Below are 57,671 nucleotides of genomic sequence, written 5' to 3' on the forward strand. Positions count from 1 at the left end.
CGGCGCACCAGTGCGCTGGTAAATCAGCACCGGTTCATCGCCCGCCTGATCGGTTGCAGTGTCTGACGTTAACAGCAACGGGTAACGTTTTGCTTTGCCACCATAACCACGGGACACCACACCAACACGAATGCCGCGCTGCTGTAACTGCTCGACAAGCCAGATAACTACCGGCGTTTTGCCATTACCACCTGCCGTCAGGTTACCGACCACTACCACTGGAACGGGAGCACGCCAGGCTTTTTTTAGACCAATACGGTAAGCGAAACGAATCGCGCCGCTCACCAGGCCATAGAGCCAGGAAAGCGGCAGTAGCAGCAGCCACAGCGGAGATTCACCGGACCAGATGCGTGCGATCATTCGCCAAACTGCATCTTATGAAGTTGCGCATAGGCGCCACGCTGAGCAAGAAGATCGGCATGGCTGCCGCGCTCAACGATGCGGCCATCTTCCACCACCACAATTTCATCGGCCTGTTCGATGGTCGACAAACGGTGGGCGATGACCATTGACGTGCGGTTCTTCTGCAACTCGTTCAGCGCCGCCTGAATGGCGCGTTCTGATTCGGTATCCAGCGCCGAGGTGGCTTCATCGAGGATCAGGATCGGGCTATCGCGCAACAGTGCACGGGCAATTGCGATACGCTGGCGTTGCCCACCGGAAAGCAGCACGCCGTTTTCGCCAATCATCGTATCCAGCCCGTTATCCATCTTATTGATAAAGTCGAGGGCATAAGCCATCTTCGCGGCTTGCTCGACCTCCTCGCGGCTGTACTTTTCAGTACGCGCGTAGGCAATGTTGTTGGCGACAGTATCGTTAAACAGATGCACGTTTTGCGAGACCAGCGCGACCTGATCGCGCAGGGACGTGAGTTTGTATTCACGCAAATCGCGGCCATCCAACAGGATTTCTCCTTCATCAATATCGTAAAAACGCGTAATCAGGCTGGCCATGGTTGTCTTGCCAGAACCCGAACGCCCGACCAGCGCAACGGTTTTACCCGCGGGGATCGTCAGATTGATATTGCGCAGCGCTGGCGTTTCACGCCCAGGATAAGTGAACGTGACATTGCGAAATTCGATATCGCCACGGGCGCGTTCAACAACGTAGGTGCCTTCGTCTTTTTCCTGCTCACTATCCAGAATGGCAAACAACGTCTGGCACGCCGCCATCCCGCGCTGAAACTGCGCATTGACGTTGGTCAGGGATTTTAACGGACGCATTAGGGCGATCATTGAGGAGAACACAACGGTGATGGTACCGGCCGTTAGCGTTTCCATCACGCTTGGAAAGCTGGCGGCATACAACACGAATGCCAGCGCCAACGAAGCGATAAGTTGAATAATCGGATCAGAGATAGACGATGCAGAAACCATCTTCATTCCCTGCAAACGCATTCTGTTGCTCACCTTGTCAAAACGGCTGGCTTCCACGTTCTGACCGCCAAACATCAGCACTTCTTTATGCCCTTTCAGCATCTGCTCCGCACTGGTGGTCACCTGCCCCATGGTGTTTTGCATGTTTTTGCTGATACTGCGGAAACGTTTGGATACCACACGAATGGCGATCGACACGATAGGTGCCAGCACAATTAAGATCACTGAGAGCTGCCAGCTATACCAGAACATCATGATGAACAGGCCAATGATCGATGCGCTTTCACGCACCACGGTAATCAACGCGCTGGAGGAAGAAGACGCCACCTGCTCAGAATCGTAGGTGATACGCGATAGCAGTGTGCCGGTGGACTGTTTGTCGAAGAACATGACCGGCATGCCCATCATGTGGCTGAACAGGCGGCGACGCATGGTCATCACCACTTTCCCGGAGACCCAGGAGATGCAGTAACTGGAGATATAACTGGTGATTCCGCGCAGGATCATCAGACCAATCACCACCAGCGGCATCCACAGCAGCACTGAGCGATCCGTTTTACCAAAACCATCGTCCAGTAACGGTTTGAGCAGCGACAACATGAAGGTATCGCTGGCTGCGTTGAGGATTAACGCTATCGCCGAGACAATCAGACCCGCTTTAAAAGGCGCGATAGTTGGCCATAGTCGGCGGAATGTCTGCCACGTGGAGAGATCTTTATCGTTATGCATTCAAAAAACCAGCACTTGTTGAAATAGCCGCATATTCTACCCGTTATCGCTGGGGACGCCAAACCACTGATGATACCAACGCGGTAAAAGTTGATCTCGTAAGCTATGGATTTCCCAGCCCCGGGACGTAAAAGAAACCGTTATTTGCCCTTGATGAGGGGTGTCAAACCATTGGTAACCCTGCTCGCTATAGCGCTTTATCACCTTCGAAGAGGGCAAACGCCAGGCATTGTACCGAGAAGCAGAGGCCAACGCCGCCTGCCCGCCAACCCGTTGCACAAAGGGTAATGACGACGATGTATTGCTGCCGTGGTGAGGCACCTGCACAAGTGTAGACTGCAGATGTGTCCAGTATCGGCTGAGCAGCGCCATTTCGCCTTGCGCCTCAACGTCGCCGGTTAGCAGCATGCTGTAGCGGCCGTCATCGACCTTCACCACGCACGAGCGATTGTTACCCTGCGTCTGCGTCCCACGGAGTGGCCAATGTGCAGTGAAGGTTAATCCTTGCCACTGCCACTTTTCGCCACGAAAACAGGGAGCGTGCCCCGCCCAGCCAAGTGGACTGCGCACCCATAACCTCGGCCATACTTTCATCAATGAATCCAGGCCACCGCGATGATCCAGATGTTCATGGCTGAGGATGATTCCTTCCGGTTGCAATGCATGCCAACGCAGCCAGGGCGCAATCAATTGCTGCCCACTGTCCCCGCCGGGCCAGCCAATACCGGTATCGTACAAAATTGCTTTGCCATTGCGCTCGACCACCATCGCCAGCCCTTGCCCCACATCCAGCATATGCACGGACCATCCGCCAGCGCGTTCTGTATGCCAAAGCGGAAAAGCCAAAGCCGTCAAGCAAGCTAAACATACGGCGGGTACCGAGCGCCATAAACGAAAACGCGCCGCAATCAGTAACAGCCAAGGCAGCCAGGCCACCCCTTGCCATCGCGTATCTACGTTAAGCCATCCCGGCGGTAACCAACTCAAGAACGCGAATAACCCCGCCAGGCTTTGGTCAGCCAGATACCAGCAGGCTTCCTGCATAAATGCCGGCCCGGTTAGGTGAAGCACCATTCCCAGCAAGATTATCGGCACGGTAACAAAGGTCACCAGCGGAATAGCAACGATATTCGCCACCAGTGAGCTCAGACTGATGCCATGAAAAATCGACAGTTGTATTGGCAGTAAGAGGAGCATCATTCCGGCTTGCAAATGAAGCAGGTTTACCGCGGCCTGCCCCAGCCATGAGCGCGGTTTTATTGGTACAGGTAGCCATTGATACCAAAATAGCAGTGCGGCAACGGCAAACGCCGATAACCAAAGACTATAAGACAGCGCGGCGAGCGGATCGGTAAACAGGATCATCCCAACGCAACAAATCCACACTTGCCAGGGTGACCACAACCGCCCGGAAAGCCGCAGCAACGCCCATACAGAAAGCGAGATAGCGGTGCGAAATGCTGGAGGTTGTAGCCCAGTCAGCCACGCATAACAAACCGCAAATGCCAGCCCTGTCAGTAAGGGTAAGCGCCAGTTAATCCCGTAACCTGAAAAGAAAAACTGCACACCCCGGACGATAAACCAGCCCAGCATCGCCGACAACGCAATATGCAGCCCGGATATAGCCATCAAATGGGCAGTACCTGTCTGGCGCAAAATGTCTTTTACGTTGCTTGCAAGCGTTGAGCGTTCACCCATTCCCAGTGCCAGTATGACGTGCTGCCATTGCCGGGAATCCAGCGTACGGGTGAGTGACTGCAAGTACTCAGCACGCCAACTACAGCGATTGTCTTGCAGTTGAGCGTCGATGATTCGCCCATTAAGCGGCTGATGGGAAGCAAATGCGTAACGCTGCGAGTCAAAGCCGCCTTCATTCAGTTGCCCATGCACCGCCCGCACACGAACCGTCATTGCCCAGCGCTGTCCCGTGCATACCGACTCTGGCAAATATTGCCCATAAAGGGTAATACCCGTCGATGGAAACAGCCGCTCGCCATTCAGACGGACAATTTGTCCCTGATGCCGGGTCATGTTGTCGGTCTCGGTAATAACAATTTCAACCTGACGATGAGCGCCCGGCAGATGCTGCGCCGGCCAAATCGCCTGCATCGCCGCCAGTATTCCCCACGCAAAAGCCAGCAGTGTGAAACCGATGTAGCGCGGCATCTGCCAGCGCAAACACGCAAGCAAACATCCGAGAATTATGATGCCCCAAATGCTCCACAAGTTCGGTAATGCAGGGAGCCATACGAGCGGCAGAATACCGAGCGTAATACAGGCTGCCAGCGCAGGTAATGTCATGCTCACCTCCATGTTACGCAGGCAGTATGAAGCGCAGAGGCAGTGATGTCCGGCGGCGTTTTTTCTTTTGCGGCGCAGGCTGGTCACATTTTGTTTTTTTGCACAGCAGAAACAAATTTGTGCGAGGCGGGTTCAGAAACAGAAGATATGCAAAAACGAAAAAAGCACCAAATGGGTGCTTTTTCGACGATTAAACGTTAGCGGTTCGCTAAGATTTACTCATAAATATTGGCGCGGTCACGTAATTCTTTGCCCGGCTTAAAGTGCGGAACATATTTTCCTTCCAGATCCACTTTATCGCCTGTTTTCGGGTTACGCCCGGTGCGAGGTGCACGATAGTGCAGGGAAAAACTGCCGAAACCGCGGATCTCAATGCGCTCGCCTTGGGCAAGAGTAGAGGCCATATGCTCCAGCATCTCTTTAACGGCATCTTCCACAGCCTTAGCCGGAATGTGCGATTGCTGGCTTGCAAGTCTTTCGATCAATTCTGACTTGGTCATGATTCCTCCGGTTTCCTTCATTAGCTTAATAGCTTTAACAAGGGCGGCCGTAGCCGCCCTTTGTCATTGATTACAGGACGAATCCTGTAATCTGTCAAGTTACTCATCGTCTATCACGTTGTAACTATGTGACTTTCGTCCTGTTACAACGTAAATAATTCAGAGTGCTTGATATTACTCGCCTTTAGCTGCTTTGAAAGCTTCAGCCATAGCGTTAGAGAAGTTGCCTTCTTCCTGTTTATTGTTAACAGAAGCGATTGCATCTTTCTCGTCAGCTTCGTCTTTCGCACGAACAGACAGGCTAACTACGCGATTTTTACGGTCAACACCGGTGAACTTAGCTTCAACATCGTCGCCAACATTCAGAACCAGAGTTGCGTCTTCAACGCGGTCACGGGAAGCTTCAGAAGCGCGCAGATAACCTTCAACGCCGTCAGCCAGTTCTACGGTTGCGCCTTTAGCATCAACTGCAGTGACTTTACCGTTTACGATTGCGCCTTTCTTGTTCAGTGCAACGTAGTTGTTGAACGGATCTTCTGCGAGCTGTTTAACGCCCAGAGAGATACGCTCACGCTCTGCGTCAACCTGCAGAACAACGGCTGCGATTTCGTCGCCTTTTTTGTATTCACGAACTGCTTCTTCGCCTGCAACGTTCCAGGAGATGTCAGACAGGTGAACCAGGCCGTCGATACCGCCGTCCAGGCCGATGAAGATACCGAAGTCAGTGATAGACTTGATTTTACCTTCAACGCGGTCGCCCTTGTTGTGGGTTTCAGCGAACTGCTGCCACGGGTTGGATTTGCACTGTTTCAGGCCCAGGGAAATACGACGACGTTCTTCGTCGATATCCAGAACCATAACTTCCACTACATCGCCAACGTTAACAACTTTGGACGGGTGGATGTTTTTGTTGGTCCAATCCATTTCGGAAACGTGAACCAGACCTTCAACGCCTTCTTCAATTTCAACGAAGCAGCCGTAGTCGGTCAGATTGGTAACGCGGCCAGTCAGCTTGGTGCCTTCCGGGTAACGTTTAGCGATAGCAACCCACGGATCTTCGCCCAGCTGTTTCAGGCCCAGAGATACACGGGTACGTTCGCGGTCGAATTTCAGCACTTTAACAGTGATTTCGTCGCCAACGTTTACGATTTCGCTCGGATGTTTAACGCGTTTCCATGCCATATCAGTGATATGCAGCAGGCCGTCAACGCCACCCAGATCAACGAATGCACCGTAGTCAGTGAGGTTCTTAACGATACCTTTAACTTCCATGCCTTCCTGCAGGTTTTCCAGCAGCTGATCGCGCTCTGCGCTGTTTTCGGATTCGATAACCGCACGACGGGAAACAACAACGTTGTTACGCTTCTGGTCAAGCTTGATTACTTTGAATTCAAGCTCTTTGCCTTCCAGGTGCAGAGTGTCACGGACCGGACGAACGTCTACCAGGGAACCCGGCAGGAACGCACGAATACCGTTCAGCTCAACAGTGAAGCCGCCCTTGACTTTGCCGTTGATAACACCGGTAACAGTTTCAGCGTCTTCGTAAGCTTTTTCCAGCGTGATCCAAGCTTCGTGACGTTTAGCTTTTTCACGGGACAGCAGGGTTTCACCGAAGCCGTCTTCTACTGCATCCAGAGCAACGTCGACTTCGTCACCAACCTGGATTTCCAGCTCGCCCTGGGCGTTTTTGAACTGCTCTGCCGGAATGGCGGACTCAGATTTCAGACCGGCGTCAACCAGTACTACATCTTTGTCAATAGCAACAACAACACCACGAACGATAGAACCCGGGCGGGTTTCGATTTCTTTCAGGGACTCTTCAAAGAGTTGAGCAAAAGATTCAGTCATATTGATAATCTTCAGGATTCTTCAATTTAACGTCCACCTGGCTTCATGCCGGATGGGGTTGTTTCACATGCCTACTCACACTCCATTGCAGCAGGTACTACGAATTTGGTCGCTTACGCGAGAGCCAATTTTTGGCGAGCATATTGTAGCGCTTTCTCAATCACTTGCTCAATACTTAAACTGGTTGAATCCAGAACTAAAGCATCGGCAGCGGGAACCAGCGGTGCAACAGGACGATTCCGATCGCGATCGTCACGTTCTTTGATCTCGGCCAAAAGGCGTTCAAAGTTAACACTAAAGCCCTTCTCCTGCAACTGTAGCATGCGTCGGTGCGCACGCTCTTCAGAAGAGGCGTCAAGGAAAATTTTTACTGGAGCATCAGGAAAAACCACCGTTCCCATATCGCGGCCATCAGCAATAAGGCCAGGCGCTTCGCGAAATGCGCGTTGACGGCGTAACAACGCTTCACGCACGCGTGGAAATGCCGCAATTTGCGAGGCTGCATTCGCGACATCCTGCGTGCGGATTTCACCGCTAACGTCTTCGCCTTCCAGAATCACTTCCAGGTTGCCGTCGATCGAGACAAACCGCACATCCAGGTGCGCAGCCAGCGGAACCAACACCTCTTCAGAGGAGACATCGACATGGTGATGCAGCGCAGCGAGCGCCAACACACGATAAATTGCGCCTGAGTCCAACAGATGCCATTGCAATGCTTCGGCCATCGCCTTACAAAGCGTGCCTTTACCCGCACCGCTTGGCCCATCAATGGTGATTACCGGGGCAATTGCCGTCATCTTTTTCTCCTTTTCGAGGCATATCGTTATATAAACGCCGCGCATTATACGCGCCAAAGCTCGCGAAAGTTACTGTTGCGTGCGAATTACAGAAGAGTATGAGGCTGAGTGTAGAATAATTGCGCGGGAGACGGGCTGATTTACACCAGCCCGGAAAGTGTAAAGTTACGCTAGCGTGCTGATGCGGGCTAATTGTTCGAAATAATCCGGGAAGGTTTTCGCCGTACATTTCGGATCGAGAATGGTGACCGGCGTGTCGGACAACGCCACCAGCGAGAAGCACATGGCCATACGGTGGTCGTTATAGGTGCCAATTTCTGCAAATTGCAATTTTGCTGGCGGCGTCACGCAAATAAAGTCTTCGCCCTCTTCCACCGTCGCGCCCACTTTGCGCAACTCCGTAGCCATCGCGAACAGTCGGTCGGTCTCTTTTACACGCCAGTTATAAATGTTACGCAATGTGGTCGTGCCTTTAGCAAACAGCGCTGCAGTCGCAATGGTCATTGCCGCGTCAGGAATATGGTTCATGTCCATATCAATTGCGTTCAGCTCACCGCGCGTGCAGGCAATATAGTCATCACCCCAGACGACGATCGCGCCCATTTTTTCCAATACATCAGCAAAACGGATATCGCCCTGCACACTGTTGCGCCCGATACCGGTCACTTTAACCGTGCCACCTTTAATTGCCGCAGCGGCGAGGAAATACGAGGCTGAAGAAGCATCGCCTTCCACCAGGTATTGTCCCGGCGACTGGTATTGTTGGCCGCCACGCACGACAAAGCGCTGGTATTGCTGGTTTTCAACGTCAACACCGAAGGTCTTCATTAGATGCAGGGTGATGTCGATATAAGGTTTAGAGACCAGATCGCCTTTGATGGTGATCACGGTATCCTGCGGCGCGAGCGGCGCGGTCATCAGCAATGCCGTTAAAAACTGGCTGGAAACACTGCCGTCTACGCTCACGTCACCACCGGTAAAACCGCCGCGCAAACGCAGAGGTGGATAATTTTCCTGCTCGAGATAATCGATTTGCGCTCCGCCCTGACGCAGCGCGTCGACCAGATGCCCGATTGGCCGCTCTTTCATACGCGGTTCGCCGGTCAACACCAAATCATTCGTGCCCAGACAAAGTGCCGCCGCCAGCGGGCGCATCGCCGTTCCGGCGTTACCAAGAAACAGTTCAAGTTTTTCCGCTGATTGCAGCGGGCCGCCAACACCGGTCACTTCGCAACGAGTGCGATCGGCGGATAAGGTGTAATGAACTCCCAGCGCAGTAAGCGCATTGAGCATGTGGCGCACATCGTCGCTGTCCAACAAATTGGTCAGTACAGTGGTGCCACGGGCAAATGCAGCAAGCAGCAAGGCGCGGTTTGAGACACTTTTCGAACCAGGCAGATTGATGGTGCCATCTACTCGCGCAATGGGTTGTAACGTCAGGGATTCCATGCAACTTCACTCTCAACAAACAAAATAAAACCCCGCAGTTCAGCTGCGGGGAGTATCGATCAGGCTATTAACCGTGGCGGCGCTCGAAGTCCACCATAAAGTCGGTCAGAGCCTGCACGCCAGCCAGCGGCATCGCATTATAAATAGAAGCGCGCATACCACCCACTACACGGTGGCCCTTAAGGGCGTGAAGCCCGGCGGCGAAGGACTTTTCAAGGAAGACTTTATCCAGCGCGCTGTCTGCCAGTTGGAAAGGGATGTTCATGCGGGAACGGTTCGCCTTCGCCACATCATTGCGATAAAAATCGCTACCGTCGATAACGCCATACAGCAGATCGGCTTTCTGCTGGTTGATTGCATCCATTGCGGCCACACCGCCCCGGTTTTTCAACCACTTGAACACTAAACCAGAAAGATACCAGGCAAAGGTCGGCGGCGTGTTGAACATTGAATCATTTTCGTTGAGTACACCGTAATCAAGAATTGACGGGCAAGCCTGATGCGCCTTGCCAAGCAGATCTTCACGTACCACCACCAGTGTCAAACCTGCCGGGCCAATGTTTTTCTGCGCACCGGCGTAAATGACGCCATAACGGCTTACATCAAGGGGACGAGACAGAATAGTAGAGGAGAAATCCGCCGCGACGACAACATCGCCAAAATCGGGGGTTTCATCAATAGCGATGCCATCAATGGTTTCGTTCGGGCAGTAATGCAGATAAGCGGCGTTATCGCTCAGTTGCCAGTCGCGCATCGGTTTTACCGCGCGCAGGCCGTCAATTGTCGTTTTGGCATCAATGACATTCGGCGTGCAATATTTTTTCGCTTCTTTTACCGCACTCGCCGCCCAGTAGCCAGCATCAACATAATCCGCGCTGGTTTTATCACCCAGCAGGTTCAGCGGTACGCCTGCAAACTGGCCGCGACCACCGCCGTGACAGAACAGAACCTTATAGTTGGAGGGAACGTTCAGCAGTTCACGAAAATCCTTTTCTGCCTCTTCTGCCACCTGGATGAATTCTTTACTACGGTGGCTGATTTCCATCACCGACGTACCAAGACCGTGCCAGTCGCACAATTCCTGTTGCGCCTGTTTGAGCACATCCGCCGGTAATACTGCCGGGCCAGAACTAAAATTGAAGACCTGAGTCATTTCCCCTCACCACGCTATAAAGCAATAAGTTATTCCTGTGACATCGGTTTTATCATTCAGCGTCACGCGCCGCAACGGGTAATAGGAGCCAGCGGGAAGTTGTGCGCTGAATCACATAGCAGAAAGTTTTGTCCGGCGAAGCAAGGCCCGATAAAAACCCTGTTATGTGATACGAATTGCCGTGCTGGCCTTCGACCATTCCGGATTTGCACAGCGTGGACATAATTGATGTTCCCCCACCCGCATGGCGACAATTTTACTGCAACGCACGCAAACGTAGTCGCCGTCTTCAGGTATCCGGGTGAACCGTTCGCTACAGCCTTCAGGCAGAATACACAGGCCGGGTTTTACTTCTTCATCCTTGAAATAGTAAACGCTGAGTTGTCCGTTGGTTTCCATAATCGCCAGCCGAACTTGCCCTAACTGTTCGATTCCACTGGAGCGCAGCTCCATGAAAAACTCAAATTCAGTCAGATTCTCTTCATGTAATTTCTCCCACGCCAGCTCGCCATCTTTGATGATAACGACCGGTTTGCCTTCCAGCAGATCTTCGAGCTTTTCGCTGTGCGACATCAGCCACATCACCAAACGGTACAGCAGTGCCAAGGTAATAAAGACCACCAGCACCGGCAGCATCGGAACGTCATCGTAGAAGGCCACATCCCCTGCCGCAGAGCCCAGGGTCAAAATGATCAGCACTTCAAATAATGACATCTGGCGCACACCGCGCCGACCGGTGATTTTGAGGAAGAGAAAAACCAAAACGAAGGTATAGAGGCTACGCAGCGCGACTTCCCACAAAAAATCCAGGGGGACCTTGTCCAGCGCCATGCGATGCAGGTCAAACGCTTTCATTTTTTTATGCCTGAACAGTGAGTTACTTTCATTAAGCATAGCCAGAAGTTTTATTTTCGCCCCGCCAGCGCCGAAGATAGCGCCAGTCACCTAAAACCCGTATCATTGCGCGCTTTACGTACGAAAAAAGTGATCGCCATGACCCAAACATTTATTCCCGGCAAAGATGCCGCGCTGGAAGATTCCATCGCTCGCTTTCAGCAAAAGCTTACCGACCTCGGTTTCAATATCGAAGAAGCTTCCTGGCTGAACCCCGTCCCTAACGTCTGGTCTGTGCATATCCGCGATAAAGAGTGCGCGCTGTGCTTCACTAACGGTAAAGGCGCAACGAAAAAAGCCGCACTGGCCTCCGCGCTGGGCGAATACTTCGAGCGTCTTTCCACTAACTATTTCTTTGCTGATTTCTGGCTGGGCGACACCATCGCGCAGGGGCCGTTTGTTCACTATCCCAATGAGAAATGGTTCCCGCTGCCGGAAGACGATTCCCTGCCGGAAGGCATTCTCGATGCACGTCTGCGTGCGTTTTACGATCCGGAAAATGAACTGGCCGCAGGCATGCTGGTTGATTTGCAGTCCGGCAATGACGCGCGCGGCATTTGCGCGCTGCCGTTTACTCGTCAGTCTGATGAGCAGACGGTCTATATCCCGATGAACATCATTGGCAACCTGTACGTTTCCAACGGCATGTCCGCGGGCAACACACGTAATGAAGCCCGTGTTCAGGGGCTGTCTGAAGTCTTCGAACGTCATATCAAAAACCGTATTATCGCTGAAAGCATCAGCCTGCCCGAGATCCCACAAGAAGTGCTGGCGCGCTACCCTGGCGTGGTGGAAGCCATCGCTAAACTGGAAGCGGAAGGTTTCCCGATTTTCGCTTACGACGGCTCACTGGGCGGAAAATACCCGGTTATTTGCGTCGTGCTGTTCAACCCGGCCAATGGCACCTGCTTCGCCTCTTTCGGCGCGCATCCGGATTTCGGCGTTGCGCTGGAACGTACGGTGACAGAGCTGCTGCAAGGCCGTGGTCTGAAAGATCTCGACGTATTCACGCCGCCGACCTTTGATGACGAAGAAGTGGCTGAGCACGCAAACCTCGAAACCCACTTCATTGACTCCAGCGGTTTGATCTCCTGGGATATGTTCAAGCAGGACGCGGATTATCCTTTTGTTGACTGGAGCTTTGCTGGAACAACGGAAGAAGAGTTCGCCACGCTGATGAGCATCTTCAAAGCAGAAGATAAAGAAGTGTACATCGCGGATTATGAGCATCTGAGCGTCTATGCCTGCCGTATTCTGGTGCCGGGCATGTCGGATATCTATCCGGCTGAAGATCTATGGTTAGCGAATAACACCATGGGCAGCCATCTGCGCGAAACTATTCTTTCTCTACCAGGTAGCGAATGGGATAAAGAAGAGTATCTGAACCTTCTCGCGCAGTTAGATGATGAAGGTCACGATGACTTTACCCGTGTGCGTGAATTGCTGGGTCTGGCTACCGGCAGAGACAATGGCTGGTATACCCTGCGTATTGGCGAACTAAAAGCAATGCTGGCACTGGCCGGTGGCGATGTGGATCAGGCGCTGGCCTGGACAGAATGGACGATGGAATTTAACGCTTCTATCTTCAGTGCCGAACGCGCGAATTATTATCGTTGCCTGCAAACATTGTTATTGCTGTCTCAGGAAGAAGAGCGCGAACCGCTGCAATATCTGCACGCTTTTGTACGGATGTATGGCGCGCAGGCCGTTGAAGCAGCAAGTGCAGCATTAAGCGGCGAAGCGCCGTTCTACGATCTGCAACCTGCTGATGGTTCTTTGCAGGCGTTCCCGGCGCATCAGTCTTTGTTAGCCGCTTACGAAAAATTACAACGCGCTAAAGCTGCTTACTGGTCTAAGTAGCAATAAATACCACGACAATAAGTAGGCTTAATCACAGGTCTACGTTATATTACGGGGCAATTTCATTGCCCCTTTTTTATTATATTTTGGCGATGAATTCCATATGTAATAATTAAGTTAAATATGAGTGAATACTAACATCTACACATATCTAATATTGTTACTTCTTATGGTAATTACCCCATTTTAATTAACTGTTGTTTGGGAGGCCGTATAAAATTTTTCAACTCATTTTATAACTTTTAAAATTTATTTTTATTTTGATAATCAATAAGTTACTCCGTATTCGCTAAAAAACCATGCGCTTTGCGGTCCTATAAGCCAGGCGAGATATGATCCATATCAAATTCTCTTCTATAATGCTTTGTTAGTATCTCGTCGCCGACTTAATAAAGAGAGAGTTAGTGTGAAAGCTGACAACCCTTTTGATCTAATACTTCCAGCAGAGATGGCCAAAGTTGCCGAAGAAGCTGGTGTCTATAAAGCGACTAAACATCCGCTGAAGACTTTTTACCTGGCGATCACCGCCGGTGTGTTCATCTCCATTGCTTTCGTTTTCTATATTACCGCCACGACCGGTACTGCGACGATGCCGTACGGTATTGCTAAACTGATTGGTGGTATCTGTTTCTCACTCGGGTTAATTCTTTGCATCATTTGTGGTGCAGACCTCTTCACATCGACCGTACTGATTGTTGTGGCGAAAGCCAGCGGGCGGATCACTTGGGGGCAACTCGCTCGCAACTGGATCAACGTCTATGTCGGCAACCTGGTGGGCGCACTGCTCTTTGTCTTATTAATGTGGTTGTCCGGCGAGTATATGGTCGCCAACGGTGGCTGGGGCTTAAATGTTCTCCAGACCGCGGATCACAAGGTACATCATACGTTCATCGAAGCTGTTGCGCTGGGTATCCTGGCGAACCTGATGGTCTGTATGGCCGTATGGATGAGTTATTCCGGCCGCAGCTTGATGGACAAAGCGATGATCATGGTGCTACCGGTTGCGATGTTTGTCGCCAGCGGTTTTGAGCACAGCATTGCAAACATGTTTATGATCCCGATGGGAATCGTAATCCGCGATTTCGCGAGCCCGGAGTTCTGGACCGCAGTTGGTTCCAGCCCGGAAAGTTTTTCTCACCTGACTATTATGAACTTCATTACCGATAACCTGATTCCCGTAACAATCGGGAATATCATCGGTGGAGGCTTGTTAGTCGGGTTGACATACTGGGTCATTTATCTGCGTGGTAACGATCATCATTAATGGTTGTTTCAGGCAGTAAATAAAAAATCCACTTAAGAAGGTAGGTGTTACATGTCCGAGCTTAATGAAAAATTGGCCTCAGCCTGGGAAGGTTTTACCAAAGGCGAATGGCAAAACGCAGTAAACGTACGTGACTTTATCCAGAAAAACTACACCCCGTATGAAGGCGACGAGTCCTTCCTGGCTGGTGCTACTGAAGCGACCACCAAGCTGTGGGACAAAGTCATGGAAGGCGTTAAACTGGAAAACCGCACTCACGCGCCAGTTGATTTCGACACCTCCGTTGCCTCCACTATCACTTCTCATGACGCTGGCTACATCAACAAACAGCTTGAGAAAATCGTTGGTCTGCAAACCGAAGCTCCGCTGAAACGCGCTATTATCCCGTTCGGCGGTATCAAAATGGTTGAAGGTTCCTGCAAAGCGTACAACCGCGAGCTGGATCCTGCCCTGAAAAAAATCTTCACTGAATACCGTAAAACCCACAACCAAGGTGTATTCGATGTTTACACCAAAGACATTCTGAACTGCCGTAAATCCGGTGTTCTGACTGGTCTGCCGGATGCTTACGGCCGTGGTCGTATCATCGGTGACTACCGTCGCGTTGCGCTGTACGGTATCGACTACCTGATGAAAGACAAATACGCACAGTTCCTGTCTCTGCAGTCTGACATGGAAAATGGCGTAAACCTGGAAGCGACTATCCGTCTGCGTGAAGAAATCGCTGAACAGCATCGCGCTCTGGGTCAGATCAAAGAGATGGCAGCTAAATACGGCTGCGATATTTCTGGTCCGGCAACTAACGCGCAGGAAGCTATTCAGTGGACTTACTTCGGCTACCTGGCCGCTGTTAAGTCTCAGAACGGTGCTGCAATGTCCTTCGGTCGCGTATCCACCTTCCTGGACGTGTACATCGAACGTGACCTGAAAGCAGGCAAAATCACTGAACAAGACGCTCAGGAAATGATTGACCACCTGGTCATGAAACTGCGTATGGTCCGCTTCCTGCGTACCCCTGAGTATGATGAACTGTTCTCTGGCGACCCGATTTGGGCAACTGAATCTATCGGTGGTATGGGCGTTGACGGCCGTACTCTGGTTTCCAAAAACAGCTTCCGTTTCCTGAACACCCTGTACACCATGGGCCCGTCTCCGGAACCGAACATCACTATTCTGTGGTCTGAAAAACTGCCGCTGAACTTCAAAAAATTCGCTGCGAAAGTCTCCATCGACACCTCTTCTCTGCAATATGAGAACGACGACCTGATGCGTCCTGACTTCAACAACGACGACTACGCAATTGCTTGCTGCGTAAGCCCGATGGTTGTTGGTAAACAAATGCAGTTCTTCGGTGCTCGCGCTAACCTGGCGAAAACCATGCTGTACGCAATCAACGGCGGCGTTGATGAAAAACTGAAAATGCAGGTTGGTCCGAAATCCGAACCAATCAAAGGCGACGTGCTGAAGTTCGACGAAGTAATGGATCGTATGGATCACTTCATGGACTGGCTGGCTAAACAGTACGTCACCGCACTGAACGTGATTCACTACATGCACGACAAATACAGCTACGAAGCTTCACTGATGGCTCTGCACGATCGTGACGTTGTCCGCACCATGGCTTGCGGTATCGCCGGTCTGTCCGTTGCTGCTGACTCCCTGTCTGCTATCAAATACGCGAAAGTTAAACCGATTCGTGACGAAGACGGTCTGGCTATCGACTTCGAAATCGAAGGCGAATACCCGCAGTTTGGTAACAACGACGCTCGCGTTGATGACATGGCGGTTGACCTGGTAGAACGTTTCATGAAGAAAATTCAGAAACTGACGACTTACCGCAACGCTATCCCGACTCAGTCTGTTCTGACCATCACTTCTAACGTTGTGTACGGTAAGAAAACGGGTAACACCCCGGATGGCCGTCGCGCAGGTGCGCCGTTCGGACCGGGTGCGAACCCGATGCACGGCCGTGACCAGAAAGGTGCTGTTGCCTCTCTGACCTCCGTTGCTAAACTGCCGTTTGCTTACGCTAAAGATGGTATTTCTTACACCTTCTCTATCGTTCCGAACGCGCTGGGTAAAGACGACGAAGTGCGTAAAACCAACCTGGCAGGTCTGATGGATGGTTACTTCCACCATGAGACTTCCATCGAAGGTGGTCAGCACCTGAACGTGAACGTGATGAACCGCGAAATGCTGCTCGACGCGATGGAAAACCCGGAAAAATATCCGCAGCTGACCATCCGTGTTTCTGGTTACGCAGTACGCTTTAACTCCCTGACTAAAGAACAGCAGCAGGACGTTATTACCCGTACTTTCACTCAAACCATGTAATGGTATTGACTGAAATCGCGAACTAAAAAGCGTACACTTAAGGCTCCACGTCAGTGGGGCCTTTTTAACACCTGAAGCCTGCTTTGCCAGCCATTTACCCTTGCTGGATGCCTGCCAAAACAGACTGAGTGCAGAAGGAATGAAACTGCACAGACACAGGTCCTGGATGGGCCACTTCTGGAGAATACATCGCAATGTCAGTTATTGGTCGCATTCACTCCTTCGAATCCTGCGGCACGGTCGACGGCCCGGGCATCCGCTTTATTACCTTCTTCCAGGGCTGCCTGATGCGCTGCCTCTACTGTCATAACCGCGATACCTGGGACACGCACGGCGGCAAAGAAATTACCGTTAAAGAACTGATGCAGGATGTTGTCACCTATCGCCACTTTATGAATGCCTCCGGCGGCGGCGTTACCGCTTCCGGTGGCGAGGCGATTTTACAAGCTGAATTCGTCCGCGACTGGTTCCGCGCCTGTAAGAAAGAGGGCATTCATACCTGCCTTGATACCAATGGTTTTGTCCGCCGCTACGATCCGGTGATCGATGAATTGTTGGACGTCACCGATCTGGTGATGCTCGATCTCAAGCAGATGAATGATGAAATCCACCAGAATCTGGTCGGCGTTTCCAACCATCGCACACTGGAATTCGCGCAATACCTGTCGAAGAAAAATATTAACGTGTGGATCCGCTACGTCGTCGTACCCGGCTGGTCTGATGATGACGACTCCGCGCATCGCCTCGGTGAATTTACCCGTGACATGGGTAACGTTGAGAAAATCGAGCTGCTGCCATATCACGAGCTGGGTAAACATAAATGGGTGGCGATGGGTGAAGAGTACAAACTGGATGGTATTCACCCACCGAAGAAAGAGACGATGGAGCGCGTGAAAGGCATTCTGGAGCAGTACGGCCATAAAGTGATGTACTGACATTTCGCGTTACTGATTTCCTTCCCTAAACGTCATAAGCCGTTACGCAAGTAACGGCTTTATTAAAAGTATCATTCCGTTTGTTGCAAATGCTTTTCTGGCCCAGCGTGGTGTTCTTCACTAAGGCTGTTCAAATCCGCACCTGTTCTGTCCGGTAATGTCAGCGAGGCAATAAACGCAATGGCGTAAGAAGTGATAGCCAACGCGCCCATGGCAACCCCTAAAGGAATCCAACCCGAAAGAAACCCCACCGCCGCAGGCATTAGCGAACCAAAGCCACGACCAAAGCTTGCGCAGAAACCGGCTCCGCCGCCACGCATACTGGTTGGATAAAGCTCCGAAAATGCAGGCATCGTTGACGAAGCTAACCCTCCCTGCAACGCACCCAGGAAATAGCCAAGCACTAAGGTGATATCCAAATTCACCGCCATAAACATGTAGATGCTGACCACACAGGCTTGTAGAACCAGAAACAGCATGATTGTTTTCCAGCGCCCAAATTTGTCGCTGATATAACCACAGATGAACGGCCCCATCAGTGAGCCCAGAATATTGACGAGCAGGTAGCCGGACATTGAGGTGACGGGCAATCCAAGGCTCATGCGCAGATAAGTAGGAAGCCAGGTGATCATGATGTAAGCGCCGCCGAAAATACCGGTCGACAATATCGTGGCGGTAACGGTAATCCGGCGATAACTCTGACCGAAAATCACTTTCACGGTCGAGGTTTTCACTTTGCTTTCACCCTGCTTATTGGTGAGAAAAACGGCAGATTCTGGCGTGCGTTGCCGGATCCACCAGACAACGATTGCCGGGATCACGCCGATAGTGAACAGAATACGCCAGGCCGATTCCTGCGGATAAAACGCCAGGACAAGAGGCAAGACAGCGAGTGATAGTGCGTTTCCGACCGCGTAGCCGCTCTGTATGGTGGAAGCGACACGCCCGCGCAATGATGAGCGGATCACTTCGCTGATCAATACGCCGCTGACGATCATCTCACCGCCGTATCCCAACCCCTGAAAAAAGCGCAACGCGAAGAATTCCCAAAAGTTATCGCAGAAGGCGGTCAGCATGGTAAACACAGTCAGCCAGACAACGGTGAGTTTCATTATTTTGATACGTCCGAAGCGATCGGCCAGCAAGCCTGCGCTCCAGCCGCCGATGGCGCTACCAATCAGTGATACGGAACTTAATATTCCCGCTTCTGATTTCACCAAAAAGCCAATCGATAACAAGATTGGCATTGATAATGAAAAGATCGTGGAATCAAATGCATCCAATACATAGCCGCCAAGACTGGCCAGCCATGATCTTTTTTCAACTGGCGATAAATCTGAATACCATCCAATTTTCATGGGATACCTTATTTCATATATTTATAGGGTGCAGAGCATTCTAGTGATAAATAAACTCAGTATAGATCTCGTGGCAATTCTATAGTCAGGCGCTCACTCGATTACTTAATCGACCGACACGTTCTATTTCCACTTCGATAAGATCGCCGCTTTGTAAGAAAAGCTGTGGAATTCTTTTCATACCAACGCCGCCTGGCGATCCTGTAATAATGACATCTCCGGCTTTTAATCGGGTAAAGGTGCTGATATAGGAAATTAATTCCGGGATTTTATGTACCATATTCCGCGTATTATCATCCTGCACCACCAGGCCATTAAGAATGGTCTTTATCGCCAGATTTTGCGGATCCGGGATCTCCTCAGCCGTCACCAGAAAAGGCCCAAATGCGCCGGTTGCCGGCCAGTTTTTACCTGCGGTATACCAGCTATGTTGCCAGTCCCTGACAGAACCATCCATATAACAACTGTAGCCTGCGATATATTCCAGTGACGCTCTCTCGGAAACGTTAAAACACTCTTTACCGATAATGACCGCCAGTTCGCCTTCATAATCGAATTGAGAAGAGACTACTGGTTTTTGAATAAAATTATTATGTCCGGTTTGTGAATCATTAAAACGAACGAAGATGGTGGGTGCTTTATTTTTTTCATTAAACTCGATGCGTTTATCTTGGTAATTCATTCCAACACATAAGATCTTACCCGGCATATCTATTACAGGAAGAAACTGAACATCGTCAAAACCAATTGTCGCATCGCAATATTGAAAGTGCGCTATTTCATTCAACGCATTTTTATCCAGCAAGTCCTGCAAGGATGAATATTTTTCTCCCATTACTGGAAACAGGTCAACAATATGGTTGTTGCGAACAATCCCATAATGTTTTTTGCCCTGATAAATAAAATTCGCCAGTTTCATTGACATCTCCAACGCTTTTGTAATACCAGCGGATGCTAGCATGTGCACGCTGTAACCGGGCATCAATTAAACATCGAGAGCGATGAGTTTTTTTTATATCCATTCATTCTGCTTAATGTAAAGCGCGCCCAGTGAAAGGCGAATGCCAATGCATTGTGGTAGAAAAAATCGGCCGAACGAATGACTTTTATTTATTGATCCTAAAATTAATAAAAAAAACGTGATGCAAATTACATTATTCGTTTTTTGTTGCTGGATGAGTATCCAGTCGAATTGTGTGAAGTAATGCTTCGGCGGCTGGTGTTAATAGCCCGGAAGCCCGCAACGTTATACCGATATCGCGTCGGGTATTTGGAAGCGCCACCGGGATAACGGCCAAAATATTGTTTTCCAGCTCATAGGCCATTTGTGTGGAAGAAACCACCGCCAACATATCAGAGTGAAGCAACAACCCGCGTACCATTGCAGCATCGCCAGTCTCCACCTGTGGTACCGGCGCTGGGATGCCGATCGCGGCGAAGGTTTTTTCCAACGCATGCCGGGCTGGCGTCTGCGAACGCGGCAACACCCATTTCGCCTGCAGTAAATCTTCCGGCTGTCGGTAGGCGGCGACCAGTGGATGGTCCGCCCGGGCAGTGATAATAATCTCTTCTTTGAACAGCACTTCACTCTTGATGTCGGAGCGAGGCTCATGGTGGCGAAGTGCGCCAATAATGAAATCGATATCACCTGCACGAAGCTCAGCGAGCAGCGCATCATACGGGCTTTCATTGGTGGCAATCGTAATGGCCGGGTGTTGCGCCTGAAATGTGGCGATCGCCTGAGGCAGGATTTGCGAGCGGCTTAGCGGCAAAGCACCAATGCGCACTCGCCCGGTCAACAGACCGTTACAGGCGGCAATATCATCTCGAATATGCGCCAGTTCATTGCAGGCCCGGCTAATGTTGGGATAAATAATATCCGCCGCAATGGTCGGTTTAATTCCGCCGGGTGTGCGGCGAAACAGCGCTATCCCTGCCCCATTCTCCAGCACTTTGAGTGCCGCGCTTACCGCAGGTTGCGTAATACCTAACTTCTCAGCCACCGTGCGGGTGTGATTCATCTTGTAGAGATGGAGGAAAATCTCCAGCCGCCGGGTATTAAATAGCCAAACGGGTTCGGTTTGCTCACGGTTCGCGGTGCGATCAGTCAATTTCGCCAGTAAGGCGGGAATCAAATGCAAATCGTCCATTGCCGTTTGCGCTCTGGGTAATAAACGCTTGCCGTAATCCGTCAATACCATGCCGTTGTAATGACGTTCATACAAAGTGACTTCCAGCTCGGCTTCCAAATCGTGCATCGCGCGGGTGACCGCAGACTGGGTTCTGAACAGTTCATCAGCAGCGCGCGAAATGCTGCCACGGCGGGCAATTTGGCAAAAAAACTTTATCTGCATGATATTGAGCGTTTTTTCTTTATTTTGGGGTTGCATTTTTTCAGACCGAAAAAGATTCAATTGCCACGAACATAAATAGAAATCATAGCCATGACAAGTTTTGGCATGACTGAACGCGTGTTTCTCTATGCCATTCTGCATGAATGATAAAGAGAGGAAATAAATGATGTCAGAGAAGAGAGATACCCAAAGCGGGCTGGTGGTCAGCGCCCATAGCGCGGATTTTGTGTGGCGCGCGGGCGGCGCAATCGCGCTACATGTACAACAAGGTTACCAAATGCATATCGTTTGTCTCTCCTACGGCGAACGTGGCGAATCGGCAAAATTATGGCGCAAAGGCAATGTGACCGAAGCAGCCGTTAAAGAAACACGGCAACAAGAGGCGCAACACGCCGCAGAGCTGCTCGGCGCAACGATCGAATTCTTCGATTTGGGTGATTATCCCTTACGCGCTGATGAAAAAATCTTGCTGCGCCTTGCAGATGTTTATCGCCGTGTACAGCCCCATTTTGTTCTGACCCACCCGATGCAGGATCCCTATAACTACGATCATCCTTTGGCGTTTAATTTGGCGATGGAAGCACGCATCATTGCCCAGGCGGAAGGCTATCGGCCGGGTGAAAAAGTGCTGGAAGCACCGCCGGTTTACTGTTTTGAGCCGCATCAGCCTGAACAATGCAACTGGAAACCCGATGTATTGCTCAATATCAGCGAAGTCTGGGAAAGAAAATATGCCGCCATTCAATGTATGCGCGGGCAAGAGCATCTGTGGGAATACTACACGCGAGTCGCGTTGCAGCGTGGCGTCCAGGCAAAACGCAATATCGGTATCACCAGTCACAAAGCGATAAGCCACGCAGAAGGTTTCCAGAGCATTTATCCCCGAGTGACGGAGAAACTGGCATGAGTCTGGTGAATAAAAAAGGCGTGGTGATCCGTAATATCCCGCGTAGTACAACGGATGTGATTAAAAGCTTTGCGCGTGCAGGGGTGGCGACTACCCACGAAGCTTTCCACCGACAGGGATTACTGGATGCGCGAATTCGCCCAATACAGAAATCGGTTAGCATCGCGGGAAATGCAGTGACGGTTCTGGTCACTCCCGGAGATAACTGGATGTTCCATGTGGCAGTTGAACAATGTCAGCCGGGCGATGTTCTGGTTGTGGCCGCAACATCTCCCTGTACAGATGGTTTTTTCGGCGATCTTCTGGCGACATCGTTGTTGGCGCATGGCGTGCGCGCCCTGATTGCCGATGTTGGCGTACGTGACACCCAGACACTGCGCGATATGGGATTTTCCGTTTGGTCACGTGCCGTGTGCGCGCAAGGGACGGTAAAAGAGACACTCGGTTCGGTGAATGTGCCTGTCATTTGCGGCGGCGTGCTTGTCGTACCGGGCGATATGATTGTCGCTGATGATGATGGCGTGGTGGCTGTTCCCCATGCACTGGCCGCAGAGGTGCTGAAAAAAGCGCAGGCGCGGGCGGAAAATGAAGAAACAAAACGCCAACGCCTCGCACAGGGTGAGCTGGGTCTGGATATCTATGGCATGCGCGAAAAATTGCGCGAGAAAGGGTTATGCTACTATGACAACCCCGGAGATATAGAGCCCTAAAATAACCTCATGCCACAGCGAAGAATTCCGTGTTTATTAATGAGAGGTGGGACATCAAAAGCCACTTGTTTCTTACACAAGGATTTACCTGCATCCACAAGACAGCGTGATGCGGTGCTGTTATCCGTGATGGGGTCTCCCGATCCGCGGCAAATCGATGGCATTGGCGGTGCAGACCCCTTAACCAGTAAGGTCGCCATCGTTAAACCTTCATCCCACGCGGACTGCGATGTTGATTATCTTTTTGCGCAAGTCAAAATCGACCAGGCGTGGGTAGATTATGGGCAAAACTGCGGCAATATTTTGGCCGCCGTCGGCGCGTTTGCCCTGGAGCGAAACCTGGTTGCGCTTACGCCGCCATTAACGCCCGTGCGGGTATTTATGGAAAATACCGGGCAGCGGGTCATCGTGAATGTGCCTTGTGATAGCGACGGCGTGCTGTACCAGGGCAATGTTCATATTGCCGGCGTTCCGGGGAGCGCTGGCGGCATTGAACTCTTCTTCCCTTCTCTCACAACAGACGATCCGCGCCTGGCTTTTCCCACTGGGCAAAAGCGCGAAAGTATTCTGGATATCGATGTCACTTGTATTAATAACGGGATGCCAGTGGTGCTTCTTTGCGCTAACGCACTCGGTCTGCAAGGGCATGAGCCACCTGAGTTACTGGAACAAGATGGCGCATTAATGCAAAAAATCGACGCCATTCGTCTCGCCGCGGGTGAGCGAATGGGATTGGGTGAGGTGTCGCAACGGTCAGTGCCTAAAGTTGTGCTGCTCTCAACATCAGGTGTAGCAAACAGAATTATCACTCGCAGTTTTTCCGCACAACGGTGCCACCGCGCAATTGGCGTGTTTGCCGCCATCAGTGTCGCCAGTGCGTTGCTGACGCCAGGCACACTCGGCGCAGATTTTACTGCGCCACCTACGACAACAAGTATTACGGTTGATCTGCAGCACCCTTCCGGGGTGTTGAGCATTGATGTGGCGTTGTCACCTGAAGGATTGCTGCTGGGTTGCCATCTGCTGCGCACCGCACGCTTACTTTTTGCCGGGGAAGTGATGATCCCCGCACATGTCTGGCCCTGAATAACAGCCGGATGGCGCGAGCGCACATCCGGAATGGAAAACATTACGCATGAGCAACGGGCGTCGGATGCTGACCGGCTTTGCGCATCAGCATCACCAGATAAACCAGCGATACACCCGCAATCATGATAAACAGCAGGCTGTCTGAATAGCTCTGCATCAGCATCGCGGTCAGTGTCGGGCCAAGCAGGCTACCAATGGTGTAGCTCAGTAACAGCGCCTGGTTCATCGCCACCAGTTGATGATGCTCCACCTTTTCACAGGCCCAGGCCATCGCCACCGGGTAAAGCGTAAAACCCGCGGTACCCAGCACAAACAGCGCGGGTGCCATCGCAGCGCTGCCCAACATGGCAAAACAACCGACGATCACCACAAACACCTGCACGCGCAACACCAGCAGGCGGCCAAAGCGGTCTGCCAGACGACCAATCGGCCATTGACCCACGATGCCCGCGCTCACCATCAGTGCCATCCAGAAACCGATACCTGAATCGCTAATCCCCTGATGGGAGAGATACAGCGGCATCAGGCCGTACAGCGATCCGAGAATAATTCCAGAAATAATGCAGCCATTCACGCCAAGACGCGCCTGGCGCAGGCGCAGCATCGGCCATACTGATGTCGCCGCTTGCTCTTCGCTGTGCTGGTTGACGATGCGGGTAAACAACAGCGGCAAAATCGCCGCCAGCACAAGGCCGGTGACCCACGGCAGCACATTCATCAACTCCGTTGATAACTTGCTGACCATCAACTGACCGAGAACGGTCCCCACGTAATAAACCATCATATAGGCGGCCAGTAGGCGGCCACGGTTGCGGGACGTGCCGCTGCACATCAAGGCACTTTCCACGACAACCCAAATCATCGCGCAGCCCACACCAGCGATAAAACGCCAAATCATCCAGCTCCAGAAGCCGACCATCAGCCCTAACCCCACACAGCCCACCGCGAAAATCAGCGACGCGATGTAATAGCTGCGATTAAAGCCCAACCGACGAATAACACGCCCGGTCAATAACGTACCCAGCAAGTTACCGGTGAAATAGGAGGAGCCAACCATGCCCACCTGCCATGTCGGCAGATTTTCATGGGTGAGCCAAAGGGGCACGAGCGTGTTCAGCGTCGCGATCGCCAGCGTCAACAGCATCAAGCCACAGAGCAATAACAGCACTGGCCGGGTATAGGTGGTCATGGGTAAAAACCGTGAGGAAGTTCAGAATTCGTGCGCATCATGCCACTGGCAAAAACATTGTCAATCCACGGTTTTTGGGCGCTGAGGCGTTTTACGTAACGACGATTCGTAAAACTTATCCACTATCACGACTTAGCCGATGAGGAATAATTCAGCTTGTTGATTAGTAAGTGATATTCCAGAAGAGTAGCAAATTTATCAGTTGAAAAAATTCATGATGATTTATCGCTTAACCGTGCTGAAAAATAAGCAATAAAAAAGCGCCCGTAGGCGCTTTCAGGAAAGATTCAGAAACGGCGATTAACCGATGTACTCCAGCCCGTTCATATACGGACGCAGCACTTCCGGCACTTCAATACGGCCATCTGCCTGCTGGTAGTTTTCCAGCACGGCAACCAGCGTACGACCAACTGCCAGCCCGGAACCATTCAGCGTATGTACCAGACGAGTTTTCTTGTCGGACTTGCTGCGGCAACGCGCTTGCATACGCCGCGCCTGGAAATCCCATATGTTAGAGCAGGAAGAGATTTCGCGGTAAGTATCCTGCGCAGGTACCCACACTTCCAGATCGTAGGTTTTGCAGGCACCAAAGCCCATATCACCGGTGCACAGCAGAATTTTGCGGTACGGCAGACCGAGCAGTTGCAGCACTTTTTCTGCATGACCGGTCATCTCTTCCAGCGCCGCCATGGAATCTTCCGGGCGAACAATCTGCACCATCTCCACTTTGTCGAACTGGTGCATACGAATCAGACCACGTGTATCACGGCCGTAGGAACCTGCTTCAGAGCGGAAGCACGGCGTATGCGCAGTCATTTTAATCGGCAGATCGTCTTCGTCGATGATCTCATCACGCACCAGGTTAGTCAGCGGGACTTCAGCCGTCGGGATCAGCGCGTAATTGCTGCTGTCTGACTCTTCTTCCAGCGGACGGGTATGGAACAGATCGCCAGCAAATTTCGGCAGTTGGCCGGTACCATACAATGTGTCGTGGTTGACCAGATACGGCACATAATTTTCCGCATAACCGTGTTGTTCAGTGTGCAGATCCAGCATGAATTGCGCCAACGCGCGGTGCATGCGGGCAATCTGCCCTTTCATCACCACAAAACGGGAACCGGTCAGTTTTACCGCAGCGGCAAAATCCAGGCCGCTGTGCATTTCACCAAGGGTCACATGATCGCGGATGTCGAAATCAAACTGGCGCGGAGTGCCCCAGCGGCTGATTTCGACGTTGTCGTTCTCATCACGACCCGCAGGAACGCAATCGTCTGGCAGGTTTGGGATGGTCAGCGCAATATCGCGGATCTCCGCCAACAGGGTTTCCAGCTCGGCTTTCGCCGCGTCCAGCTCTTCACCCAGTTTGTTGACTTCCAGGCGTAAAGGCTCGATATCTTCCCCGCGTGCTTTCGCCTGGCCAATGGATTTCGATCGCGAGTTACGCTCTGCCTGCAGGTTTTCGGTATTGACCTGCAGAACTTTACGACGCTCTTCAAGCGCACGTAATTTATCTACATCCAGCTTAAAGCCCCGGCGTGCCAGTTTTTCAGCGACTGCGTCTGGCTCGGTACGCAGCAGATTGGGATCGAGCATGCTTTTCCTGTGCTTATCGAATTGAAATAAAAGAACACGACCGCAGCCTGCGATCGTGGGTATGAGGCGTAACCTTACCGCAACGCCCGCACTAGCGATAGCGTTTTATAGGGCTTTTATGATCCTGTTCAGCGAGCCAGGCGAGCTTTTCGCCAATCTTGCCTTCAAGGCCTCTGCTGGAGGGACGGTAATAGCGTGTTTGTGCCAATTCTTGCGGGAAATATTCTTCTCCGGCGGCATACGCATTGGGCTCATCGTGCGCGTAACGATATTCCTGACCGTAGCCCATCTCTTTCATCAGCTTGGTCGGCGCATTGCGCAGGTGAACTGGCACGTCAAAGTCCGGGCGATCGCGCGCGTCGGCCAAGGCGGCTTTAAACGCGGTGTAAACGGCATTGCTTTTCGGCGCGCAGGCCAGGTAAACGATCGCTTGCGCGATAGCGCGTTCGCCTTCGGCCGGGCCGACACGGGTAAAACAATCCCAGGCGGAAATAGCGACCTGCATCGCTCGGGGATCGGCATTGCCAACATCTTCGGAAGCGATGGCCAGGCAGCGGCGAGCAACGTACAGCGGATCGCCACCGGCCGTGATAATGCGGGCATACCAGTAGAGCGCGGCATCCGGCGCGCTGCCCCGCACAGATTTGTGGAACGCGGAAATAAGGTCGTAGAAGCGGTCACCTTTGTTGTCGAAACGCGCGCTGCGCTCGCCCGCGATTTCGGTCAACAGTTCCGGCTTCAATACGCGCTTACCGGTATCATCCAGTTCCGCCATATCCGCCATCATTTCCAACGTGTTTAACGCCCTGCGCGCATCGCCATTAACCAATTCGGCGATGGCCCGTCGTGTGTCATCCGGCAAAACAATGTCCTGCCCACCGTAGCCACGCGCCTTATCTTCCATCGCCTGCGTTAACACCTGCTCAATATCTTCGGTCGTCAGGGATTTCAGCAGGTATACACGCGCGCGAGACAGTAGTGCTGAATTAAGTTCAAAAGAGGGGTTTTCAGTCGTCGCACCGATAAAGGTGATGGTGCCATCTTCGATATGCGGCAGAAACGCGTCCTGCTGGCTTTTGTTAAAGCGATGGACTTCATCAACAAACAGAATGGTGCGCCGCCCGGCATTGCGGTTTTGACGCGCGCGCTCAATGGCTTCGCGGATCTCTTTCACGCCAGACGTGACGGCGGAAATACGCTCGACGTCCGCGCTGGCATAACGGGCAATCACTTCTGCCAGCGTGGTTTTCCCGGTACCCGGCGGCCCCCAGAGGATCATGGAGTGCAAATGCCCGGCTTCGATGGCGCGAGGCAAAGGCTTGCCGGCAGCCAGAAGATGTTGCTGGCCAATGTACTGCGCTAAATTTTCTGGCCGCATACGGGCGGCCAGAGGTTGAAACGCGTTCTCGGAAAAATCGAGCGACATGTTGCTCATGCACGCCTCTTACTTACGTTGGTCATCAACCGTTACGCCCTGCGGCGGGGTAAAGGTGAATTTCGAAGCATCAACCGCGCCATTTTGCTGCGCTTTTAATTGATAGCTACTGCGTTGGTCATCCTGCTCGATAGCGCTGAACTGATGGATAGTGCCATCACGGCCCACGTTAATGGTGAATTGTTTCAGGTTACCGCTGCTGCTTTTCGGCGTCAGGATAAAATCATCGCCCTTCTGCTCAATGTTGTAGTGCTGCCAGTCGCTGGACTGGTTACGGGCAATCAGCATAAACGGCGTGTTGCTGGTCGCATCTTTCAGCCAGGTTGCCGTCGCCTGTTCTACAAATGGGTTGTAGAACCACAAGGTTTTACCGTCGGACACCAGCACACTTTCGTCCGGCTGAGTCATATGCCAGTTAAACAGATTCGGGCGTTTCACCCACAAATCTCCTTGACCTTCCTGCACCGCAGCGCCGCTGCCATCTGTTACTTTCTGGGTAAAGCTGGCATGAAAACTGCTGACTTTATCGAGACGGCTTTTCAGATCGCTGGAAGCATCCGCCCATACGTTGCTGGCCAGCAGACTGCCCATCAGCGCACAAACCATGGCGATTTTTTTCATTGTAGTTCCTCAGATACGTCACTCCCGACGTGGGAGAATACTTCTGTCACTCTAGGTACCGTGTACCCGGAGAGACAGAAGAAAAGACTGAATTTTTAGATTTTTACCCAACTTTGCAATCAATCGAACGGCGGCGGTGCCAGCACTTCACGGTTACCGTTATGCCCCTGTTCGCTGACGATCCCCTGCGCTTCCATCTGCTCAATAATGCGCGCCGCACGGTTATAACCGATGCGGAACTGGCGCTGCACGCCAGAGATAGAGGCTTTGCGTTTTTCGGTGACGAAGTTGACGGCCTGGTCGAACAACGGATCCAGATCTTCGCCGCCGTCAAAACCACCCGCGCCGCCTTCGCTTTCACTGTCGGAGGTAATCCCATCGACATACTGCGGACGACCACGCGCTTTCCAGTCCTGAACCACTGCATGCACTTCCTGATCGCGAACGAACGCGCCGTGGACACGAACCGGCGCAGAAGTGGAGTTCGGGCCGGAATAGAGCATATCACCCATGCCAAGCAGTGATTCCGCGCCGCCCTGATCGAGGATGGTTCGTGAGTCAATCTTGCTGGAAACGGTAAAAGCAATACGCGTCGGGATGTTGGCTTTAATCAAGCCGGTAATGACATCGACGGAAGGACGCTGCGTGGCCAGTACCAGGTGGATACCGGCTGCGCGGGCTTTCTGTGCCAGACGCGCGATCAGCTCTTCCACTTTCTTGCCGACCGTCATCATCAGATCGGCGAACTCATCGACCAGCACCACGATGTACGGCAGTTTTTCCAGCACCGGATGCTGAGCATCCATGCTGTCACCCGGCTTCCAGTAAGGATCCGGGATTGGACGGCCCATGCGCGCGGCTTCGGCAATTTTCTCGTTGTAACCGGCGAGATTACGCACGCCCAGCGCGGACATCAGTTTGTAACGGCGTTCCATCTCGTTGACGCTCCAGCGCAGAGCGTTGGCGGCGTCTTTCATATCCGTGACCACTTCGGTCAACAAATGTGGGATCCCTTCGTAAACGGAAAGCTCCAGCATTTTCGGGTCAATCATGATGAAACGCACTTCGTCCGGCGTCGCTTTATACAGCATGCTGAGGATCATGGCGTTAACACCGACGGACTTACCGGAACCGGTGGTACCCGCAACCAGCAAGTGCGGCATTTTCGCCAGATCGGCAATCACCGGATCGCCTGCAATGTCTTTACCCAACACCACGGTCAGCGGTGATGGATTTTCGCGGAATTTCACGCAGTCCAGCACTTCACGCAGATACACGGTTTGACGTTTCTTGTTCGGCAACTCAAGGCCAACGTACGGTTTGCCAGGAATAACCTCAACCACGCGCACCGCAACGGTCGAAAGCGAACGCGCAAGGTCACGAGAAAGGTTGGAAATACGCGCCGCTTTGACACCCGGCGCAAGGTTCAGCTCGAAACGGGTAATAACCGGACCCGGTGAATAGTTCACCACGTCAGCTTTGATACGGAAATCCGCCAGGCGGGCTTCAACCAGACGCGCCATCTGCTCAAGCGCAAAGGTATCGACAGGCTCCACTTCTGCTGGCGGTTGCGTCAACAGATCCAGTGACGGCAGCGGCGTAGTCGGTTTCTGCACCGGGCGGCTATCACCGTTACGCATCAACAGCGGGTGAATCAGGCTCTCCTGCGGCTGCGGTACAACGGATTGCTGATGTTGCGGCGGCTGTGCGACAGGTTGTTGATACTGTTGCTGAGGCTGCTGATACTGCTGTTGCGCAGGCTGTTGGTACTGTTGCTGCGTTGGCGATTGATAATGCTGCGGCTGGGTCGGCGCTTCTTGCTCCGGCATCGCACTCGGGGTAAACAGCGGTTCGCTTGGACCATCATCCACCAGCGTTTTCATTGGCGAAAACGCAAAATCTTCTGGCATAAAGGCCTGCGCCCCGGCAGGTTGTTCCCCACCGTAGCGCTGTTGCTGAGATGCTGCGAACTGGCGCGCGAGTTCAGCCTCTTCGGCGTCTTCTTCATTCAGCGCAGGCTGCTGGAGCTGCGGCGTCTCATGCTGGAACTCATCGCCATAACGATCGTGCTGGGTGGCGGCAAACTGACGCGCCAGCTCGTTTTGCTGCAGCATATCGGCATCATCATCGTAAAGATGCTCGTTTTGTGGACGACCATCATCTTCACGCGCTCGCTCTTCCGCCATGCGTTGGGAAGGCAGTTTGATACCGTAGGAAGCCAGCTCGCGACGCGTCGGCACGCGAACGCGGTTAGGGCGAGGAAGCTGCGGACCAATCCCCTCTTTCACCTGTGGGCGCGGCGCGCCACCGGCTGCGAGGCTAAAGACCGGGCCAGCCGCCGCTGCAACAGCCGCAGCATTCCCTGTTGCTTGCTGCACGCCATCGGCGACAGGCGAAACGGTCGGGTCAATCGCCGGAACTGACGGCATTGACGGTGTTGAAGGCTTCGATACAGGCTCGGCTTTGGCAGATTCAGGGATCGGCTGATACCAGGCGGCCAGTTGCTCACGTTCGCGCGCGCGTTTTTCTTCAACTTCTTCAAAATAGTAGAGCGGCGGGCGCACCTGTTTCACTTCTTCAACTGGCTCAGGTTCAGATGGCACAATCAGCTCTGGCGCAGGCGCAATTTGCGGCTCATTTTGCCACGGGAGAGCGTCATGAGCCGACTGAGCATAGACGTCTTCTTCCTGCGGTTGCGGCGTGACTGGCGCATCTGGCGTCCAGTTTTCTTGCGCTATCGGTTGCTGCCACTCAGGCACGTTCGGTTGGGCTGTCTGCTGATAAGGAACGTCCTGCGCATATTGCTCAGGATGATATGGCGCGTTTTGCGGCGCGGGTGCCTGAGCATAAGGCCATTCAACGTCCGGTTGCGGTGCATGAATGACCGGTTCGGCAGGCGCAGCATAGGTTTGTGCGGTTGCGGTTGTCGCAGCAGCAGCGGCCGCAACAGGTTCCGTCACGCTACGACCGTTCAGCAACGGATCATATTCTGGTTCGCTTTCCGTGGCACGATGGCCGGAGAACAGCACATCATCAGCTTGCGCAGGAATGCCACGCGCGCTGTAGGCAATATCCTCTTCGTCGTCATCCATGCGTTTACCGGAGAACAACGCGGCGTCGGTTTTCCTCCCCATCGGGTTGGCGAATTTCTCCGCAACGCGTTTACGGCGCGCTAACGCACCGCGAAGAATGCGGGCGCGGCGTGACTCACGCGGCGGTTCGTCTTCGTATTCGTCGTCTTCATACTCTTCGTCATCGACCCAGGTATCATCGCGACGGGTACGATTGCTGGCGAAAGTCAGGATATTAAGAATAACACTGCCGATTTTCTCAGCGATGGTGACCCAGGACCAGCCAGTGAATAACGTCAGCCCAGCGGCCCAGATACAGAGTAAGGCGAGCGTACCGCCGCTGCTGCGCAGCAGTGGTTGCAGTGTAGTGCTTAACAAGCTGCCGATGACGCCGCCGGAGGCGAAGTACCAGATATCATCAGCGTTAATGGCGGCTAAGCCGCAAGAGGTAAGGATCAGCGCCAGCGCGCCAATGGTGCGCAGAGAGACGGCGAAATAGTCTATATAATCTTCGCTGGTGCGGTGACGGTATGCGAACCAGCAACCACCAATAATGATCACCGGAATGGTGTAAGCCATGATGCCGAAGATGAAAAACAGCGTATCGGCAAGCCATGCGCCGGGCACACCGCCGAGATTGTGGATCGGTTCATGCCAGGCCGTTTGCGACCAGCTTGGATCGGACGGATTAAAGCTCAGAAGCGCCGCCATCAACCAGACGGCAGAAAGTGCAACGAGGATCAGCAACGCCTCCAGGAGTCGGCGTCCGCTGCTTAGCTTAGTGAATGTGACTTCTTTGTCTTCGGTGTATTCCTGGCTCAAGACAGGCTCTCCAGGTCCTTGATGCTAAAACGGACAACAGCGCCGGGTCTCCCCGGCACTGCTGCTGTATGGATTAACAGGAGTGTAATCAAAAAACAGCGATTGTGCACCTGTTCCGTATTAGCGCGTCTTAATTACCAGACGATTGCTCTGTTTGACCTCTTCCATCACTACATAAGTGCGGGTGTCGTTAACGCCCGGCAGACGCAGCAGGGTTTCCCCTAACAGTTTGCGGTAAGCCGACATATCCGGTACGCGCGTCTTCAACAGATAGTCGAAATCGCCTGAAACCAAATGACACTCTTGAATTTCTTCAAGTTTTTGCACTGCTGAGTTGAATTGTTCAAACACATCCGGCGCGCCACGATTCAGAGTAATCTCAACAAATACCAGAAGTGATGCATCCAGATAATGCGGGTTAAGCAGCGCCGTATAGCCCTGAATAAACCCTTGTCTTTCCAGCCTGCGCACACGCTCAAGGCACGGCGTCGGGGAAAGTCCCACTCGTTTAGAAAGCTCGACGTTGGAAATACGCCCATCTTTTTGCAGTTCGTTCAAAATATTGCGATCGATGCGGTCGAGATCTTTGCCAGGGCGCTTCTTACTATCTACCATTATTATTGTCTCTCTGTATTCCTTCCCTACTCCTGTCTTGACCCTGCGCACTTCACTGTTCAGGATCCTTGCCCATTGTGCTATGCAGCGCGTAATAAAGAATTAACGCGACACGTAATCCCAGGGGCAGTATTGAGAAGACCGTTGCCAGGGGCAGCCATCGATATCACGAATGGCGTCTGTCCACGCCATACGTAGATTTCGCTAGCCCGGTAAAATGGCATTTACATGCGTGAATTTGCGTCACGCGCGAAACACTGCTTTTTTTCTTCCTTTGATGTTTTCGCAAAAGCGCAGGGGATTGTCAAAGCAAAACATCTTTTTTTAGTACAACATGCCAGATATTCATCAAGGCCACTCCTTAATCCTCATTTATTCACCTTATAACTGACTTTTTTTCAGTAGAAATTGTTATATTTCGGTTGGAAAACATCCCCCAGTCATTGGTCATTTCTATTACACATATCGTTAACAAAATCGCTGCGCCCTTTTTTTACGCCCGTAAATTCCCTACAATCCAGCCCAATGTCTGCCAAACAATAATGAGGATCTCATGGGTACGGCCAAACACAGTAAGCTGCTTATCCTTGGTTCAGGCCCTGCCGGTTATACCGCTGCGGTCTATGCTGCGCGCGCTAACCTACAGCCGGTTCTGATTACCGGAATGGAAAAAGGCGGCCAGCTCACCACCACCACTGAAGTGGAAAACTGGCCGGGTGACCCGCACGATCTGACCGGGCCGCTGCTGATGGAGCGCATGCATGAGCATGCCACCAAATTTGATACTGAAATCATCTTCGATCACATCAATAGCGTTGATTTACAGAATCGTCCATTCCGCCTGACCGGCGACAGCGGCGAATACACCTGTGACGCGCTGATCATCGCAACTGGCGCTTCCGCTCGTTATCTGGGCTTAGCGTCAGAAGAAGCCTTCAAAGGCCGTGGCGTTTCCGCCTGCGCAACCTGCGACGGTTTCTTCTATCGCAATCAGAAAGTCGCGGTTATCGGCGGCGGCAACACGGCAGTAGAAGAAGCGTTGTATCTGGCGAATATCGCCTCTGAAGTGCATTTGATTCACCGTCGCGACACCTTCCGCGCAGAAAAAATTCTGATCAAACGTCTGATGGACAAAGTGGAAAGCGGCAACATCGTGCTGCACACCCATCGCACGCTGGAAGAAGTGACTGGCGATCAAATGGGCGTTAGCGGCCTGCGTCTGCGTGATACGCAAAACGGGGATAACGTTGAGTCGCTGGACGTAGCAGGTTTGTTTGTTGCTATCGGTCACAGCCCGAATACGGTGATTTTCAACGGTCAGCTTGAGCTGGAAAACGGCTACATCAAAGTGCAGTCCGGTATTCACGGCAACGCCACGCAAACCAGCATCCCGGGTGTTTTTGCCGCAGGCGATGTCATGGATCATATCTACCGTCAGGCGATCACTTCCGCTGGCACAGGCTGTATGGCTGCGCTGGATGCAGAACGTTATCTCGACGGGCTGGCTGAAAGTAAATAATCTTTACAAGTCAGTAACAAAGGTAAAAAAGGCGACTATAAGTCGCCTTTATTTTTGCCCCGTTGTAACATTGCGCAGGCTAAAAATCCGATAACTTCACCTGCAAAGCGCCGCAATGAATAAAACCCGTCAACAAGAACTTACTCGCTGGTTAAAACAGCAAAGCATTATTTCCCGTCGCTGGTTGACGCTTTCCCGCCTTCTTGGGGTAGTCAGCGGCGTATTGATCGTGGCGCAAGCGTGGATTCTGGCGCGCATCCTCAATCACATGATTATGGAAAACATCCCGCGCGAAGCCCTGCTATTGCCCTTCACTCTTCTGGTTTTGATCTTTATCCTGCGCAGTTGGGTAGTCTGGTTGCGTGAACGCGTTGGCTTCCACGCAGGCGCACATATCCGTTTCGAAATTCGCCGCCGCGTGCTCGACCGCCTGCAACAAGCCGGTCCGGCGTGGATTCAGGGTAAGCCCGCAGGCAGTTGGGCCACGCTTATCCTCGAGCAAATTGACGATATGCATGATTTCTATGCGCGTTATTTGCCGCAAATGGCGCTCGCCGCCAGCGTACCGCTGCTGATTGTCATCACGATTTTCCCCATCAACTGGGCGGCAGCGCTCATTCTGCTTGGTACCGCTCCGCTGATCCCGCTCTTTATGGCGATGGTCGGCATGGGCGCGGCGGATGCTAACCGCCGTAACTTTAAAGCGCTGGCGCGGTTGAGCGGCCATTTTCTTGACCGCCTGCGTGGGATGGAAACGCTGCGTATTTTTGGTCGCGGCGAAGCGGAAACCGACAACATTCGCCGGGCGTCGCAAGATTTTCGCAGCCGGACGATGGAAGTGCTGCGCCTTGCGTTCCTCTCTTCCGGGGTGCTGGAATTTTTCACCTCGCTCTCTATTGCGCTGGTCGCTGTCTACTTCGGCTTCTCTTATCTCGGCGAATTGAATTTCGGCCATTACGGTACTGGCGTTACGTTGTTTGCTGGTTTTCTCGCGCTGGTGTTGGCTCCGGAATTTTTCCAGCCGCTGCGCGATCTCGGCACCTTTTACCATGCGAAAGCCCAGGCAATTGGCGCGGCCGATAGCCTGAAAACCTTTATGGAAGCGCCGCTTGCGCATCCGCAACGCGGCGACATCACGCTGAAAGCCGATGAGCCAATCACGCTGGTGGCCAATGATGTGATCCTGAAATCCCCTGAAGGCGCAGTGCTCGCCGGTCCGCTCAATTTCACGCTGCCGGCCGGGCAACGCGTGGTCGTTGTGGGACAAAGCGGTTCGGGCAAGAGTTCGTTAATTAACGCGCTTTCCGGTTTCCTTCCTTATGAGGGATCACTTCACGTTAATGGCGTCGAATTAAGCAAACTCGATCCCGATGCCTGGCGCGAAGCGATAAGTTGGGTGGGACAAAACCCGCAGCTTCCCGCCACAACATTGCGCGAAAATGTCTTGTTATCTCGCCCAGAAGCCAGCAACGCAGAACTGCAAGCGGCGCTGGATAAAGCCTGGGTGAGCGAGTTTCTGCCGTTATTACCGGAAGGCCTGGAAACGCAACCCGGCGATCAGGCCGTTCGTCTATCTGTCGGCCAGGCGCAGCGCGTCGCCGTGGCCCGCGCCCTGCTCTCTTCCTGCAAACTGCTCTTGCTGGATGAACCTTCCGCCAGCCTCGATGCGCACAGCGAGCAGCGGGTGATGCAAGCGCTAACGGAAGCCTCTCGTCAGCAAACCACACTGATGGTGACGCACCAGCTTGAAGACCTCGCCCAATGGGATGCGATTTGGGTTATGCAGAACGGGCAAATCGTTGAGCAAGGCAGTTATGCCGAACTCGCTGCCGCGCAGGGCACGTTTGCCGGGCTGCTTGCTCACCGCCAGGAGGAGATTTAAATGCGCGCTTTACTGCCTTATCTTGCGTTGTATAAACGCCATAAATGGATGCTGACGCTGGGCGTCATTCTCGCTATCGTTACCTTGCTGGCAAGCATCGGTTTATTGACACTTTCTGGTTGGTTTTTGTCGGCTTCTGCCGTCGTTGGCGTTGCCGGGATCTACAGCTTCAACTATATGTTGCCTGCGGCAGGAGTTCGCGGCGCGGCGATTATTCGTACTGCCGGGCGCTATTTCGAGCGTCTGGTCAGCCATGACGCTACCTTCCGCGTCCTTGAACATTTGCGCGTTTCCACCTTTAGCAAACTGTTACCGCTCTCCCCTGCCGGGCTGGCGCGTTTTCGCCAGGGTGAATTACTGAACCGCGTCGTTGCTGATGTGGACACGCTCGACCACCTCTATTTGCGCGTTATCTCACCCTTAGTAGGCGCGTTGATGGTGATTATTGTTGTGTTGGCCGGTTTAAGCGTACTGGACGTTTCACTGGCGCTGATGCTGGGCGGCATTATGTTGGCCACACTGATTGTGCTGCCGCCGCTGTTTTACCGCGCGGGCAAACCCACCGGTGAAAAGCTGACGGCGTTGCGCGGTCAGTATCGCCAGCAATTAACCAGCTGGTTGCAAGGCCAGGCGGAGTTGACCATTTTTGGTGCCAGCCAACGCTATCGTGAACAACTGGAAAGTACTGAATTAAGCTGGCATGACGCCCAGCGTCGCCAGTCGGATTTGAGCGCGATCTCGCAGGCGCTGATGCTGTTGATTAGCGGCGCGGCGGTGATCACCATGTTGTGGTTTGCTTCTGGCGATGTGGGCGGCAACGCGCAACCCGGCGCGCTGATTGCTTTATTTGTCTTCTGTGCGCTGGCCGCCTTCGAAGCGCTGGCTCCGGTGACCGGCGCCTTCCAGCATCTTGGGCAGGTTATCGCCTCCGCAATGCGCATTACGCAGCTAACAGAATGCCAGCCCGAAGTCACATTCCCACAAAACAGCGCGCCAGTTTCAGCACAGGTTGCCGTACAGTTCGATGCACTCTCGTTTAGCTACCCAGGCCAACCACAGCGCGCGCTGGAAAATGTCTCAGTGTCGATTGCGGCCGGGGAGCATGTCGCGATTCTGGGCCGTACGGGTTGCGGCAAATCGACGCTGCTGCAACTGCTAACGCGTGCCTGGGATCCGCAACAGGGCGAGATCCGCTTGAATGATCAACCGCTTGCCCAGTTTGCTGAACCGGCGCTGCGCAACCTCATCAGTATGGTGCCACAGCGCGTGCATCTGTTTAGCGCGACGCTTCGCGATAACTTACAGCTGGCATCGCCACAGGCCAGTGATGAAACGCTGAGTGCGATGTTGACCCGCGTCGGCTTGGAAAAATTGCTCGACGATAGCGGTCTGAATGCCTGGTTGGGTGAAGGTGGACGCCAGCTTTCCGGCGGTGAACTACGTCGACTGGCGATTGCACGCGCGTTATTACACGACGCCCCGCTGGTATTGTTGGATGAACCTACAGAAGGGCTGGATGCTTCAACCGAGAGTCAAATACTTGAATTACTTGACGAAGTGATGAAAGGCAAAACGTTGTTAATGGTTACCCATCGCCTGCGTGGGCTGGCACATTACGATCGGATAATTGTGATGGACAACGGGCAAATAATTGAGCAAGGTAATCACGCAGCGTTAATGGCGAAACAGGGGCGGTACTACCAGTTTAAGCAGCGTCTGTAGTGGATATTCGTCATTTTGTCGTTCTTGCTCCCGCAGCGCTAAAGTGAAACGCACAAAATGACGATATTAAAAGGGGGTCCCTTGTCGCGTTGTGGAGCGTTGCGGTCATGCGCCTGGTTCAGCTTTCTCGTCATTCTATTGCTTTCCCTTCGCCTGAAGCGGCGTTGCGCGAGCCAAACGGGCTATTGGCGCTGGGAGGTGATTTAAGCCCAGCGCGGTTGCTGATGGCTTATCAGCGTGGGATTTTCCCCTGGTTTTCTCCCGGCGACCCTATTCTTTGGTGGTCACCCGATCCGCGCGCCGTACTGTGGCCTGAAACTTTTCATGTCAGCCGAAGTATGAAGCGCTTTCATAAAACATCTCCTTATCGCGTTACGCTTAATCACGCTTTCGGCAAGGTGATCGATGGGTGTTCGGAAGATCGCGCCGAAGGAACCTGGATCACACCCGATGTGGTGATGGCCTATCATCGGCTGCATGAACTGGGTCATGCGCATTCAATTGAAGTCTGGGAAGGCGACGAGCTGGTGGGCGGCATGTATGGCGTCTCTCAGGGGGCGTTGTTCTGCGGTGAATCAATGTTTAGCCGTCGCGTAAATGCGTCGAAAACTGCGTTGCTGGTGTTTAGCGATGAGTTTGTGCGCATGGGCGGCAAGCTGATTGATTGCCAGGTGTTGAACAGCCATACCGCATCGCTCGGTGCGGTTGAAATCCCGCGTCGGGACTATTTGCAGCAGATCGCCGAATTGCGCAAAAACCCTTTGCCGGCGCATTTCTGGGTACCCCGTAAACTGTTTTCATCGCTCTGAAGAATGTTTTCGGCACATTTTGGCGCAGAGTGTTATAATGGTCGCTCATAGCAGCTTTTGCCTGTTACCCCGCTTCATCCGGGAGTTGTTCGTATCAGGGATGCCCTTCGTTTTACTTCATCGCTCCCCTTTACGGTTGCGTTTTTATACGCGTCTCGGCTGTGGCGTGTGGGGAATTGGCAAAAGTTGTTTTGCTGTGTTTTATCAGCACAAATCTTTACTTAACACACGAACTTCGGCATTATCTTGCCGGTTCAAAAATTATGGTAGTGATACCCCCGAGGATTAGATGGCCAAAGAAGACAATATTGAGATGCAGGGTACCGTTCTTGAAACGTTACCTAATACGATGTTCCGCGTAGAACTGGAAAACGGTCACGTGGTCACTGCGCATATCTCCGGTAAAATGCGTAAAAACTACATCCGTATTCTGACGGGCGATAAAGTGACTGTGGAACTGACCCCGTACGACCTGAGCAAAGGCCGCATTGTCTTCCGTAGCCGCTAAGATCTTCCGCCAGCACATTTAGTGCACTTATTTTAAAGGCCGGGTAATCCCGGCCTTTTGCATTTCTGACGCCTGGGTAAACGTTCGCTTCAAATAGCTAATGCGGGTATGCTCTTAAACGAGCTGCTTTCAAACTTTTCTATTTTCTCAAAAATGAACATTTATCATTGATTGGCAAACTAAAAAGAAATTCTGAAAACGCTGCCTGTCCGGCAGTGAACTGGACGAAAACCATATCATCTTGTTGTTTTTAAAAAAAGTTATTCGACTTTTAGCGCGCAGACCCTTTTTTTTGCCATTTTAAAAAACCACAAAAAAATCAATAGATTAAGAGCAACCCCAAAAAAAGGGTTTTATATGAGGAAGGATGGAGAGTTTGATGGCGTCTGTCATATCGCGACGCAAGGCGTGAAACCGCCGACTGAATCCCCAATGCAAAAACATCGGGCACCAAACTTTGGCGTGGCAAAAAAAGAAATTCAAAACAGGGGATAACGAACAAACTGATAGTGATATTTCACTTCAGCATACCGGATATAACAACCCGTTAAATTCGGTCTCCCCTGAGAAAAGAGCAACTCAACGATTAGTTATAGTTGCAACCACCGCGCCCCCGGCAAGCCATCCATTCGGATGTACCGACATCCGGCCCGGAGGCGGGATCGTAACGACAGATAGGCCACCATCGGCTCTGCTCATTACACACTCCTGCAAGCGCGTCTACGGGAAGAATAATGATAAAACTCAAAAGGATAGGTTTAAGCAGTGTATTCATAGGTTGTCCTCCAAATTGACAATACTCCTTTGATGCCGCGAACAATCACTAAAACACATAATCATTGCACGGTGACTTAACCTATAAAAATAGTTGCTCTAACACAATGGCTTTGTTGTTTTTGTGTTAACAGAATTCATGTCATGCCAAGCTTACTTTGAACAGCTACGTTGCCAATCATCATGCCCGAATGCGGATCGCAGGCATAAAAAAACCGGGTTCATAAGAACCCGGTTTTATCACTCCACAAATCAGGTTAATGCGCTGCTTCCGGTTTGTGCTTCTGCGCACTCTGGAAACCATACTCCAGCTCATTTTTCTCTCTATTCAGTGTCACAGTGACCTGCCCACCATCAACCAGCGAACCAAACAACAGTTCGTTGGCCAGCGGTTTTTTCAGGTTATCCTGAATAACACGCGCCATCGGGCGAGCGCCCATCGCACGGTCATAGCCTTTCTCGGCCAGCCAATCACGCGCTTCCTGGCTCACTTCAAGCGACACGCCTTTCTGATCCAACTGCACCTGGAGTTCGACGATAAATTTGTCGACCACCTGGTGGATCACATCCGTAGACAAGTGATCGAACCAGATAATGTTGTCCAGACGGTTGCGGAACTCCGGCGTGAAGATCTTTTTGATCTCTTCCATCGCATCAGTGCTGTTATCCTGGTGAATCAGGCCGATGGATTTACGCTCGGTTTCACGCACCCCGGCGTTAGTGGTCATCACCAGCACCACGTTGCGGAAATCCGCTTTGCGCCCGTTGTTATCGGTCAGCGTGCCGTTATCCATTACCTGTAACAGCAGGTTAAAGACATCCGGGTGCGCTTTTTCGATCTCATCAAGCAGCAGAACCGCGTGCGGATGTTTGATCACCGCGTCGGTCAGCAGGCCGCCCTGATCAAAGCCGACATATCCCGGAGGCGCACCAATCAAACGGCTCACGGTGTGACGCTCCATATATTCGGACATATCGAAACGCAGCAGCTCAATGCCCAACGCTTTCGACAGCTGAACCGTCACCTCGGTTTTACCCACGCCGGTTGGACCAGCGAACAGGAAAGAACCGACCGGTTTATGGTCCTGCCCAAGCCCTGCTCGGCTCATTTTGATGGCTTCGGTTAACGCCTCAATGGCTTTATCCTGACCAAACACCAGCATTTTCAGGCGGTCGCCGAGGTTTTTGAGCGTGTCGCGATCGCTTTGCGAAACACTCTTCTCTGGAATACGCGCGATACGAGCGACAACCGATTCGATATCCGCCACGTTGACGGTTTTCTTACGTTTGCTCACCGGCATCAAACGCGCCCGCGCGCCCGCTTCGTCGATAACATCGATCGCTTTATCCGGCAGATGGCGGTCGTTGATATATTTCACCGCCAGCTCAACTGCCGCACGCACCGCTTTCGCTGTGTAACGCACATCGTGGTGCGCTTCATATTTCGGCTTCAGCCCATTGATAATCTGTACCGTTTCCTCAACGGACGGCTCAGTGATATCAATTTTCTGGAAGCGACGCGCCAGCGCGCGATCCTTTTCGAAGATGTTGCTGAATTCCTGGTAAGTCGTGGAACCCATCACGCGAATTTTCCCGCTGGAAAGTAGCGGTTTGATCAGATTCGCAGCATCCACTTGTCCGCCGGACGCGGCACCTGCGCCGATGATGGTATGAATCTCATCGATAAACAGGATACTGTTGTTGTCCTGCTCAAGCTGTTTCAGCAGCGCTTTGAAACGTTTTTCGAAATCACCACGGTACTTGGTACCGGCCAGCAGTGAACCGATATCGAGCGAGTAGATGGTGCAGTCGGCCATAATTTCAGGCACATCGCCCTGCACAATACGCCACGCCAGCCCTTCGGCGATCGCGGTTTTACCGACGCCAGACTCACCCACCAGCAGCGGGTTGTTTTTACGGCGACGGCAAAGCACCTGAATCGCACGTTCAAGCTCTTTACCACGGCCAATCAGCGGATCGATACCTCCCACGCGAGCAAGCTGGTTAAGGTTGGTGGTGAAGTTTTCCATACGTTCCTCCCCGCCTGCTTGCTCTTCACTGCTCGCCTGGCTGCTACTGCTGCTACCCGCGTCAGATGAAGGACCTGGCTCGTCTTTACGCGTGCCGTGAGAGATGAAGTTCACCACGTCGAGGCGGCTGACTTCGTGTTTGCGCAGCAGGTAAGCCGCTTGCGACTCCTGCTCGCTAAAGATGGCAACCAGTACGTTCGCCCCAGACACTTCGCTGCGACCGGAAGACTGAACGTGAAACACCGCGCGCTGAAGAACACGCTGGAAGCTGAGCGTCGGCTGTGTGTCGCGCTCCTCTTCACTCATGGGTAGCACGGGTGTGGTTTGTTCGATGAAGGCCTCGAGTTCCTGTCGCAGCGCCACCAGATCCACAGAACACGCTTCCAGCGCTTCACGGGCCGATGGGTTACTGAGCAGAGCCAGTAACAAGTGCTCGACGGTCATAAACTCATGTCGGTGCTCACGCGCTCTGGCGAAAGCCATGTTTAAACTGAGTTCCAGTTCTTGATTGAGCATAGGCACCTCCCCCAAGTTTTATTGCCTGTTTTCAGGCTTTTTCCAGCGTACACAACAACGGATGCTCGTTCTCCCTGGCGTACTTGTTCACCATGGCAACTTTCGTCTCCGCGACCTCGGCAGTGAAAACACCGCAGATGGCCTTACCGTGATAGTGAACCGTAAGCATCAGTTGCGTTGCACGTTCTACATCATAAGAAAAGAACTTTTGTAGCACGTCAATAACAAATTCCATTGGCGTGTAGTCATCGTTCATTAACATCACTTTATACATGGATGGCGGCTTCAGCGCGTCGCGCAGTTTCTCTTCCGCCAATTGGTCGAAATCCAGCCAGCTATTGCTCTTGCCCATCGTTAGCGCTTCATCTTTAGGTTACAGGTCCCGGCTGCATCCAATCGGCCGATTACATGAGTTTAGATGCATTTTCAATCAACATCAGATGTCAGGCAACTATAATGGATCGTCCCCCGGTCGAATAACAACATAAACTGAATGGGTCATTGTAGACACCCAGCTTACTGCACATTATATTGTGTTATTGTAGGATAATTTTACAATCCTTGCTATTTTAGTAATGTAAAAATCTTTTATTTGATTATCGGATTTTTCTTCCATTTTTATATTCCACCAATCACAAAAAACGGATGGCATAAACACTTCTTATTGATTTTATATTGAATTATTTATCTGTTTTTAGTAATGATACCGCCCTCTCTCTATCAAACGCTTTGATATAAGCTGCCGGAACAAAATCCATGCCCATGAAACCAATATTCTCGAATATCTTTTACCACCGAATAATAACGCCACTTATCTTTATTAGCGTGGCTGTCGAAAGAGATTTGGTTTTGCCCAAGCGCGTAGGATGCTCATTTTTAGAGTGTCCGGCATATGAACCAACCGTGCTGCTCTTAATATCTTAATACCGTTCGTTAATGTGAATTCAGTGACTGCAAACTGAATCAACCATTGCCGCCTGTGACTCAATATTTTTGCTGTTTAAATAGGCGATCATTCCCTCAAAATCACCCCACTATTTAAAGCGTAACATTTCATATACCCCAACCTGTTAACCCATAAATAAATACTCAACATAATCATCCATTTTTTAATTTAAATAATGAGTGGAAAAATGCCGACAATTTATGTGAAAGCAAAAGATAAATTAATAAACACTCTCATCATGTTTCATAACAAAATATAACTCTAAGATAATTCACGTAAAATAATAAGTTATATAAAACCCGTCAAGTAGTCCGCTGTGTTGACCGAGATATAACGCGATACATTTGCGCTAAACGCAAATATTCGAGACGGCCGTCACATTTCTTTATCATAGCGTTAACTGCTTCAAAAAATTGATGCGCCGTCTCCCAGAAACCCAGCCAAACGCTTGACGCGTTATACGAAATATCTAAATTGTAGAGTCGAGAGTTGGCGAGGTTTTGAACAACCCGCGCACTCTACCACCGGTTCATTCCATCTTACTTAAATAAGATTTACGAAGGATGTCGAAGCATGGAAACGGGTACTGTTAAGTGGTTCAACAACGCCAAAGGGTTCGGTTTCATCTGCCCTGAAGGCGGCGGCGAAGATATCTTCGCGCACTATTCCACCATCCAGATGGATGGTTACAGAACGTTAAAGGCCGGGCAGACTGTCCGGTTTGATGTACACCAGGGCCCAAAAGGCAATCACGCCAGCCTTATCGTGCCCGTTGAAATGGAAGCGATGGCCTGACGCCTGTTAGCTGACTGTGTACATAAAGCAGTTAAATGCCAGCCCACGCGGCTGGCATTTTTATTACTCGCGGGCCAGCGCATCCACCGGATCCAGCCGGGCGGCATTGCGGGCGGGTAGCCAGCCAAACAACACGCCGGTAAAGGTAGAGCACAAAAACGCCGTTAGCAGCGCCACCGGTGAAAAACCGATTTCCCAACCGGGCAAAAAGAGCTGCAGAGTAAATGCGATCAGCATCGACAACGTCACGCCCAGCGCACCACCCACCAGGCAAACAAAGACCGCTTCAATCAGAAATTGCGACAGCACATCGCCCGCCCTCGCGCCAACCGCCATCCTAATGCCAATCTCGCGGGTACGCTCGGTCACTGACACCAGCATAATATTCATAACGCCGATGCCACCAACCAACAGGGAAATGACCGCCACCAGCGTGAGAAACAGTTGCAGTGTCCGCGTAGTCTTTTCCGCCGTCTTCAGAACACCGTCCATATTCCAGACGAAAAAGTCTTTCTTGCCGTGTCGCAGATTAAGTAGCCGCGTTAATTGCTGCTCCGCTTGCTCGCTGCTGTAACCGTCTTTGACGCGCACGGTGATGGAGTTCAGCCACGACTGGCCCATAATGCGCCCGGCGATCGTGCTGTAAGGCAGCCAGACGCGCAGGATTTTACTGCTGCCGAACATCGACTGCTTCTCCTCCGCCACGCCAATGACGGTCGCAGGCATATTCCCGACGAGAATCACTTCGCCGACGACACGGGTTTTATCCGGAAACAGTTGTCGACGCGTGTTGCTGTCGAGCACCACCACCTGCGCGCGGCCATTCTCCTGCTCGGTATTAAAGGAGGTACCTTCGCTGAACGTCATGCCGTAGACATTAAAGTACTGCCCGCTCACCCCGTTTGCGCTGGCCGCAATATCGATATTGTTGTAACGCAGCCGCAAATTCTGCGACACCGAAGGTGTGGCGGAACGCACCCACGGCTGTTTCTGGATGGCAACAAGATCGTCATATTTCAGCGCCTGCTGGTATTGCGGCTCGTCATCGCCAAAATCTTTACCGGGGTAGACATCAATCGTATTGGTGCCGATAGAGCGAATATCCGCCAGCACCAGTTGTTTTGCCGCATCGCCCACCACCACAATCGACACCACCGAAGCGATACCGATAATAATGCCGAGCATGGTCAGCAAGGTGCGCATTTTGTTGGCCGCCATCGCCCGCCATGCCATGGTCAGCGCCTCATGAAAACGGCTGACAAACTGCCGCCAGCCCGCAGCCTGCCCGCTAACCGCATCGTGATTGATGGGCTGTGTCATGGTCTGTTTTGCGGGTGGATTGCTGATGATCTCGCCATCGCGGATCTCAATTACGCGTTCGGCCTGCGCAGCCACTTGCGGATCGTGAGTCACGATAATCACCGTGTGCCCGCGATCGCGCAACTGATGCAGGATCGCCATCACCTCTTCGCCGGAGTGGCTGTCCAGCGCGCCAGTGGGTTCATCGGCCAGAATCACCTGCCCGCCATTCATTAACGCGCGCGCAATACTGACGCGCTGCTGCTGGCCGCCAGAAAGCTGCGAAGGTTGATAATCTGCGCGCTCCTCCAGCCCAAGCCGCGCCAGCAACTCTCTGGCACGCGCGAGCCGCGCTTTGCGCTCGGTTCCGGCATACACCGCCGGAACTTCGACATTTTGCGCCGCGGAAAGATGCGAAAGCAGGTGGTAGCGCTGGAAGATAAATCCAAAGTGCTCACGGCGCAGTTGCGCCAGCGCATCGCCGCTCAGCGTCGAAACATCGGTGCCCGCCACACGGTACGTACCGCTGCTGGGTTTATCCAGACAACCGAGAATATTCATCAGCGTCGATTTGCCGGAGCCGGACGCGCCGACAATCGCCACCATTTCACCCGCGTTGATGCTAAGCGTAATACCTTTCAGAACGTCGACTTGCCCGTCCCCGGATGGATAGCTGCGGCGAATATTATTCAGCTCAAGCAACGCGGTCATTGCACCGCTCCGTCTTTCAACTCGCCGATCACCACCTCATCACCGGCGTCCAGGCCTTTGACCACCACCACCTGAGTGTCATTGCGCGCGCCGAGCGTCACTTCCCGCTCGCGGGTTTCGCCGTTGCGCAGCACTTTCACTTTGTAGCGGTTGTCGCCAACCGGGTCGCCGAGGGCGGCCAGCGGAATGGTCAGCACATTTTTCATGCCGGTCAGTTGAATGTGCACCTGCGCGGTCATATCGAGGCGCAGCACACCTTGCGGGTTCGGGACTTCAAAACGCGCGTAATAGAAGATAGCGTCGTTAACTTTCTCCGGCGTTGGCAAAATGTCTTTCAGTTCGCCTTCATAGCGGGTGCCCGGATCGCCCAGCACGGTAAACCACGCTTTTTGCCCCGATTTCAGGTGAATCACATCCGCTTCGGAAACCTGCGCTTTCACCAGCATCGTGCTCATATCCGCAAGGGTCAGGATGTTCGGCGCCTGTTGCACGGCGATCACCGTTTGCCCCTGCAAAGTGGTGATTTGCGTCACTTCACCGGCCATCGGTGCCAGAATGCGGGTGTAATCGAGATTGGTTTTCGCGGTATCCAGCGTTGCCTGGTTGCGTTTGATCTGGGCGTCGATCGTGCCGATCTGCGCCTCTTTCACCGCCACGTCCGTGGCTGAGGTGTCCAGATCCTGGCGAGAAACGAGGTTCGTTTTTACCAGTTGCTGCTGGCGCGCTAAAGTGACCTGCGCGAGTTTCAGCTCTGCCTGCGCCTGGCGGCGCTGCGCGCGCAGTTCCATCAGCGTGGCGTCCACTTCTTTAATCTGATTCTCGGCCTGATCTGGATCGATAATGCCCAGCAATTGATCCTTCTTCACTTTGTCGCCGATATTCACCGACAAGGTTTTTAGCTGCCCATTAACCTGCGCGCCGACATCGACTTTGCGTAACGCGTCCAACTTACCGGTCGCCAGCACGGTTTGTTGCAGCTCGCCAGGGCGGACAATCAGCGTCTGGTATTGCACCACCGGCGCATTCAGTTTCCCCCATAGCCAGAAAGCCGCCAGCAAAATGACGACGACCAGCACAATCAATCCTGCCCTGCGTTTTCCCTTCAGTTTCATAAAAATCCCAGATAATCGGACATGCGGTTTATAGAGAACAATTCTAACTAAACCAATTCTCAACGAAACATTAACTTCGCGTTTTCTCCATTTTCTATTGAGTCGGCATTGAATGAGCGCCTGTTGAAATTGCGGTCTCTAATGTGACTACCGGATGACGCCATGTCCACTTTCGCTACTGTATTTCAACCGCAATTGCCGCTGCCACTGCCGAAAACAACCTGGCAACTCTTTCGTACTTTGGTGAGCGGTGAACTCATGCCAGGGCCTGTCTGGTTAAAACCGTCGCATCGCCGTAAGTTCTTGTTCCGTTCGCTGGCGATGCCCTTTTGCACCGCACAGTATCTTTCCCGCCTTGTCCGGCAGCCTTTTTTAGCGCAAAAACTCCATATGCAGCCGGGTTTGCCGTACCGGTTACATCGCCCCTGGCTGTCAATCACGCTCGATCGTAAACAGGCAAGTGAGGCGATTTACTGGCATTACGATAGCTTCACCCGCCTGTTACCGGCCAGGCTGCTCAATGGTTATCTCAGCATGAAGGGCATTACGCTCGCCCTGCTGACAGGTAAAGATGGGCAGACCTGTACAGTGCGTCTGCAAGCGGATGCCACACTGGATAAAGAAGGCGAAGCGACGCTGTTCTTTTGCGATGAGCAAGAAACCACGCTGGCGCGCCTGACCTTTACGCTGTGCCCGTTTGCCGGGAAAAACACGCTCTTTATTGGCGGGCTGCAAGGCCCAAAATCGCATGTTCCCCATGAGGCGATCCACGCGGCGACCAAAATCTGCCATGGCCTGTTTCCAAAACGCTTGCTGGTGGAAACAGCGATGGCCCTGGCGCAATTTTTTGCCGTTGATGAAATTCGCGCGGTGAGTAACGAAACGCATATCTACCGCTGCCTGCGCTATCGTAAGAAAAAGAGCCAATTGCACGCAGATTACAACAGCTTTTGGGTCTCTCTCGGCGCCGTCGTTGATGCGAAAGGCGACTTCGTTCTGCCGCTGGCAATGCCACGTAAACCGATGGACGAGATCGCCAGCAAAAAGCGTGCGGAATACCGCCGTCGCTATGCATTACTCGACAGCCTGCATGCGCAGACCGCTGCGCATTGTCAACGTTAATCCGCTCTGCCGCGCGCCAGCCATAGCACGCGGGAAAACATTTTGCGAAACAGCGGCGGTACCGACTCAACGCCGCGCCGCCCGGCTTCCATGGCCACTTCAATCGCCAAGTCCGGTTTCGACGAATGATGAATTGCTTTGGTGATCACCCTCCGGGGATTGATGGGCACGTTTTCCGGCAGTTGCGCCACGCGGTGGTAGACCCGGGCAAAACCTTCCCGATACAAAAAATGTTCCATATCCCGCGCGGGCAGCTCGGTAAGGTGCTCGCGGGTTTGGTCATGATCGTTATCCAGCAAGCTGCGCACGGTGGCGGAATATTTTTTCCCCGCTTCATCGCCATCGACCAGCACATGCCACTCAATCCCCATTCGTCGGGCGAATTTAACCAGTGGTTTCAAACCCGACTGAGCAAACTCGATAACTTTGATCCCTTCTGCGTCAAAATGGTGGCCGCACTGGCGCGCCAGTTCGCCAATCACCCAGGTTTCTGTTTCTCCTTCCACCAGTAACCAACAGCGGGCAAACAGCGAAGAAGGCCGATTAACGCGAATATGAAAGGTAATGCGCCGCCCATCTTCGGCGCTTAACCCGCCCGGCCCCAGCCGCCAGGCCGCCACGCGCGAAGACTCGCGCACCAGCCGGCAAACATGTTCAACAGGGGTGAGCGAAACCAGTTCGCTGGAATTGGTGGTTGTCACTTGCTGGAGCGGCAGCAAGTTCAGCAGTTGCCAGGCCACGGAGAGCATAATCGGGTGCAGCCGCGTTTCCGGGTCTTCCACTAACAGCAGCGGGCGCGCATCGCGATCGAGATGTACCGAGCCTTTGGCCTGCAATAACGTGGAAAAAAAGCCCAGTAGGATCACGCGATACATCCGTCCGCCGGGTTTATCAATCATGCGGTTGATGATGTCGAGATAGCGCCAACTGCGCTGTTCATCATGGGAGCGACGGCGCATCAGGCGCTGGTGCGACGCTCCGCTTCCCTGTTCGGCAAAATAGTGTTCGAGCAGTTGCACCATCGCCGACAAACCGTGGCGAATCTGCCCATCGGTAAGGTTTTGTGGGCGGGAAACCAGTTCGTGGGAGAGGAAATCAAGCTGGCGCGCGGTGCTTTCCACCAGCGGCGTGTCCGGCATGCTGTCATTGCGAATGCGGCGCATAAACCGCGCATCCCGCAAGCGCAAAACCGGCGACAAACGCACCAAATGTCGGGCGTATTCATCAATATTATCAAGGGGCAACAACTGCCCTTCGGCATCAAGAAAACCGCGTAAAGTCATTACGCTGCCATCTTCTGAAAGCTCTCCTTCATGGCGGTAAAACAGGCGATGATGGCCATCATCACCGGGTACCCAGCAGTCGGCCAGCGGGCGATAACGCCGCACGCGATGCCGACCCGGTTCGGATTCGCGAAAGGTCAAAATAATGTGCAGATGGTGTTCGCGCCCCTGAAAATCCCCCGGCGGGAACCAAAAATCGTCACGAACAAAATGATAGAGATCGGTGGCTGGCGACAGCAGCAGCGTTAGCGCATCCAGCAGGCTCGATTTACCCCACGCGTTTTCGCCGATCAAGACGTTATTCTGCTCAAGCATCAGCGATAATCGATTAATACCGCGAAACCCGACAACCTCTACCCGCTCCAGTATCATTCACCCTCCGCTCTTTCTGCGCGTTTTCCCTGACCAAGAAGTATAGCGGGATGGCGGCCCGCCGCTGAGGCTTTGTAAGTGCATAGAACTGCTCATTTTTTGCAGCTTTACTCATTTACAGCCTTTCTGTAGTGTGTGCCCGTGCATTCAATTTCTGTAAGGGTTCGGGCTGTTCATGTTTTCAGGATTGTTAATCATTCTTCTGCCACTGATCGTTGGCTATCTTATTCCCCTGCGTCACACCGCCGCACTTAAGCTTATTAATAAACTATTAAGCTGGATTGTGTACCTGATCCTGTTTTTTATGGGAATAAGCCTCGCCTTTCTTGATAACCTCAGCGCGAATTTGCTGTCGATACTCCATTATTCAGCGGTTAGCGTGGTGATTATTCTGCTGTGTAACGCTGCCGCGCTGCTGTGGCTGGAACGCGCGTTGCCGTGGAACCACCATCATCAGCAGGAAAAATTACCGTCGCGCATTGCAATGGCGCTGGAATCCTTACGGCTGTGCGGCGTGGTTGCCGCTGGTTTTGCTATTGGTTTGAGCGGACTGGCCTTTTTGCAGCACGCGACCGAAGCCAGTGAATACACGCTGATTTTTCTGCTGCTTTTGGTCGGTATTCAGTTGCGTAACAGCGGCATGACCCTCAAACAGATTGTCCTTAACCGCCGCGGCATGATTATCGCGGTCGTCGTTGCGGTGAGTTCGCTAATGGGCGGCGTGATTAACGCGTTGATCCTCGGCCTGCCGCTGAAAACCGGCATGGCGATGGCCTCCGGGTTTGGCTGGTATTCGTTATCCGGTATTTTGCTGACCGAATCCTTCGGCCCGGTGATTGGCAGCGCGGCGTTCTTTAACGATTTGGCGCGTGAATTGATTGCCATCATGCTGATTCCAGGCCTCGTCGCCCGCAGCCGCTCGACCGCGCTGGGGTTGTGCGGCGCAACATCCATGGATTTCACCTTGCCCGTTTTACAACGCTCGGGCGGCCTTGAACTGGTTCCCGCCGCCATTGTGCACGGCTTTCTTCTGAGCCTGCTGGTGCCGCTGTTGATGGCCTTCTTCTCTGCCTGATACCCCTTTGGCGGTAGGCTTCTGCCGCCAAAATTGCGTTAAATCAATTCCCCCTCAAATTGCCGACAAAAGCGCTTTCAAGCCTCCGCACACGGGCTTAACCTTAAACATGTATTTTAAATATAACTTTAAAGAAGGTGCGACTATGTTTTGTGTGCAATGTGAACAAACCATCAGAACCCCGGCGGGAAACGGCTGTTCTTACGCGCAGGGGATGTGCGGGAAAACCGCTGAAACCTCCGATCTCCAGGATTTGCTGATTGCCGCGTTACAGGGGCTTTCGGCCTGGGCTTGCAAAGCGCGTGATTACGATCTGATTGACCATGAAATTGACCACTTCGCGCCGCGCGCCTTCTTCTCAACACTTACCAACGTCAACTTTGATTCAGTCCGCATTGTCGGTTATGCCCGTGAAGCCATTGCCAAACGTGAAGCCCTGAAAGCGCTGTGTCTGGCGATCGACCCGCATTCTCACGTCGATAATCCGATGGCGGACCTGCAACTTGTGAGTGACGATCTCGGCGAGTTACAGCGCCAGGCGGCAGAGTTCACGCCGAACAAAGATAAAGCCGCGATTGGCGACAACATTCTTGGTCTGCGCCTACTGTGCTTATACGGCCTGAAAGGCGCGGCGGCTTATATGGAACACGCGCATGTGCTGGGCCAGTACGACAACGAAATCTACGCGCGGTACCACAAAATCATGGCCTGGCTGGGAACCTGGCCAGCAGACATGAATGCCCTGCTCGAATGCGCCATGGAAATTGGTCAGATGAATTTCAACGTGATGCGCATTCTGGATGCGGGTGAAACCAGCCTGTACGGTCACCCAACGCCCACTCAGGTGAACGTGAAAGCGGTAGCCGGTAAATGCGTGCTGATTTCCGGTCACGACCTGAAAGATCTTTATAACCTGTTGCAACAAACCGAAGGTACCGGCGTTAACGTCTATACCCACGGCGAAATGTTGCCGGCGCACGGTTACCCGGAGCTGCGTAAATTCAAACATCTGGTCGGTAACTACGGCAGCGGCTGGCAAAACCAACAAGTGGAGTTCGCCCGTTTCCCTGGCCCTATTGTTATGACGTCTAACTGCATTATCGACCCGACAGTCGGTTCCTATGATGACCGCATCTGGACGCGCAGCATTGTCGGTTGGCCGGGCGTCAACCACCTCGAAGGCGACGATTTCGCGCCGGTGATCCGCCAGGCACAACAGATGTCCGGCTTCCCGTACAGCGAAATCGAACACCTGATTACCGTTGGATTTGGTCGCCAGACCCTGCTCGGGGCGGTCGATACATTGATTGACCTGGTGAGCCGCGAAAAACTGCGCCACGTCTTCCTGGTCGGCGGCTGTGACGGGGCGCGCGGCGAACGAAGCTACTTTACCGATTTCGCCACCCAGGTCCCGGATGATTGTCTGATCCTGACGCTGGCCTGCGGTAAATACCGCTTTAACAAACTCGATTTCGGCAACATCGAAGGCCTGCCGCGCCTGGTCGATGCCGGGCAGTGTAATGACGCCTATTCCGCGATTATTCTGGCGGTGACGCTGGCGGAAAAACTCGGCTGCGGCGTCAACGATCTGCCGCTGTCGCTAGTGCTCTCATGGTTTGAACAGAAAGCAATTGTTATCTTGCTGACCCTGCTGTCGCTGGGCGTGACCAATATTGTCACCGGGCCAACCGCGCCGGGCTTCTTGACGCCAGACCTGCTGGCGGTGCTGAATGAGAAATTCGGTTTGCGGTCTGTCACCACCGTTGAACAGGATATTAAGCAGTTGCTGAGCGCATAAGGAGCCATTCATGACAATGCCAACTCCGCAGTGCCCGTGGCGTATGCAGGTTCACCATATTCGGCAGGAAACGCCGGATGTGTGGACGATTTCGCTGGTATGCCACGATTATTATCCCTACCGCGCCGGGCAATATGCGCTGGTGAGTATTCGCAACAGCGCACAAACGCTACGTGCTTACACCCTTTCCTCTACGCCGGGCGTCAGCGAATACATTACGCTGACCGTTCGTCGAATTGAGGAAGGCGCAGGCTCGCAGTGGCTGACGCGCGAAGTGAAACGCGGCGATTATGTGTGGCTTTCCGACGCGCAGGGCGAATTCACCTGCGATAACGAAACGAACGATAAGCTGTTGCTGCTGGCGGCGGGCTGTGGCGTGACGCCGATTATGTCGATGCGCCGCTGGCTGGCGAAATACCGTCCGCAGGCCGATGTGCAGGTGATCTTTAATGTGCGCTCGCCGGAAGATGTGATTTTCGCCAACGAATGGCGCGATTACCCGATCACGCTGGTGGCAGAAAATAATGCTACTGCCGGTTTCGCTGTCGGTCGTTTGAGCCGCGAACTGCTCACGCAAGTGCCGGATCTGGCGGCACGCACGGTAATGACCTGCGGCCCAGCGGCGTATATGGAATGGGTAGAAAAAGAAGTGAAGGCGCTCGGCGTCACACGTTTCTTTAAAGAACAGTTCTTTACGCCCGTTGCCGAAGCCGCCACCAGCGGGCTGAAGTTCAGCAAACTCTCGGCAATGAAAACTTTCTATGCGCCAGTGGGCAGCACGCTGCTGGAAGCGCTGGAAAGTAATAAAGTACCGGTCAACGTGGCTTGTCGCGCCGGGGTTTGCGGCTGTTGCAAAACGCAGGTGGTTTCCGGGGAGTATTCGGTCAGTAGCACCATGACGCTGACCGAACAGGAAATTGCCGACGGTTACGTGCTGGCCTGCTCCTGCCACCCGCAAGGGGATTTGGTGCTGGCGTAACGCTTGAATTTGCCGGATGACGCTGCGCTTATCCGGCCTACGGGGGATTGTAGGCCCGGTAAGCGTAGCGCCACCGGGCATTTCTAAACTACTTCCACGCCGGCGCCACGGAATAGCGGCCCGCACCAATAAACGCCACCACCAGCGCGGCGATAAAGTAATACACGATGCTTTCAATCGCCCATGCACCGGTGGCATCCAGCGAGCCGGTTTTGCCAATGCCTGCCATCAACCACGCTACGACCATGGTAAAGGCCAGTACCAGCGCAGCAGGACGGGTGAAAATGCCGAGAATAATCAAAATCGGGCACAGCACTTCACCAATCAACACGCCGTAAGCGATAAATCCCGGGAACCCTTTCGCCACCAGCATGCCGGCAATGCCATCGATTCCACCGATTAATTTGTGTAAACCGTGGAACAACATCAGCCCACCGACCATAAAACGCAACAACAAGCGGCCGAAATCTTCATGCGAAAACATATTATTAACTGAGTTTAACAATGATTTAACCATTTGAAATGATTCCTGTTTTCATCGACTGCAACCAGACTATTCCGAACTAAAATAAAAATAAACCCCTGTTTCAGGGAGGTTCATGCGAAACCCGATCCATGTCGCAAACATTGTCTAAGCTTGTAATCGTGATCACAAAAAGGAGCGTCATAATGAAACAGACAGTGGCCGCGTATATCGCCAAAACCCTGGAACAGGCTGGCGTAAAACGGATTTGGGGTGTCACCGGTGATTCGCTCAACGGGCTAAGCGATAGCCTGAACCGCATGGGTACGATCGACTGGATGCCAACCCGTCACGAAGAGGTCGCCGCATTTGCCGCCGGTTCTGAAGCGCAACTGACCGGCGAGCTGGCCGTGTGCGCAGGTTCCTGTGGGCCGGGGAATTTGCACCTGATTAACGGCCTGTTTGATTGCCACCGCAACCATGTGCCGGTGCTGGCAATCGCGGCGCATATTCCGTCGAGCGAAATCGGCAGCGGCTATTTTCAGGAAACTCACCCGCAGGAACTTTTCCGCGAGTGTAGCCATTATTGCGAACTGGTTTCCAACCCGGAGCAGATCCCGCAGGTGTTGGCGATTGCCATGCGCAAAGCCATTCTCAATAAAGGCGTGTCGGTGGTGGTGTTGCCGGGCGATGTGGCGCTGAAACCCGCGCCGGAAACGGCCAGTAGCCACTGGTATCATGCACCGCAGCCGGTTATCACCCCGACAGAAGATGAGCTGAAAAAACTGGCGCAACTGTTGCGCTACTCCAGCAATGTCGCGCTGATGTGCGGAAGCGGCTGCGCCGGAGCGCATAAAGAGCTGCTGGCGTTTGCCGGGAAACTCAACGCACCCATTGTGCACGCCATGCGCGGCAAAGAGCATGTGGAATACGACAACCCGTATGATGTCGGGATGACCGGGCTTATCGGTTTTTCTTCCGGGTTCCATACCATGATGAACGCCGACACTCTGGTGCTGCTCGGCACGCAATTTCCTTACCGCGCCTTTTACCCGACCGACGCGAAAATCATCCAGATCGACATCAATCCGGCAAGCCTTGGCGCACACAGTAAAGTGGATATGGCGCTGGTCGGGGATATCAAAGCGACGCTTGCCGCCCTGCTGCCGTTACTGGAAGCGAAGACTGACCGCAAATTCCTCGATAAAGCACTGGAGGATTACCGCGATGCCCGCAAAGGGCTGGATGAGCTGGCGAAGCCGAGCGACAAAGCCATTCACCCGCAATACCTCGCGCAACAGATCAGCCAGTTCGCCGATGACGACGCCATTTTCACCTGCGATGTCGGCACGCCTACCGTGTGGGCGGCGCGTTACCTGAAAATGAACGGCAAACGCCGCTTAATCGGCTCCTTTAACCACGGTTCTATGGCCAACGCCATGCCGCAGGCGCTGGGCGCGAAAGCGACATTTCCAGACCGGCAAGTGGTGGCGCTATGCGGTGACGGCGGTTTCAGCATGTTGATGGGCGATTTTCTCTCAGTGGTGCAGATGAAACTGCCGCTGAAAATTATCGTCTTCAACAACAGCGTGCTCGGGTTTGTGGCGATGGAGATGAAAGCCGGCGGTTACCTCACCGACGGCACCGAATTGCAGGACACCAACTTTGCACGCATCGCCGAAGCGTGCGGCATTACCGGTATTCGCGTGGAAAAATCCGCCGATGTGGATGATGCCCTACAACGCGCCTTCGCCATTGATGGGCCGGTGCTGGTGGATGTCACTGTCGCCAAAGAGGAACTGGCGATCCCGCCGCAAATCAAGCTGGAACAAGCCAAAGGTTTCAGTTTGTATATGATGCGCGCCATTATCAGCGGGCGCGGCGACGAGGTTATCGAACTGGCGAAAACCAACTGGCTCAGGTAAAACAGAGGGCATTACCCATCGTAAGATAAGGAAATGCCGTGATTGATTTACGCAGTGATACCGTAACCCGACCGAGCCGCACCATGCTGGAAGAGATGATGGCCGCCCCGGTCGGGGATGATGTTTACGGTGACGACCCGACGGTTAACGCGCTGCAACGTTATGCCGCCGAACTCAGCGGCAAAGAAGCGGCCCTGTTTCTGCCCACCGGGACGCAAGCTAACCTGGTGGCGCTGCTCAGCCACTGCGAACGCGGCGAAGAGTATATCGTCAGCCAGGGCGCGCACAATTATCTCTACGAAGCCGGAGGCGCTGCGGTGCTCGGCAGCATTCAACCGCAGCCGATTGACGCCGCGCCCGACGGCACCCTACCGCTCGATAAAGTCGCGGCCAAAATCAAAGCCGATGATATTCACTTCGCACGCACCAAATTGCTCAGTCTCGAAAACACCCATAATGGCAAAGTCTTGCCACGCGAATACCTGAAACAGGCCTGGGATTTCACCCGTGAACGCGGCCTGGCGTTGCATGTTGACGGCGCGCGCATCTTCAATGCGCTGGTGGAATATGGCTGTGAATTGAAGGATATCGCGCAATATTGCGATTCGTTCACCATCTGCCTGTCAAAAGGCCTCGGCACACCGGTGGGATCATTGCTGGTCGGCGATAAAGCCTATATCGCGCGCGCTAACCGTTGGCGCAAAATGACCGGCGGTGGCATGCGCCAGGCGGGCATTCTCGCCGCGGCGGGCCTGTACGCATTGAAAAATAATGTCACGCGCTTGCAAGACGATCACGACAACGCTGCCTGGCTGGCGGAGCAGTTG

Annotated in this window: 43 protein-coding genes (2 of these 43 cut by a window edge); 19 read left to right on the forward strand and 24 right to left on the reverse strand. The window is 52.9% G+C overall.

What is annotated here, in order from left to right; translation table 11 throughout:
- The 9 genes from lpxK to AAEY27_RS14325 form a co-directional block, all read right to left on the reverse strand.
- Positions 1 to 360, reverse strand: partial view of a tetraacyldisaccharide 4'-kinase gene (lpxK, locus tag AAEY27_RS14285; protein ID WP_342321287.1) — the 5' end (the start) only. 618 nt of this gene lie to the left of the window's left edge; only the first 360 of its 978 coding nucleotides appear in the window; it begins with the start codon at positions 358 to 360; its stop codon lies off the left edge, out of view.
- Positions 357 to 2,105 carry a lipid A ABC transporter ATP-binding protein/permease MsbA gene (gene msbA, locus AAEY27_RS14290; protein ID WP_342321288.1) on the reverse strand — a complete coding sequence of 583 codons (1,749 nt, stop codon included), beginning with the start codon at positions 2,103 to 2,105 and terminating at the stop codon, positions 357 to 359. The genes lpxK and msbA overlap by 4 nt, the downstream gene beginning before the upstream one ends.
- 36 nt (positions 2,106 to 2,141) lie before the next feature.
- Positions 2,142 to 4,406, reverse strand: a complete 2,265-nt coding sequence (locus AAEY27_RS14295; protein WP_342321290.1) for a ComEC family protein — start codon at positions 4,404 to 4,406, stop codon at positions 2,142 to 2,144.
- 215 nt (positions 4,407 to 4,621) lie between these two features.
- Positions 4,622 to 4,906 (reverse strand): integration host factor subunit beta, encoded by a 285-nt coding sequence (gene ihfB, locus AAEY27_RS14300; RefSeq protein ID WP_007374142.1) that lies wholly within the window; start codon positions 4,904 to 4,906, stop codon positions 4,622 to 4,624.
- A 174-nt stretch (positions 4,907 to 5,080) separates the two neighbouring features.
- Positions 5,081 to 6,754 carry a 30S ribosomal protein S1 gene (rpsA, locus tag AAEY27_RS14305; RefSeq protein WP_017456188.1) on the reverse strand — a complete coding sequence of 558 codons (1,674 nt, stop codon included), beginning with the start codon at positions 6,752 to 6,754 and terminating at the stop codon, positions 5,081 to 5,083.
- A 113-nt stretch (positions 6,755 to 6,867) separates the two neighbouring features.
- The gene (gene cmk / locus AAEY27_RS14310) at positions 6,868 to 7,551 is read right to left on the reverse strand and encodes a (d)CMP kinase (RefSeq protein ID WP_342321292.1); all 684 of its coding nucleotides are present in this window, start codon (positions 7,549 to 7,551) and stop codon (positions 6,868 to 6,870) included.
- A gap of 165 nt (positions 7,552 to 7,716) precedes the next feature.
- On the reverse strand, positions 7,717 to 9,000 hold the full coding sequence (gene aroA / locus AAEY27_RS14315; RefSeq protein ID WP_342321294.1) for a 3-phosphoshikimate 1-carboxyvinyltransferase: 1,284 nt from the start codon (positions 8,998 to 9,000) through the stop codon (positions 7,717 to 7,719).
- A gap of 67 nt (positions 9,001 to 9,067) precedes the next feature.
- The gene (gene serC / locus AAEY27_RS14320) at positions 9,068 to 10,153 is read right to left on the reverse strand and encodes a 3-phosphoserine/phosphohydroxythreonine transaminase (RefSeq protein WP_342321296.1); all 1,086 of its coding nucleotides are present in this window, start codon (positions 10,151 to 10,153) and stop codon (positions 9,068 to 9,070) included.
- 162 nt (positions 10,154 to 10,315) lie between these two features.
- Positions 10,316 to 11,008, reverse strand: a complete 693-nt coding sequence (locus AAEY27_RS14325) for a DUF421 domain-containing protein (protein WP_342325583.1) — start codon at positions 11,006 to 11,008, stop codon at positions 10,316 to 10,318.
- 138 nt (positions 11,009 to 11,146) lie between these two features.
- Between AAEY27_RS14325 and ycaO the strand changes: the two genes are divergently transcribed.
- From ycaO to pflA, 4 genes are all read left to right on the forward strand, one after another.
- Positions 11,147 to 12,907 carry a 30S ribosomal protein S12 methylthiotransferase accessory factor YcaO gene (ycaO, locus tag AAEY27_RS14330; RefSeq protein WP_342321297.1) on the forward strand — a complete coding sequence of 587 codons (1,761 nt, stop codon included), beginning with the start codon at positions 11,147 to 11,149 and terminating at the stop codon, positions 12,905 to 12,907.
- Between the two features lie 406 nt (positions 12,908 to 13,313).
- Positions 13,314 to 14,171, forward strand: coding sequence for a formate transporter FocA (focA, locus tag AAEY27_RS14335; RefSeq protein ID WP_342321299.1), 858 nt, complete (start codon positions 13,314 to 13,316; stop codon positions 14,169 to 14,171).
- Between the two features lie 51 nt (positions 14,172 to 14,222).
- Positions 14,223 to 16,505 (forward strand): formate C-acetyltransferase, encoded by a 2,283-nt coding sequence (gene pflB / locus AAEY27_RS14340; RefSeq protein ID WP_342321301.1) that lies wholly within the window; start codon positions 14,223 to 14,225, stop codon positions 16,503 to 16,505.
- Positions 16,506 to 16,699: 194 nt separating this feature from the next.
- On the forward strand, positions 16,700 to 17,440 hold the full coding sequence (gene pflA / locus AAEY27_RS14345) for a pyruvate formate lyase 1-activating protein (RefSeq protein ID WP_342321303.1): 741 nt from the start codon (positions 16,700 to 16,702) through the stop codon (positions 17,438 to 17,440).
- 71 nt (positions 17,441 to 17,511) lie between these two features.
- On the opposite strand, the gene AAEY27_RS14350 is transcribed toward pflA, so the two are convergent.
- The 3 genes from AAEY27_RS14350 to AAEY27_RS14360 form a co-directional block, all read right to left on the reverse strand.
- Positions 17,512 to 18,687 carry an MFS transporter gene (locus AAEY27_RS14350; RefSeq protein WP_342321305.1) on the reverse strand — a complete coding sequence of 392 codons (1,176 nt, stop codon included), beginning with the start codon at positions 18,685 to 18,687 and terminating at the stop codon, positions 17,512 to 17,514.
- Between the two features lie 196 nt (positions 18,688 to 18,883).
- Positions 18,884 to 19,717 (reverse strand): fumarylacetoacetate hydrolase family protein, encoded by an 834-nt coding sequence (locus AAEY27_RS14355; protein WP_342321307.1) that lies wholly within the window; start codon positions 19,715 to 19,717, stop codon positions 18,884 to 18,886.
- Between the two features lie 235 nt (positions 19,718 to 19,952).
- On the reverse strand, positions 19,953 to 21,188 hold the full coding sequence (locus AAEY27_RS14360; RefSeq protein WP_425294682.1) for a LysR family transcriptional regulator: 1,236 nt from the start codon (positions 21,186 to 21,188) through the stop codon (positions 19,953 to 19,955).
- Positions 21,189 to 21,318: 130 nt separating this feature from the next.
- Here AAEY27_RS14360 and AAEY27_RS14365 point away from each other — a divergent pair, with 130 nt between their 5' ends.
- Genes AAEY27_RS14365 through AAEY27_RS14375 form a run of 3 tightly spaced genes read left to right on the forward strand, consistent with a single transcriptional unit; the run spans position 21,319 to position 23,855 of the window.
- The gene (locus AAEY27_RS14365; protein WP_342321308.1) at positions 21,319 to 22,059 is read left to right on the forward strand and encodes a PIG-L deacetylase family protein; all 741 of its coding nucleotides are present in this window, start codon (positions 21,319 to 21,321) and stop codon (positions 22,057 to 22,059) included.
- Positions 22,056 to 22,769: a 4-carboxy-4-hydroxy-2-oxoadipate aldolase/oxaloacetate decarboxylase gene (locus tag AAEY27_RS14370; RefSeq protein WP_342321310.1), complete on the forward strand. Its 714-nt coding sequence runs from the start codon at positions 22,056 to 22,058 to the stop codon at positions 22,767 to 22,769. The genes AAEY27_RS14365 and AAEY27_RS14370 overlap by 4 nt, the downstream gene beginning before the upstream one ends.
- Positions 22,770 to 22,778: 9 nt before the next feature.
- Entirely contained in the window at positions 22,779 to 23,855 is a 1,077-nt protein-coding gene (locus AAEY27_RS14375; protein WP_342321311.1) for a PrpF domain-containing protein, read from the forward strand.
- Between the two features lie 43 nt (positions 23,856 to 23,898).
- Here AAEY27_RS14375 and AAEY27_RS14380 read toward each other — a convergent pair whose 3' ends face one another.
- From AAEY27_RS14380 to lrp, 6 genes are all read right to left on the reverse strand, one after another.
- The gene (locus tag AAEY27_RS14380) at positions 23,899 to 25,047 is read right to left on the reverse strand and encodes an MFS transporter (RefSeq protein ID WP_342321312.1); all 1,149 of its coding nucleotides are present in this window, start codon (positions 25,045 to 25,047) and stop codon (positions 23,899 to 23,901) included.
- Between the two features lie 300 nt (positions 25,048 to 25,347).
- The gene (gene serS / locus AAEY27_RS14385) at positions 25,348 to 26,640 is read right to left on the reverse strand and encodes a serine--tRNA ligase (protein WP_342321313.1); all 1,293 of its coding nucleotides are present in this window, start codon (positions 26,638 to 26,640) and stop codon (positions 25,348 to 25,350) included.
- 91 nt (positions 26,641 to 26,731) lie between these two features.
- The gene (rarA, locus tag AAEY27_RS14390) at positions 26,732 to 28,075 is read right to left on the reverse strand and encodes a replication-associated recombination protein RarA (protein ID WP_342321315.1); all 1,344 of its coding nucleotides are present in this window, start codon (positions 28,073 to 28,075) and stop codon (positions 26,732 to 26,734) included.
- Between the two features lie 9 nt (positions 28,076 to 28,084).
- Positions 28,085 to 28,696 carry an outer membrane lipoprotein chaperone LolA gene (lolA, locus tag AAEY27_RS14395; protein WP_342321316.1) on the reverse strand — a complete coding sequence of 204 codons (612 nt, stop codon included), beginning with the start codon at positions 28,694 to 28,696 and terminating at the stop codon, positions 28,085 to 28,087.
- Positions 28,697 to 28,815: 119 nt separating this feature from the next.
- Complete coding sequence (ftsK, locus tag AAEY27_RS14400) at positions 28,816 to 32,589, reverse strand: DNA translocase FtsK (RefSeq protein ID WP_342321317.1); 3,774 nt, start codon at positions 32,587 to 32,589, stop codon at positions 28,816 to 28,818.
- A gap of 120 nt (positions 32,590 to 32,709) precedes the next feature.
- Positions 32,710 to 33,204: a leucine-responsive transcriptional regulator Lrp gene (gene lrp / locus AAEY27_RS14405; protein WP_002439523.1), complete on the reverse strand. Its 495-nt coding sequence runs from the start codon at positions 33,202 to 33,204 to the stop codon at positions 32,710 to 32,712.
- 553 nt (positions 33,205 to 33,757) lie between these two features.
- Here lrp and trxB point away from each other — a divergent pair.
- The 5 genes from trxB to infA all read left to right on the forward strand — a co-directional run bounded on the left by trxB (position 33,758) and on the right by infA (position 39,644).
- Positions 33,758 to 34,723, forward strand: coding sequence for a thioredoxin-disulfide reductase (gene trxB / locus AAEY27_RS14410; protein WP_342321318.1), 966 nt, complete (start codon positions 33,758 to 33,760; stop codon positions 34,721 to 34,723).
- 115 nt (positions 34,724 to 34,838) lie between these two features.
- Positions 34,839 to 36,605 carry a heme ABC transporter permease/ATP-binding protein CydD gene (gene cydD, locus AAEY27_RS14415; protein WP_342321319.1) on the forward strand — a complete coding sequence of 589 codons (1,767 nt, stop codon included), beginning with the start codon at positions 34,839 to 34,841 and terminating at the stop codon, positions 36,603 to 36,605.
- A complete protein-coding gene (cydC, locus tag AAEY27_RS14420) occupies positions 36,606 to 38,327 on the forward strand; it encodes a heme ABC transporter ATP-binding protein/permease CydC (protein WP_342321320.1) in 1,722 nt (573 codons plus the stop codon).
- Between the two features lie 107 nt (positions 38,328 to 38,434).
- A complete protein-coding gene (aat, locus tag AAEY27_RS14425; RefSeq protein ID WP_342321321.1) occupies positions 38,435 to 39,136 on the forward strand; it encodes a leucyl/phenylalanyl-tRNA--protein transferase in 702 nt (233 codons plus the stop codon).
- Between the two features lie 289 nt (positions 39,137 to 39,425).
- Positions 39,426 to 39,644, forward strand: a complete 219-nt coding sequence (gene infA, locus AAEY27_RS14430; RefSeq protein ID WP_001040187.1) for a translation initiation factor IF-1 — start codon at positions 39,426 to 39,428, stop codon at positions 39,642 to 39,644.
- A gap of 1,031 nt (positions 39,645 to 40,675) precedes the next feature.
- Here infA and clpA read toward each other — a convergent pair.
- Together clpA and clpS are read right to left on the reverse strand one after the other, a co-directional pair.
- Positions 40,676 to 42,964, reverse strand: a complete 2,289-nt coding sequence (gene clpA / locus AAEY27_RS14435; RefSeq protein WP_342321322.1) for an ATP-dependent Clp protease ATP-binding subunit ClpA — start codon at positions 42,962 to 42,964, stop codon at positions 40,676 to 40,678.
- 31 nt (positions 42,965 to 42,995) lie between these two features.
- Positions 42,996 to 43,316 carry an ATP-dependent Clp protease adapter ClpS gene (gene clpS / locus AAEY27_RS14440; protein ID WP_342321323.1) on the reverse strand — a complete coding sequence of 107 codons (321 nt, stop codon included), beginning with the start codon at positions 43,314 to 43,316 and terminating at the stop codon, positions 42,996 to 42,998.
- A gap of 1,167 nt (positions 43,317 to 44,483) precedes the next feature.
- Here clpS and cspD point away from each other — a divergent pair.
- Positions 44,484 to 44,705, forward strand: coding sequence for a cold shock-like protein CspD (cspD, locus tag AAEY27_RS14445; protein WP_342321324.1), 222 nt, complete (start codon positions 44,484 to 44,486; stop codon positions 44,703 to 44,705).
- Between the two features lie 63 nt (positions 44,706 to 44,768).
- Here cspD and macB read toward each other — a convergent pair whose 3' ends face one another.
- Positions 44,769 to 46,715, reverse strand: coding sequence for a macrolide ABC transporter ATP-binding protein/permease MacB (gene macB, locus AAEY27_RS14450; RefSeq protein WP_342321326.1), 1,947 nt, complete (start codon positions 46,713 to 46,715; stop codon positions 44,769 to 44,771).
- Positions 46,712 to 47,827 carry a macrolide transporter subunit MacA gene (gene macA, locus AAEY27_RS14455; RefSeq protein WP_342321328.1) on the reverse strand — a complete coding sequence of 372 codons (1,116 nt, stop codon included), beginning with the start codon at positions 47,825 to 47,827 and terminating at the stop codon, positions 46,712 to 46,714. Before macA ends, macB begins: the two co-directional genes overlap by 4 nt.
- Positions 47,828 to 47,989: 162 nt before the next feature.
- Between macA and AAEY27_RS14460 the strand changes: the two genes are divergently transcribed.
- Positions 47,990 to 48,949: a VirK/YbjX family protein gene (locus AAEY27_RS14460; RefSeq protein ID WP_342321329.1), complete on the forward strand. Its 960-nt coding sequence runs from the start codon at positions 47,990 to 47,992 to the stop codon at positions 48,947 to 48,949.
- On the opposite strand, the gene AAEY27_RS14465 is transcribed toward AAEY27_RS14460, so the two are convergent.
- Complete coding sequence (locus AAEY27_RS14465) at positions 48,946 to 50,604, reverse strand: ATP-dependent endonuclease (protein WP_342321330.1); 1,659 nt, start codon at positions 50,602 to 50,604, stop codon at positions 48,946 to 48,948. The two genes, AAEY27_RS14460 and AAEY27_RS14465, sit on opposite strands and share 4 nt — an antisense overlap.
- 175 nt (positions 50,605 to 50,779) lie before the next feature.
- Here AAEY27_RS14465 and AAEY27_RS14470 point away from each other — a divergent pair, with 175 nt between their 5' ends.
- The 3 genes from AAEY27_RS14470 (at position 50,780) to hcr (ending at position 54,456) form a co-directional block, all read left to right on the forward strand.
- Positions 50,780 to 51,679 carry a lysine exporter LysO family protein gene (locus tag AAEY27_RS14470; RefSeq protein WP_342321331.1) on the forward strand — a complete coding sequence of 300 codons (900 nt, stop codon included), beginning with the start codon at positions 50,780 to 50,782 and terminating at the stop codon, positions 51,677 to 51,679.
- A gap of 145 nt (positions 51,680 to 51,824) precedes the next feature.
- Positions 51,825 to 53,477, forward strand: a complete 1,653-nt coding sequence (gene hcp / locus AAEY27_RS14475) for a hydroxylamine reductase (protein ID WP_342321332.1) — start codon at positions 51,825 to 51,827, stop codon at positions 53,475 to 53,477.
- 10 nt (positions 53,478 to 53,487) lie between these two features.
- Positions 53,488 to 54,456 (forward strand): NADH oxidoreductase, encoded by a 969-nt coding sequence (gene hcr / locus AAEY27_RS14480; RefSeq protein ID WP_342321333.1) that lies wholly within the window; start codon positions 53,488 to 53,490, stop codon positions 54,454 to 54,456.
- An 88-nt stretch (positions 54,457 to 54,544) separates the two neighbouring features.
- Here the strand turns inward: hcr and AAEY27_RS14485 are convergent, their stop codons facing one another.
- Positions 54,545 to 54,973 carry a DoxX family protein gene (locus AAEY27_RS14485; protein ID WP_342321334.1) on the reverse strand — a complete coding sequence of 143 codons (429 nt, stop codon included), beginning with the start codon at positions 54,971 to 54,973 and terminating at the stop codon, positions 54,545 to 54,547.
- A 152-nt stretch (positions 54,974 to 55,125) separates the two neighbouring features.
- Here AAEY27_RS14485 and poxB point away from each other — a divergent pair, with 152 nt between their 5' ends.
- Positions 55,126 to 56,844, forward strand: a complete 1,719-nt coding sequence (poxB, locus tag AAEY27_RS14490; protein ID WP_342321335.1) for a ubiquinone-dependent pyruvate dehydrogenase — start codon at positions 55,126 to 55,128, stop codon at positions 56,842 to 56,844.
- Between the two features lie 38 nt (positions 56,845 to 56,882).
- On the forward strand, positions 56,883 to 57,671 hold the 5' portion of the coding sequence (ltaE, locus tag AAEY27_RS14495) for a low-specificity L-threonine aldolase (protein ID WP_342321336.1). The gene runs 210 nt beyond the window's last position; the window shows 789 of its 999 coding nt (coding positions 1-789); it begins with the start codon at positions 56,883 to 56,885; its stop codon lies off the right edge, out of view.

The sequence above is a fragment of the Kosakonia sp. BYX6 genome, assembly GCF_038449125.1.
Taxonomy (GTDB): domain Bacteria; phylum Pseudomonadota; class Gammaproteobacteria; order Enterobacterales; family Enterobacteriaceae; genus Kosakonia; species Kosakonia calanthes.

Excerpts from the sequence above, each read along its gene's own strand:
- msbA (WP_342321288.1), bottom strand. The coding sequence starts at position 2,105 with ATGCATAACGATAAAGATCTCTCCACGTGGCAGACATTCCGCCGACTA.
- AAEY27_RS14295 (WP_342321290.1), bottom strand. The coding sequence starts at position 4,406 with ATGACATTACCTGCGCTGGCAGCCTGTATTACGCTCGGTATTCTGCCG.
- ihfB (WP_007374142.1), bottom strand. The coding sequence starts at position 4,906 with ATGACCAAGTCAGAATTGATCGAAAGACTTGCAAGCCAGCAATCGCAC.
- rpsA (WP_017456188.1), bottom strand. The coding sequence starts at position 6,754 with ATGACTGAATCTTTTGCTCAACTCTTTGAAGAGTCCCTGAAAGAAATC.
- cmk (WP_342321292.1), bottom strand. The coding sequence starts at position 7,551 with ATGACGGCAATTGCCCCGGTAATCACCATTGATGGGCCAAGCGGTGCG.
- aroA (WP_342321294.1), bottom strand. The coding sequence starts at position 9,000 with ATGGAATCCCTGACGTTACAACCCATTGCGCGAGTAGATGGCACCATC.
- serC (WP_342321296.1), bottom strand. The coding sequence starts at position 10,153 with ATGACTCAGGTCTTCAATTTTAGTTCTGGCCCGGCAGTATTACCGGCG.
- AAEY27_RS14325 (WP_342325583.1), bottom strand. The coding sequence starts at position 11,008 with ATGAAAGCGTTTGACCTGCATCGCATGGCGCTGGACAAGGTCCCCCTG.
- ycaO (WP_342321297.1), top strand. The coding sequence starts at position 11,147 with ATGACCCAAACATTTATTCCCGGCAAAGATGCCGCGCTGGAAGATTCC.
- pflB (WP_342321301.1), top strand. The coding sequence starts at position 14,223 with ATGTCCGAGCTTAATGAAAAATTGGCCTCAGCCTGGGAAGGTTTTACC.
- pflA (WP_342321303.1), top strand. The coding sequence starts at position 16,700 with ATGTCAGTTATTGGTCGCATTCACTCCTTCGAATCCTGCGGCACGGTC.
- AAEY27_RS14350 (WP_342321305.1), bottom strand. The coding sequence starts at position 18,687 with ATGCCAATCTTGTTATCGATTGGCTTTTTGGTGAAATCAGAAGCGGGA.
- AAEY27_RS14355 (WP_342321307.1), bottom strand. The coding sequence starts at position 19,717 with ATGAAACTGGCGAATTTTATTTATCAGGGCAAAAAACATTATGGGATT.
- AAEY27_RS14360 (WP_425294682.1), bottom strand. The coding sequence starts at position 21,188 with ATGCAACCCCAAAATAAAGAAAAAACGCTCAATATCATGCAGATAAAG.
- AAEY27_RS14365 (WP_342321308.1), top strand. The coding sequence starts at position 21,319 with ATGTCAGAGAAGAGAGATACCCAAAGCGGGCTGGTGGTCAGCGCCCAT.
- AAEY27_RS14370 (WP_342321310.1), top strand. The coding sequence starts at position 22,056 with ATGAGTCTGGTGAATAAAAAAGGCGTGGTGATCCGTAATATCCCGCGT.
- AAEY27_RS14375 (WP_342321311.1), top strand. The coding sequence starts at position 22,779 with ATGCCACAGCGAAGAATTCCGTGTTTATTAATGAGAGGTGGGACATCA.
- AAEY27_RS14380 (WP_342321312.1), bottom strand. The coding sequence starts at position 25,047 with ATGACCACCTATACCCGGCCAGTGCTGTTATTGCTCTGTGGCTTGATG.
- serS (WP_342321313.1), bottom strand. The coding sequence starts at position 26,640 with ATGCTCGATCCCAATCTGCTGCGTACCGAGCCAGACGCAGTCGCTGAA.
- rarA (WP_342321315.1), bottom strand. The coding sequence starts at position 28,075 with ATGAGCAACATGTCGCTCGATTTTTCCGAGAACGCGTTTCAACCTCTG.
- lolA (WP_342321316.1), bottom strand. The coding sequence starts at position 28,696 with ATGAAAAAAATCGCCATGGTTTGTGCGCTGATGGGCAGTCTGCTGGCC.
- lrp (WP_002439523.1), bottom strand. The coding sequence starts at position 33,204 with ATGGTAGATAGTAAGAAGCGCCCTGGCAAAGATCTCGACCGCATCGAT.
- trxB (WP_342321318.1), top strand. The coding sequence starts at position 33,758 with ATGGGTACGGCCAAACACAGTAAGCTGCTTATCCTTGGTTCAGGCCCT.
- cydD (WP_342321319.1), top strand. The coding sequence starts at position 34,839 with ATGAATAAAACCCGTCAACAAGAACTTACTCGCTGGTTAAAACAGCAA.
- cydC (WP_342321320.1), top strand. The coding sequence starts at position 36,606 with ATGCGCGCTTTACTGCCTTATCTTGCGTTGTATAAACGCCATAAATGG.
- aat (WP_342321321.1), top strand. The coding sequence starts at position 38,435 with ATGCGCCTGGTTCAGCTTTCTCGTCATTCTATTGCTTTCCCTTCGCCT.
- infA (WP_001040187.1), top strand. The coding sequence starts at position 39,426 with ATGGCCAAAGAAGACAATATTGAGATGCAGGGTACCGTTCTTGAAACG.
- clpA (WP_342321322.1), bottom strand. The coding sequence starts at position 42,964 with ATGCTCAATCAAGAACTGGAACTCAGTTTAAACATGGCTTTCGCCAGA.
- clpS (WP_342321323.1), bottom strand. The coding sequence starts at position 43,316 with ATGGGCAAGAGCAATAGCTGGCTGGATTTCGACCAATTGGCGGAAGAG.
- cspD (WP_342321324.1), top strand. The coding sequence starts at position 44,484 with ATGGAAACGGGTACTGTTAAGTGGTTCAACAACGCCAAAGGGTTCGGT.
- macB (WP_342321326.1), bottom strand. The coding sequence starts at position 46,715 with ATGACCGCGTTGCTTGAGCTGAATAATATTCGCCGCAGCTATCCATCC.
- macA (WP_342321328.1), bottom strand. The coding sequence starts at position 47,827 with ATGAAACTGAAGGGAAAACGCAGGGCAGGATTGATTGTGCTGGTCGTC.
- AAEY27_RS14460 (WP_342321329.1), top strand. The coding sequence starts at position 47,990 with ATGTCCACTTTCGCTACTGTATTTCAACCGCAATTGCCGCTGCCACTG.
- AAEY27_RS14465 (WP_342321330.1), bottom strand. The coding sequence starts at position 50,604 with ATGATACTGGAGCGGGTAGAGGTTGTCGGGTTTCGCGGTATTAATCGA.
- AAEY27_RS14470 (WP_342321331.1), top strand. The coding sequence starts at position 50,780 with ATGTTTTCAGGATTGTTAATCATTCTTCTGCCACTGATCGTTGGCTAT.
- hcp (WP_342321332.1), top strand. The coding sequence starts at position 51,825 with ATGTTTTGTGTGCAATGTGAACAAACCATCAGAACCCCGGCGGGAAAC.
- hcr (WP_342321333.1), top strand. The coding sequence starts at position 53,488 with ATGACAATGCCAACTCCGCAGTGCCCGTGGCGTATGCAGGTTCACCAT.
- AAEY27_RS14485 (WP_342321334.1), bottom strand. The coding sequence starts at position 54,973 with ATGGTTAAATCATTGTTAAACTCAGTTAATAATATGTTTTCGCATGAA.
- poxB (WP_342321335.1), top strand. The coding sequence starts at position 55,126 with ATGAAACAGACAGTGGCCGCGTATATCGCCAAAACCCTGGAACAGGCT.